This window comes from Rhizobium sp. 0TCS1.26, assembly GCF_050455525.1.
In the GTDB taxonomy this organism is placed as follows: domain Bacteria; phylum Pseudomonadota; class Alphaproteobacteria; order Rhizobiales; family Rhizobiaceae; genus Neorhizobium.
In genome coordinates, this window is the sequence record NZ_JBCIYV010000002.1 from 391,280 (window position 1) to 443,848 (window position 52,569).

The 52,569-nt window shown below is 64.3% G+C and carries 66 protein-coding genes, 1 pseudogene and 1 riboswitch (1 of these 68 running past the window's edge); of the genes and pseudogenes, 28 read left to right on the forward strand and 39 right to left on the reverse strand.

Annotated features, from left to right (window positions below):
• From AAIH46_RS09005 to AAIH46_RS09050, 10 genes are all read right to left on the reverse strand, one after another.
• On the reverse strand, positions 1-849 hold the 5' portion of the coding sequence (locus AAIH46_RS09005) for a DUF6456 domain-containing protein (protein ID WP_430305515.1). Its footprint begins 36 nt before the window's first position; only the first 849 of its 885 coding nucleotides appear in the window; the start codon lies at positions 847-849; the stop codon falls past the left edge of the window.
• Positions 842-1,198: a helix-turn-helix domain-containing protein gene (locus AAIH46_RS09010; RefSeq protein WP_430305516.1), complete on the reverse strand. Its 357-nt coding sequence runs from the start codon at positions 1,196-1,198 to the stop codon at positions 842-844. The genes AAIH46_RS09005 and AAIH46_RS09010 overlap by 8 nt, the downstream gene beginning before the upstream one ends.
• 557 nt (positions 1,199-1,755) lie before the next feature.
• Positions 1,756-2,184: a MucR family transcriptional regulator gene (locus AAIH46_RS09015; RefSeq protein ID WP_430305517.1), complete on the reverse strand. Its 429-nt coding sequence runs from the start codon at positions 2,182-2,184 to the stop codon at positions 1,756-1,758.
• 412 nt (positions 2,185-2,596) lie between these two features.
• A complete protein-coding gene (gene mnhG, locus AAIH46_RS09020) occupies positions 2,597-2,938 on the reverse strand; it encodes a monovalent cation/H(+) antiporter subunit G (RefSeq protein WP_430305518.1) in 342 nt (113 codons plus the stop codon).
• A complete protein-coding gene (locus tag AAIH46_RS09025) occupies positions 2,935-3,306 on the reverse strand; it encodes a cation:proton antiporter (protein WP_430305519.1) in 372 nt (123 codons plus the stop codon). The genes mnhG and AAIH46_RS09025 overlap by 4 nt, the downstream gene beginning before the upstream one ends.
• The gene (locus tag AAIH46_RS09030) at positions 3,306-3,779 is read right to left on the reverse strand and encodes a Na+/H+ antiporter subunit E (protein ID WP_430305520.1); all 474 of its coding nucleotides are present in this window, start codon (positions 3,777-3,779) and stop codon (positions 3,306-3,308) included. Before AAIH46_RS09030 ends, AAIH46_RS09025 begins: the two co-directional genes overlap by 1 nt.
• Positions 3,776-5,347 (reverse strand): Na+/H+ antiporter subunit D, encoded by a 1,572-nt coding sequence (locus AAIH46_RS09035; protein WP_430305521.1) that lies wholly within the window; start codon positions 5,345-5,347, stop codon positions 3,776-3,778. The genes AAIH46_RS09030 and AAIH46_RS09035 overlap by 4 nt, the downstream gene beginning before the upstream one ends.
• A gap of 13 nt (positions 5,348-5,360) precedes the next feature.
• Entirely contained in the window at positions 5,361-5,738 is a 378-nt protein-coding gene (locus AAIH46_RS09040) for a Na+/H+ antiporter subunit C (RefSeq protein ID WP_430305522.1), read from the reverse strand.
• A complete protein-coding gene (locus AAIH46_RS09045) occupies positions 5,738-6,157 on the reverse strand; it encodes a Na(+)/H(+) antiporter subunit B (protein WP_430305523.1) in 420 nt (139 codons plus the stop codon). Before AAIH46_RS09045 ends, AAIH46_RS09040 begins: the two co-directional genes overlap by 1 nt.
• Positions 6,154-8,502 (reverse strand): putative monovalent cation/H+ antiporter subunit A, encoded by a 2,349-nt coding sequence (locus AAIH46_RS09050; protein WP_430305524.1) that lies wholly within the window; start codon positions 8,500-8,502, stop codon positions 6,154-6,156. Before AAIH46_RS09050 ends, AAIH46_RS09045 begins: the two co-directional genes overlap by 4 nt.
• 200 nt (positions 8,503-8,702) lie before the next feature.
• Between AAIH46_RS09050 and msrB the strand changes: the two genes are divergently transcribed.
• On the forward strand, positions 8,703-9,110 hold the full coding sequence (msrB, locus tag AAIH46_RS09055; RefSeq protein ID WP_430305525.1) for a peptide-methionine (R)-S-oxide reductase MsrB: 408 nt from the start codon (positions 8,703-8,705) through the stop codon (positions 9,108-9,110).
• A gap of 93 nt (positions 9,111-9,203) precedes the next feature.
• Here msrB and AAIH46_RS09060 read toward each other — a convergent pair whose 3' ends face one another.
• Both AAIH46_RS09060 and AAIH46_RS09065 read right to left on the reverse strand, forming a co-directional pair.
• Positions 9,204-9,704 carry an N-acetyltransferase family protein gene (locus AAIH46_RS09060; RefSeq protein ID WP_430305526.1) on the reverse strand — a complete coding sequence of 167 codons (501 nt, stop codon included), beginning with the start codon at positions 9,702-9,704 and terminating at the stop codon, positions 9,204-9,206.
• A gap of 85 nt (positions 9,705-9,789) precedes the next feature.
• Positions 9,790-10,074, reverse strand: a complete 285-nt coding sequence (locus AAIH46_RS09065; protein ID WP_430305527.1) for a hypothetical protein — start codon at positions 10,072-10,074, stop codon at positions 9,790-9,792.
• On the opposite strand from AAIH46_RS09065, the gene AAIH46_RS09070 reads away from it, so the two are divergent.
• Positions 10,075-10,320, forward strand: coding sequence for a hypothetical protein (locus tag AAIH46_RS09070; RefSeq protein ID WP_430305528.1), 246 nt, complete (start codon positions 10,075-10,077; stop codon positions 10,318-10,320).
• Positions 10,321-10,360: 40 nt separating this feature from the next.
• Here AAIH46_RS09070 and AAIH46_RS09075 read toward each other — a convergent pair whose 3' ends face one another.
• From AAIH46_RS09075 to AAIH46_RS09085, 3 genes are all read right to left on the reverse strand, one after another.
• Positions 10,361-10,882 carry a nuclear transport factor 2 family protein gene (locus AAIH46_RS09075; RefSeq protein ID WP_430305529.1) on the reverse strand — a complete coding sequence of 174 codons (522 nt, stop codon included), beginning with the start codon at positions 10,880-10,882 and terminating at the stop codon, positions 10,361-10,363.
• Positions 10,883-10,978: 96 nt separating this feature from the next.
• A complete protein-coding gene (gene trhA / locus AAIH46_RS09080; protein ID WP_430305530.1) occupies positions 10,979-11,647 on the reverse strand; it encodes a PAQR family membrane homeostasis protein TrhA in 669 nt (222 codons plus the stop codon).
• Positions 11,648-11,833: 186 nt separating this feature from the next.
• Positions 11,834-12,244, reverse strand: coding sequence for a universal stress protein (locus AAIH46_RS09085; protein ID WP_430305531.1), 411 nt, complete (start codon positions 12,242-12,244; stop codon positions 11,834-11,836).
• Between the two features lie 202 nt (positions 12,245-12,446).
• On the opposite strand from AAIH46_RS09085, the gene AAIH46_RS09090 reads away from it, so the two are divergent.
• Together AAIH46_RS09090 and AAIH46_RS09095 are read left to right on the forward strand one after the other, a co-directional pair.
• Positions 12,447-13,328 carry a VOC family protein gene (locus tag AAIH46_RS09090; protein ID WP_430305532.1) on the forward strand — a complete coding sequence of 294 codons (882 nt, stop codon included), beginning with the start codon at positions 12,447-12,449 and terminating at the stop codon, positions 13,326-13,328.
• 56 nt (positions 13,329-13,384) lie between these two features.
• Positions 13,385-14,551, forward strand: coding sequence for an AI-2E family transporter (locus tag AAIH46_RS09095; RefSeq protein WP_430305533.1), 1,167 nt, complete (start codon positions 13,385-13,387; stop codon positions 14,549-14,551).
• A 13-nt stretch (positions 14,552-14,564) separates the two neighbouring features.
• On the opposite strand, the gene AAIH46_RS09100 is transcribed toward AAIH46_RS09095, so the two are convergent.
• On the reverse strand, positions 14,565-14,960 hold the full coding sequence (locus AAIH46_RS09100; protein ID WP_430305534.1) for a DUF930 domain-containing protein: 396 nt from the start codon (positions 14,958-14,960) through the stop codon (positions 14,565-14,567).
• Between the two features lie 145 nt (positions 14,961-15,105).
• On the opposite strand from AAIH46_RS09100, the gene AAIH46_RS09105 reads away from it, so the two are divergent.
• From AAIH46_RS09105 to AAIH46_RS09120, 4 genes are all read left to right on the forward strand, one after another.
• On the forward strand, positions 15,106-15,375 hold the full coding sequence (locus AAIH46_RS09105) for a hypothetical protein (RefSeq protein ID WP_430305535.1): 270 nt from the start codon (positions 15,106-15,108) through the stop codon (positions 15,373-15,375).
• 203 nt (positions 15,376-15,578) lie between these two features.
• A complete protein-coding gene (locus tag AAIH46_RS09110; RefSeq protein WP_430305536.1) occupies positions 15,579-17,684 on the forward strand; it encodes a S9 family peptidase in 2,106 nt (701 codons plus the stop codon).
• 250 nt (positions 17,685-17,934) lie between these two features.
• A complete protein-coding gene (locus tag AAIH46_RS09115; RefSeq protein ID WP_430305537.1) occupies positions 17,935-19,590 on the forward strand; it encodes a histidine kinase N-terminal 7TM domain-containing diguanylate cyclase in 1,656 nt (551 codons plus the stop codon).
• 143 nt (positions 19,591-19,733) lie between these two features.
• Positions 19,734-20,012 (forward strand): hypothetical protein, encoded by a 279-nt coding sequence (locus tag AAIH46_RS09120; protein ID WP_430305538.1) that lies wholly within the window; start codon positions 19,734-19,736, stop codon positions 20,010-20,012.
• 47 nt (positions 20,013-20,059) lie between these two features.
• On the opposite strand, the gene dmeF is transcribed toward AAIH46_RS09120, so the two are convergent.
• Both dmeF and dmeR read right to left on the reverse strand, forming a co-directional pair.
• Positions 20,060-21,034 (reverse strand): CDF family Co(II)/Ni(II) efflux transporter DmeF, encoded by a 975-nt coding sequence (gene dmeF, locus AAIH46_RS09125; protein ID WP_430305539.1) that lies wholly within the window; start codon positions 21,032-21,034, stop codon positions 20,060-20,062.
• A 73-nt stretch (positions 21,035-21,107) separates the two neighbouring features.
• Positions 21,108-21,380, reverse strand: a complete 273-nt coding sequence (gene dmeR, locus AAIH46_RS09130; RefSeq protein WP_430305540.1) for a Ni(II)/Co(II)-sensing transcriptional repressor DmeR — start codon at positions 21,378-21,380, stop codon at positions 21,108-21,110.
• A gap of 162 nt (positions 21,381-21,542) precedes the next feature.
• Between dmeR and AAIH46_RS09135 the strand changes: the two genes are divergently transcribed.
• A complete protein-coding gene (locus AAIH46_RS09135) occupies positions 21,543-21,956 on the forward strand; it encodes a MerR family transcriptional regulator (RefSeq protein WP_430305541.1) in 414 nt (137 codons plus the stop codon).
• Between the two features lie 9 nt (positions 21,957-21,965).
• Here AAIH46_RS09135 and AAIH46_RS09140 read toward each other — a convergent pair whose 3' ends face one another.
• Positions 21,966-22,289, reverse strand: a complete 324-nt coding sequence (locus tag AAIH46_RS09140; RefSeq protein ID WP_430306526.1) for a type II toxin-antitoxin system RelE/ParE family toxin — start codon at positions 22,287-22,289, stop codon at positions 21,966-21,968.
• Positions 22,289-22,576, reverse strand: a complete 288-nt coding sequence (locus AAIH46_RS09145; RefSeq protein ID WP_430305542.1) for a hypothetical protein — start codon at positions 22,574-22,576, stop codon at positions 22,289-22,291. The genes AAIH46_RS09140 and AAIH46_RS09145 overlap by 1 nt, the downstream gene beginning before the upstream one ends.
• Before the next feature lie 195 nt (positions 22,577-22,771).
• On the opposite strand from AAIH46_RS09145, the gene AAIH46_RS09150 reads away from it, so the two are divergent.
• Together AAIH46_RS09150 and AAIH46_RS09155 are read left to right on the forward strand one after the other, a co-directional pair.
• Positions 22,772-23,338 carry an N-acetyltransferase family protein gene (locus tag AAIH46_RS09150; protein ID WP_430305543.1) on the forward strand — a complete coding sequence of 189 codons (567 nt, stop codon included), beginning with the start codon at positions 22,772-22,774 and terminating at the stop codon, positions 23,336-23,338.
• Positions 23,339-23,545: 207 nt separating this feature from the next.
• Complete coding sequence (locus tag AAIH46_RS09155; RefSeq protein ID WP_430305544.1) at positions 23,546-24,076, forward strand: GNAT family N-acetyltransferase; 531 nt, start codon at positions 23,546-23,548, stop codon at positions 24,074-24,076.
• A 243-nt stretch (positions 24,077-24,319) separates the two neighbouring features.
• Here the strand turns inward: AAIH46_RS09155 and AAIH46_RS09160 are convergent, their stop codons facing one another.
• The 7 genes from AAIH46_RS09160 to AAIH46_RS09190 all read right to left on the reverse strand — a co-directional run bounded on the left by AAIH46_RS09160 (position 24,320) and on the right by AAIH46_RS09190 (position 29,552).
• On the reverse strand, positions 24,320-25,507 hold the full coding sequence (locus AAIH46_RS09160) for a hypothetical protein (RefSeq protein ID WP_430305545.1): 1,188 nt from the start codon (positions 25,505-25,507) through the stop codon (positions 24,320-24,322).
• 225 nt (positions 25,508-25,732) lie between these two features.
• Positions 25,733-26,041, reverse strand: coding sequence for a hypothetical protein (locus AAIH46_RS09165; RefSeq protein WP_430305546.1), 309 nt, complete (start codon positions 26,039-26,041; stop codon positions 25,733-25,735).
• Between the two features lie 2 nt (positions 26,042-26,043).
• A complete protein-coding gene (locus tag AAIH46_RS09170) occupies positions 26,044-26,817 on the reverse strand; it encodes a CbtA family protein (RefSeq protein ID WP_430305547.1) in 774 nt (257 codons plus the stop codon).
• Positions 26,818-26,833: 16 nt separating this feature from the next.
• Positions 26,834-27,010 carry a CbtB domain-containing protein gene (locus AAIH46_RS09175; protein ID WP_430305548.1) on the reverse strand — a complete coding sequence of 59 codons (177 nt, stop codon included), beginning with the start codon at positions 27,008-27,010 and terminating at the stop codon, positions 26,834-26,836.
• A gap of 24 nt (positions 27,011-27,034) precedes the next feature.
• Positions 27,035-27,240: riboswitch (cobalamin riboswitch) on the reverse strand.
• Between the two features lie 51 nt (positions 27,241-27,291).
• A complete protein-coding gene (locus tag AAIH46_RS09180) occupies positions 27,292-28,209 on the reverse strand; it encodes a c-type cytochrome (protein ID WP_430305549.1) in 918 nt (305 codons plus the stop codon).
• A 92-nt stretch (positions 28,210-28,301) separates the two neighbouring features.
• Positions 28,302-28,745 carry a c-type cytochrome gene (locus AAIH46_RS09185; RefSeq protein ID WP_430305550.1) on the reverse strand — a complete coding sequence of 148 codons (444 nt, stop codon included), beginning with the start codon at positions 28,743-28,745 and terminating at the stop codon, positions 28,302-28,304.
• 174 nt (positions 28,746-28,919) lie between these two features.
• Entirely contained in the window at positions 28,920-29,552 is a 633-nt protein-coding gene (locus tag AAIH46_RS09190; RefSeq protein WP_430305551.1) for a LysE family translocator, read from the reverse strand.
• Between the two features lie 133 nt (positions 29,553-29,685).
• Here AAIH46_RS09190 and AAIH46_RS09195 point away from each other — a divergent pair, with 133 nt between their 5' ends.
• Positions 29,686-30,393 (forward strand): helix-turn-helix transcriptional regulator, encoded by a 708-nt coding sequence (locus AAIH46_RS09195; protein WP_430305552.1) that lies wholly within the window; start codon positions 29,686-29,688, stop codon positions 30,391-30,393.
• Between the two features lie 52 nt (positions 30,394-30,445).
• Here the strand turns inward: AAIH46_RS09195 and AAIH46_RS09200 are convergent, their stop codons facing one another.
• The 3 genes from AAIH46_RS09200 to AAIH46_RS09210 form a co-directional block, all read right to left on the reverse strand.
• A complete protein-coding gene (locus tag AAIH46_RS09200) occupies positions 30,446-30,859 on the reverse strand; it encodes a hypothetical protein (protein WP_430305553.1) in 414 nt (137 codons plus the stop codon).
• Positions 30,844-31,542 (reverse strand): SatD family protein, encoded by a 699-nt coding sequence (locus AAIH46_RS09205; protein ID WP_430305554.1) that lies wholly within the window; start codon positions 31,540-31,542, stop codon positions 30,844-30,846. The genes AAIH46_RS09200 and AAIH46_RS09205 overlap by 16 nt, the downstream gene beginning before the upstream one ends.
• 142 nt (positions 31,543-31,684) lie before the next feature.
• Positions 31,685-32,287 carry a superoxide dismutase gene (locus tag AAIH46_RS09210; protein WP_430305555.1) on the reverse strand — a complete coding sequence of 201 codons (603 nt, stop codon included), beginning with the start codon at positions 32,285-32,287 and terminating at the stop codon, positions 31,685-31,687.
• Between the two features lie 318 nt (positions 32,288-32,605).
• Between AAIH46_RS09210 and AAIH46_RS09215 the strand changes: the two genes are divergently transcribed.
• Entirely contained in the window at positions 32,606-32,995 is a 390-nt protein-coding gene (locus tag AAIH46_RS09215) for a hypothetical protein (protein WP_430305556.1), read from the forward strand.
• A 149-nt stretch (positions 32,996-33,144) separates the two neighbouring features.
• Positions 33,145-33,636 (forward strand): DUF4142 domain-containing protein, encoded by a 492-nt coding sequence (locus AAIH46_RS09220; RefSeq protein ID WP_430305557.1) that lies wholly within the window; start codon positions 33,145-33,147, stop codon positions 33,634-33,636.
• A 61-nt stretch (positions 33,637-33,697) separates the two neighbouring features.
• Here AAIH46_RS09220 and AAIH46_RS09225 read toward each other — a convergent pair whose 3' ends face one another.
• On the reverse strand, positions 33,698-34,585 hold the full coding sequence (locus AAIH46_RS09225; protein ID WP_430305558.1) for a branched-chain amino acid aminotransferase: 888 nt from the start codon (positions 34,583-34,585) through the stop codon (positions 33,698-33,700).
• A gap of 225 nt (positions 34,586-34,810) precedes the next feature.
• On the reverse strand, positions 34,811-34,963 hold the full coding sequence (locus tag AAIH46_RS09230) for a hypothetical protein (protein ID WP_430305559.1): 153 nt from the start codon (positions 34,961-34,963) through the stop codon (positions 34,811-34,813).
• Between the two features lie 132 nt (positions 34,964-35,095).
• On the opposite strand from AAIH46_RS09230, the gene AAIH46_RS09235 reads away from it, so the two are divergent.
• Both AAIH46_RS09235 and AAIH46_RS09240 read left to right on the forward strand, forming a co-directional pair.
• On the forward strand, positions 35,096-36,562 hold the full coding sequence (locus tag AAIH46_RS09235) for a phospholipase D-like domain-containing protein (RefSeq protein WP_430305560.1): 1,467 nt from the start codon (positions 35,096-35,098) through the stop codon (positions 36,560-36,562).
• Between the two features lie 60 nt (positions 36,563-36,622).
• The gene (locus AAIH46_RS09240) at positions 36,623-37,264 is read left to right on the forward strand and encodes an exopolysaccharide biosynthesis protein (protein WP_430305561.1); all 642 of its coding nucleotides are present in this window, start codon (positions 36,623-36,625) and stop codon (positions 37,262-37,264) included.
• A gap of 58 nt (positions 37,265-37,322) precedes the next feature.
• Here AAIH46_RS09240 and AAIH46_RS09245 read toward each other — a convergent pair whose 3' ends face one another.
• The gene (locus tag AAIH46_RS09245; protein ID WP_430305562.1) at positions 37,323-38,426 is read right to left on the reverse strand and encodes an aldo/keto reductase; all 1,104 of its coding nucleotides are present in this window, start codon (positions 38,424-38,426) and stop codon (positions 37,323-37,325) included.
• 100 nt (positions 38,427-38,526) lie between these two features.
• Between AAIH46_RS09245 and AAIH46_RS09250 the strand changes: the two genes are divergently transcribed.
• Positions 38,527-39,414: a LysR family transcriptional regulator gene (locus AAIH46_RS09250; protein WP_430305563.1), complete on the forward strand. Its 888-nt coding sequence runs from the start codon at positions 38,527-38,529 to the stop codon at positions 39,412-39,414.
• 395 nt (positions 39,415-39,809) lie between these two features.
• Here AAIH46_RS09250 and AAIH46_RS09255 read toward each other — a convergent pair whose 3' ends face one another.
• A complete protein-coding gene (locus tag AAIH46_RS09255; protein WP_430305564.1) occupies positions 39,810-40,715 on the reverse strand; it encodes a LysR family transcriptional regulator in 906 nt (301 codons plus the stop codon).
• 103 nt (positions 40,716-40,818) lie between these two features.
• Between AAIH46_RS09255 and AAIH46_RS09260 the strand changes: the two genes are divergently transcribed.
• From AAIH46_RS09260 to AAIH46_RS09270, 3 genes are all read left to right on the forward strand, one after another.
• Positions 40,819-42,009, forward strand: coding sequence for an MFS transporter (locus tag AAIH46_RS09260; RefSeq protein WP_430305565.1), 1,191 nt, complete (start codon positions 40,819-40,821; stop codon positions 42,007-42,009).
• A gap of 28 nt (positions 42,010-42,037) precedes the next feature.
• On the forward strand, positions 42,038-43,075 hold the full coding sequence (locus AAIH46_RS09265; RefSeq protein ID WP_430305566.1) for an aldo/keto reductase: 1,038 nt from the start codon (positions 42,038-42,040) through the stop codon (positions 43,073-43,075).
• A gap of 112 nt (positions 43,076-43,187) precedes the next feature.
• Positions 43,188-44,015: an aldo/keto reductase gene (locus AAIH46_RS09270; RefSeq protein ID WP_430305567.1), complete on the forward strand. Its 828-nt coding sequence runs from the start codon at positions 43,188-43,190 to the stop codon at positions 44,013-44,015.
• Between the two features lie 69 nt (positions 44,016-44,084).
• On the opposite strand, the gene AAIH46_RS09275 is transcribed toward AAIH46_RS09270, so the two are convergent.
• Complete coding sequence (locus tag AAIH46_RS09275) at positions 44,085-44,372, reverse strand: TM2 domain-containing protein (RefSeq protein WP_430305568.1); 288 nt, start codon at positions 44,370-44,372, stop codon at positions 44,085-44,087.
• 274 nt (positions 44,373-44,646) lie between these two features.
• Here AAIH46_RS09275 and AAIH46_RS09280 point away from each other — a divergent pair, with 274 nt between their 5' ends.
• Positions 44,647-45,396 (forward strand): haloacid dehalogenase type II, encoded by a 750-nt coding sequence (locus AAIH46_RS09280; RefSeq protein WP_430305569.1) that lies wholly within the window; start codon positions 44,647-44,649, stop codon positions 45,394-45,396.
• On the opposite strand, the gene AAIH46_RS09285 is transcribed toward AAIH46_RS09280, so the two are convergent.
• On the reverse strand, positions 45,393-45,977 hold the full coding sequence (locus AAIH46_RS09285; RefSeq protein WP_430305570.1) for a YqaA family protein: 585 nt from the start codon (positions 45,975-45,977) through the stop codon (positions 45,393-45,395). The two genes, AAIH46_RS09280 and AAIH46_RS09285, sit on opposite strands and share 4 nt — an antisense overlap.
• A gap of 215 nt (positions 45,978-46,192) precedes the next feature.
• Positions 46,193-46,639, reverse strand: coding sequence for a MarR family winged helix-turn-helix transcriptional regulator (locus AAIH46_RS09290; protein ID WP_430305571.1), 447 nt, complete (start codon positions 46,637-46,639; stop codon positions 46,193-46,195).
• A 65-nt stretch (positions 46,640-46,704) separates the two neighbouring features.
• Here AAIH46_RS09290 and AAIH46_RS09295 point away from each other — a divergent pair, with 65 nt between their 5' ends.
• The 3 genes from AAIH46_RS09295 to AAIH46_RS09305 are packed head-to-tail and all read left to right on the forward strand — an operon-like array spanning position 46,705 to position 48,774.
• Positions 46,705-47,436, forward strand: a complete 732-nt coding sequence (locus tag AAIH46_RS09295; RefSeq protein WP_430305572.1) for a DUF899 domain-containing protein — start codon at positions 46,705-46,707, stop codon at positions 47,434-47,436.
• Between the two features lie 29 nt (positions 47,437-47,465).
• Entirely contained in the window at positions 47,466-47,933 is a 468-nt protein-coding gene (locus tag AAIH46_RS09300) for a DUF1579 domain-containing protein (RefSeq protein ID WP_430306527.1), read from the forward strand.
• A 46-nt stretch (positions 47,934-47,979) separates the two neighbouring features.
• The gene (locus AAIH46_RS09305; protein ID WP_430305573.1) at positions 47,980-48,774 is read left to right on the forward strand and encodes a VOC family protein; all 795 of its coding nucleotides are present in this window, start codon (positions 47,980-47,982) and stop codon (positions 48,772-48,774) included.
• 6 nt (positions 48,775-48,780) lie between these two features.
• Here AAIH46_RS09305 and AAIH46_RS09310 read toward each other — a convergent pair whose 3' ends face one another.
• Together AAIH46_RS09310 and AAIH46_RS09315 are read right to left on the reverse strand one after the other, a co-directional pair.
• Complete coding sequence (locus AAIH46_RS09310; RefSeq protein WP_430305574.1) at positions 48,781-50,088, reverse strand: MFS transporter; 1,308 nt, start codon at positions 50,086-50,088, stop codon at positions 48,781-48,783.
• A gap of 352 nt (positions 50,089-50,440) precedes the next feature.
• Positions 50,441-50,797: a hypothetical protein gene (locus AAIH46_RS09315; protein ID WP_430305575.1), complete on the reverse strand. Its 357-nt coding sequence runs from the start codon at positions 50,795-50,797 to the stop codon at positions 50,441-50,443.
• Positions 50,798-50,898: 101 nt separating this feature from the next.
• Here AAIH46_RS09315 and AAIH46_RS09320 point away from each other — a divergent pair, with 101 nt between their 5' ends.
• The 4 genes and pseudogenes from AAIH46_RS09320 (at position 50,899) to AAIH46_RS09335 (ending at position 52,564) form a co-directional block, all read left to right on the forward strand.
• Complete coding sequence (locus AAIH46_RS09320) at positions 50,899-51,243, forward strand: ArsR/SmtB family transcription factor (protein WP_430305576.1); 345 nt, start codon at positions 50,899-50,901, stop codon at positions 51,241-51,243.
• Between the two features lie 13 nt (positions 51,244-51,256).
• A pseudogene (locus tag AAIH46_RS09325) lies at positions 51,257-51,658 on the forward strand (SRPBCC family protein); the annotation flags it as partial.
• 45 nt (positions 51,659-51,703) lie between these two features.
• Positions 51,704-52,141 (forward strand): GFA family protein, encoded by a 438-nt coding sequence (locus AAIH46_RS09330; protein WP_430306528.1) that lies wholly within the window; start codon positions 51,704-51,706, stop codon positions 52,139-52,141.
• A gap of 132 nt (positions 52,142-52,273) precedes the next feature.
• A complete protein-coding gene (locus AAIH46_RS09335) occupies positions 52,274-52,564 on the forward strand; it encodes an HNH endonuclease (protein WP_430305577.1) in 291 nt (96 codons plus the stop codon).
• Positions 52,565-52,569: the final 5 nt, after the last annotated feature.

The window sequence follows — 52,569 nt, forward strand, 5'->3', positions numbered from 1 at the left end:
ATGGCTGAACCGACGCTGCGGCACCGGCGGCGCGTAATGCCGGGCAAGCGCCATCAGCGCGGTGCGCAGCATCAGCTTGGCGGAACGCACCGGCCATCCGCGTTCGCGCTCCACAAGCTCCAGCCCCTTGCCGAAGCAGCAGACGTCGAGCGCCACGCCGGCAAGCTCCGGTCCCATGGCGTCTGCCGCCTCGCCCACCCGGTGGCGCGCCGCAGCCGCCATATCGGTCAGATCGGCCATCCCGCCCCGTTCGCCCTTACCGCGGATTTCCATCTGCGGCTCCCAGCGCGCGGTAACCCGCGGCTGCAACTGCCCGCGGTCGAAATCCCGCGCCAGCCGTTCGCCCGCCTCCACGGCATCGGCAGGCAGGAAGGGCTTGCCTGCCCGGTCCTTCAGACGGGCAAGCCCCGCCAGCGGCTGGTCGGCGAGATTGCGGCGCACCGGCTGGCGCATGCCCTCCACCGGGACGCTGTCGGCGACGATCTCCCGATGCTGTTCGGCATAGGCCGTATCCGCGACTGCTTCGCCTGGCAGGGTCATCAGCTTTGCCCGGCGCAGGAAGCTGATCGCTTCCGGGCGGGCGAGGATGCCGCCGGCATCCTGCTTGACCAGTCCCAGCGAAACCGCCTGTCGCAGCACGCTGCGATGAACGACCTGCGTGCTGTCGCCCACCTGCAGCAGCAGGCTGTCGGGCTCCGACGATGTCTCCACCGGCTGAAGCTTGCGGCCGTCCAGCAGGCAGCGCAGCAGGCGCGACAGGTTTCTTGCCTCCGCCCTCGTCACCTCCTCCGGCGTAATCGCCGCAGCGGTACCCGCCTTCTGCCCTTGCGTCGTTCTGGATCTAGTCATGGCGCGGCACCTCCATGCGGGCGAAGACGGCCGAGACGATGCGCTCGACGGATGAAATGAAATCGTCGTAGACGCGGTCGTCGCGGCGATCCTCCACCACGTGGCAGGCGTGCCCGACGGTGGTCCGGTCGCGGCCGAAGGCCGGACCGATCTCGCTGAGCGGGATGCTGAGCACGACATGGCAGACATACATGGCGATCTGCCGGACGTGGCAGAGCATGCGCCGGCGGTCCTGGCGCAGGCGCACGCGGTCGCCCGACAGGTGGATCATCTCCGCCACCATGTAGCGGACGATGCGGCAGATCTCCACGCATTGCATGGCGGAGGGCGGCGTGACGACATCATGCATGCACCGGCACCAGGCGGGCGTCACCTCAGCCGACGCATCGGCAGGCGCCGGCGACGTCAAGGTCGGGCGGCCCGTTCGCGGGGATGGCTCTGCAGCCGCTTGCCGGCCGGGCGTTTCCCGAAGGCTCCGGTTTGTCGGAGCGGGTGGCACAGGCTGCGTGCGACGGGGGATTTCCAATGATCTCTGGTAAGGCATGAACAACTCCCAAATAGGAATTAATTCATACACCCGCAGAGATCTGTGTGGATAGCAAAAAGCGCACGCTGGGGATGCAGCGCTGATTTTCCGAGAATTTTAGAGGTTATTGACACCGAGCGTGGGATTATTTTCCTTCGCACGTCCCCGTCTCTCTACCACGCCGAAAGCGCCGGAGGCGATCTTGCCGGAGGGGCCCGCATCGGGTCCATCTCCGGCAAAGACAGGACGCGGCGCCATCGGACGCCGTCGTAGAATGCGCCGCAAGGCAGCGCGCTGTGCGTAGTCTGCTCCCGTGACCGGGAGGGCATGCAGGACGCGCTTGTTTGCCGGCGCTTGCGGATGTGCGCGTGTCGCGACCGTTACTTGGCGCGCTTGCGGCGCTGACCGAGGCCCATTTCCTTTGCCAGGCGCGAGCGCGCTTCGGCATAGGCAGGTGCGACCATCGGATAATCCGAGGGAAGACCCCACTTCTCGCGATATTCTTCGGGCGTCATGTTGTAGTGCGTCATCAGATGGCGCTTGAGCGACTTGAACTTCTGGCCGTCTTCCAGGCAGATGAGATAGTCGTCTTCGATCGACTTGCGGATCGGAACCGGCGGCTTCGGCTTTTCGACCGCGGCCGGGACCGGCGCGGGCGATGTGGTGTTGCTGAGGGCGCTGTGGATATCGGCGATCAGGTTGGAGAGGTCGCCAACCGGAACGACGTGGTTGCTGACATAGGCGGCGACGATATCGGCGGTCAATTCCACCAGAAGATCGGGCGCCTTGCCGGCTACGGGTTCTGTCATTTCTTGTCTCCTGTTTCGTTCGACTGACAGGTCGAAACGAGACCTGCCGCTTGCAGAGCACGCCGAATGCCAAAGTGCGTGTCCCGTTCTTCCACAGGAACGTAGATCCACCCCTAGATCTACGCGGGAACGATTTTGGGCCGAAGGCTGATGCAGATACTGGTCTAAGCCGACCGGAATCAACAAGCCCTAGCTTTTCCATTTGATATGTTAGGAAAATTAGGGCTAATGCATATGTCGAACCAGTATCATCATCTGCGCTCTACAGAAAAGCGATTAACACCCTTCGGATGAAAGTCCAAATACAATTTGCGGGTATTTTGGCATGCCTGAGCTGCCGTTGAAAGGCGAATATCTCTGCAACGCCTGCCGGCTTAGTGGCGGTTTCCAAGTAATCCGCGCCGACCAATAGTTAATCCAGCGGACGATCACGCCGCAAGTCGTCGACGACCGTCTTTCCATACAGGCGATAGCCGACTTGATGTGCCGCCTTGGCAAGAAGATGTGCCGAAATAGGTGCCGTCAGGATGAAAAACAGGAAACCGGCGATCGACCGCATGAAGATCGCCATGTCACCCGCGTGCAGGCCTGCGGCCAGCAGCAGGAGACCCGATCCGACGGTCCCGGCCTTCGACGCCGCATGCATGCGGGTAAAGAGGTCCGGCAGCCGCACCAGACCGATCGAGGCGATCAGCGCGAAGGCCGCACCTGCGACCAGCAGTGCGGCGGTGATCAGGGTGAGGACGAGGCTCATCGCTTGGCTCCCGGTGCTGGGCTCTCTGCCACGCCGTCCGGCGGATAGGCCCGGCCATCCTGCGGATCGCCCTCCTCCCCCTCCTCGTCGGCCGTCCGGCGCGACAGGATGAAGCGGGCAAATGCGACGGTCGCCAGGAAGCCGACCAGGCCGAGTGCGATCGCCACGTCGATGTAGAGGGTAAAGCCGGTCTTCACGGCAATCACGGCGATAAAGCCGATGGCTATCCCGACCAGCATGTCGAGGGCGACGACCCGGTCGCCGAGCGTCGGGCCGGCAATCACCCGCCAGGTCGTCAGCAGGAAGGACAGGGCAAGCAGGGCAAGGGCGATCCAGATGGCGCCGGACATCAGCAGCTCGTCGTTCATCAGCGGAATGCCTCCATGATCTTGCGCTCGAAGCCGTTGGCGATGTCACGGCAGGTACCCTCGACGTCGGTGCAGTCGATCGCGTGGACGTAGAGCAGCTTGCGGTCCGCCGACACGTCCACCGACAGGGTGCCGGGCGTCAGCGTGATGAGGTTGGCGAGCAGGGTGATCTCGAAGTCACGGTCGACCGTCAGCGGATAGGCGAAGATGCCGGGCTGCACCTCGAGCTTCGGCCGCGTCACCAGCACCGCGACCTTCCAGGCCGACAGCGCCAGTTCCTTGAAGAACAGCGCGACCAGCGAGCCGATCCGGGCGATCCGCCGCAGGTAGCTGACGCCCTCCGCCTGCTCCCGGATGAGGCCGATCGCCAGCGCCGAGACGAGAAAGCCGAACAGGAAGTTGATGAAACTGGCGCTGCCGCTGACCGCCAGCCAGACGACGGCGAACATGACGTTCATGGCGAATGCGGTCATGGCGCGGCTCCCGGCGGAAACACCGACTGGATATAGGCGGATGGCTGAAGGAGACCCTCGGCCGCACTCTGCGACAGGTTGAGCGGCACTTCAGGAAACAGGCCGAAGAGGGTGATGATCGCCACCAGCGCAACGATCGGGACGGTGGCCCAGCGCTGGCGGCGCGGCCGCGTGCCTATGCCTGATGCGACCTGCGGCTCGCTCGCCGGGCGCCAGTAGGCTAGCAGGAAGACACGGGCGAGCGCGATGGTCGACAGGAAGCCGGAGACGAGGATCGCTGCTGCCATCCACCAGGCGCCGACATCGAGGGCTGCCTTTACCAGCATGATCTTCGGCCAGAGACCTGAAAAGGGCGGAAGGCCGGCGACCGCCAGGAACAGCGCCAGCGACAGGAAGGCGAACCCCGGCGCTAGCCGGTAGAGGCCACCCGCCGCGCCAAGGCTCCAGGTGTGCGACAAGGCGGCGGCGCGGCCGACGACCAGATAGAGCGCCGTCATCGCGAGGATCGAGTGCAGCGCGTAAAGTACGGCGCCGGCGATGCCGGTCACCGTGCCGAGCGCGATGCCGGCAAGGATGTTGCCGATGCCGGCGATCACCGCGTAGCCGACCATCCGCCGCAGATCGTTCTGCGCCAGCATGCCGAGCGCCCCGACCAGCATGGTCAGAACCGCGACGCCGCCGATCACGAGGCTCAGTTCCTCGCGCTGCAGCGGAAACAGCATGACCACCACCCGCATCAGCGCATAGATGCCGACCTTGGTGAGCAGGCCACCGAACAGTGCCGACACGGTGATGCGCGGCGTGTGATACGAGGCGGGCAGCCAGAAATTCACCGGAAAGGCTGCCGATTTCATCGCGAAGGCCAGCACGAACAGGGCGGTCAGCGTCATTAGCGGCGCGTTGCCGATGTCGCGGACCCGCAGCGCGATGTCGGCCATGTTGAGGGTGCCGAAGATCGCATAGAGGTAGCCGACGGCGATCAGGAAGAAGGTCGTGCCGAGCAGGTTGAGGATGGCGTATTTCAGCGCTCCGTCGATCTGCTCGCGCTCCGAGCCGAGGATCAGCAGGCCGAAGGAGGAGATCAGCAGCACCTCGAACCAGACATAGAGGTTGAAGATGTCGCCGGTCAGGAAGGCGCCGGAGACACCAGCCATCAACAGCAGCAGGAAGGGGTAGAAGCCGTAGCGGCGCCCGCCTTCGTTGATGTCGTCGAGCGCGTAGATGCCGGCGACAAATGCTGCGATCGCCGCGGCGAGCGCCATCAGCGCGCCGAAGATGTCAACCGTGAAGGCGATGCCGAAGGGCGGCAGCCAGCGACCCATGACCATGGTGACCGGTCCGCCGGCAACCACCTTCCACAGAAGTGCCGCATCGATCAGCACCAGCAGCGCAAGGCCGGGCAGCGCGATCATCGCGTGCAGGCGCGTCCGGTGTCGGATCATCATGACGATGGCACCGAGCCCGATCATCAATGCCGGCGGCAGGACGACCAGCCAGTCGGCCAGCACTGTGGGTGCCATGCCGAAGGCGGCGGAAAGATCGATCGGGGCGGATGTCGGACTTGCCATGATCCCTCCTCTCTCAGTAGCCGAGTGGCGGCATGGGTTCATCCTTGGGTTCGGCAAGCCGCATCTCGTCGGTATTGTCGGTGCCGAGCTCCTGGAAGCCGCGATAGGTCAGCACCAGGAGGAAGGCGAAGAACGAGAAGGAAATGACGATCGCCGTCAGGATCAGCGCCTGGGGCAGCGGATTGGCGGCATCCGAGGACAGCACGTCGGCGCCGACGCCGATGATCGGCGGCACTTCGCGGGTGAGCCTCCCGGCGGTGAAGATCAGCAGGTTCACGGCATTGCCGAGGATCGCCACGCCGAGCAGCATGCGCACCGAGTGCTTCGACAGCATCAGGTAGACGGCGGCGGCGAAAAAGGCGCCGACCAGAATGGCGAGAAGCGTTTCCATCAGTCCTCTCCCCTTTCCTCGAGCGCCAGCGCGATCGAGGTGATCGACCCGACCACGACCAGATAGACGCCGATATCGAAGGACATCACGGTTGCCAGCGGGATCTCGACGCCGAACAGATGCGGATAGATCCACAGCCCGGTCATATACGGCACGCCGGCGAATACCGAGACGAAGCCCGACAGGACGCCCAGCAGCAGCCCCGCGCCGGCAATCGACATGGGGTGGAAGACGATCGCCCGGCGCACGGCAGCGACGCCGTAGGCGATGCCGTAGATGGCGAGCGCCGAGGCGGCGATCAGCCCGCCGATGAAGCCGCCGCCCGGCTCGTTATGGCCGCGCAGCAGCACGTAGATCGAAAAGATGATCATCAGCGCGGTAAGGAACGGCGCGACGGTGCGGAAGATCAGCGTGTTCATCGGCTGGTACCTCCGTCCGGATCATTGTCGGCGGGCCTTGCGGCACCGGTCGAGCGCAGCCTGATCAGCGCCAGGATCGACAGGCCGGTGATCATCACCACGGCAATCTCGCCGAGCGTATCTGTGCCGCGGAAGTCGACGATGATCACGTTGACGACGTTGGCGCCGTGGGCGATCACCTTCGAATAGGCGTTGAAGAAGTCCGTCAGGCGGTTGTCGAAGGCGCCTTGCGTGGATTTGAGCAGCAGCAGCGCAAAGCCCGTACCGCAGGCGAGCGCAATCGCCGCATCACCGAGCATCTGGCCGAGCGGCCGGTGGTCCGACGGCAGGAGCCGAAGCCTGGTCATCACCAGCGCCAGGATGACCACCGACAGGGTTTCCACCATGAACTGGGTGAACGACAGGTCGGGCGCCCCGAACAGCAGGAAGATGACGGCGACGGCAAAGCCCTGGATGCCGAGCGACACGATGGCGGTCAACCGGTTCTTGGCCCAGAGGACGGCGCCCACGCCGATCAGCGCCAGCGCCAGGAAGGCATATTCGTGGATCATCACGTCCGACGGCCAGGCGGGCATGTCGGGCAACTCACCCCAGACGACCGGCGGCACCAGCAGTGTCAGCGCCAGCAGGATGAAGGTGACGGTGACGTAGACCTCCAGCCGGCCAGGCTGGACGAAGCGCGTCACCGCGACCGACAGCCGCACCAGGCCAGCCACCAGGCCGTCGAAGGCACGGTCAGGCCCCGGACCCGCCCCGTCGACAACGCGCACCATCATCGCCCGGACGCGCGACAACTGCAGATAGATGAGCGCGCCGAGCGCCACGGTTATCACCGACAACAGAAGCGGCAGGCCAAGATGCGGAATGGTCGAGATCGTCACCTCGGTCTGCGTGTCGCGGATCGCGCTCGTCATCGGCGACGATACGTAGCGGTGGGCGACGGAGGAGAAGAGACCGGCTGCCAGGCCGAGAACCGCGAGCACCACCGGGCCTAGCCACAACAGGACCGGCCCCTCATGGGCATGCTTCGGCGTCTCGACCGGCGGCCCGAGGAAGGGTTTCAGCGCGACCGCGAAGGCGACGGCGAACATCAGCGCATTGCCGATCACCGCGACACAGGTGAACAGGATGGAGCGCAGGTCGCCGGCGGCGAGCGCATAGTAGATCTCTTCCTTGGCGAGGAAGCCGAAGAACAGCGGCAGACCGGCCATCGACAGGGCGGCCAGGAGCGCGGCGGCAAAGGTCAGCGGCATGGCGCGCCTCAGGCCACCGAGCCGGGTGACGTCTCGGGTGCCCGCCTCGTGGTCGACGAGCCCGGCCACCATGAACAGGGCGCCCTTGAACAGCGAGTGCGCGACCAGATAGAGCACCGCCGCCGGCACTGCGTGCTCCGAGCCGAAACCGGTCAGCATCACCATCAGGCCGAGCGATGCCATCGTCGTATAGGCCAGCATCAGCTTCAGGTCGGTCTGCCGGAGGGCAAGGCAGGCGCCGGCAATCAGCGTCACGCCGCCGAAGAACGGCAGGAGGATTTCCCAGGCGGGGGTGCCGCCAAGCGTCGGCGACAGCCGCATCAACAGGTAGACGCCGGCCTTCACCATGGTCGCCGAATGCAGATAGGCGGAAACCGGGGTCGGCGCCTCCATGGCGTTCGGCAGCCAGGCGTGGAACGGGAACTGCGCCGACTTGGTGAAGCAGCCGCCGAGCACCAGCAGGAGCGTCGCCAGATAGAAGGGGCTCTGGCGCAAGCCATCGCCCAGATGGACGAGCAGCGACAGCTGCGTGACGCCGCTGATGTTCCACAGGAAGACGAGGCCGGCGAGCAGGCAGAGGCCGCCGCCGCCGGTAATCACCAGCGCCTGCAGGGCTGCCCGTCGCGCCGCAGGGCGCTCGTGGTCGAAGCCGATCAGCAGGAAGGAGGTGATCGACGTCAACTCCCAGTAGACGAACAGCATCAGAAAGCTGTCGGAGAGGACGAGGCCAAGCATCGCCCCCATGAACAGCAGAATGAAGGAGAAGAACCGTCCCTGCTGCGGATGACCCTTCATGTAGCCGCCGGCATACAGCACGATCAGCGTGCCGATGCCGGTGATCAGCAGCGCGAAGGTCAGCGACAGCCCGTCGATGAACCAGGAGAAGGACAGGTTAAGGCTGGGCACCCAGGCATAGCCGCCGGTCACCACCTCGCCGGCCGCGATGTCCGGCAGATATCCCGCGAAGTAGAGAAAAGCGGCAGCCGGGGCGAGCGCCAGGATCCAGGCAGCATGGTGGCCGAGGGCGCGCGTAACGGCAGGAGCAGCGATCGCAGCGATGAAGGGCAGGAACAGGCAAAGCAAGGTAATCATCGGTTTCCTGACCCGCTGGCCGCGCTTTGCATCATGCTGTACGTCTCCCGTCGTCGCATCGTCGTGAACCCGCTGGCCACCCCCCTTCCATACGGCAGCGATCCGGCCGGCTCAACGCCTTGCCGCTGGAAATCGATAGGTCGCAGGGTTTTTCAGGTCGCGAAGCGTTCCTATCTATAGAAAAACAAGAGGAGCAAGCGATGACCGACACGATCACGTCGAAGGTGAACAGAAGTGATGCCGAGTGGCGCGAGCAGTTGACGCCCGACCAGTATCGCATCCTGAGACAGGCCGGTACCGAGCGCCCGTTCACCGGCCCCTACTGGGACAGCAAGGATCGCGGTCTCTACCGCTGCGCGGGCTGCGACACGCCGCTGTTCCTGTCGGACATGAAGTTCGATTCGGGCTGCGGCTGGCCGAGCTATTTCGAGGCGATCAATCCGGATGCGGTGCGCGAGCTGCGCGATACCTCGCATGGCATGGTGCGCACCGAAATACGCTGCGCCACCTGCGACGGCCATCTGGGCCACGTCTTTCCGGACGGCCCGCCGCCGACCGGCCTGCGCTACTGCATCAACGGCCACGCCATGGTTTTCGAACCGGCCTGACCGCCGCCAGCGTGAAGCATACCAGGGTCGGTGCGGTCATTCCGCGCCGACCTTTTTTGTTTCTCCGCCCGATGATCTGCGGGCAAGGGTCGGTCAGAGCTGCAGTTCCATGCAGGTGAGATCGAGCCAGCGGCCGAATTTCGTGCCGACTTCGCGGAACGTGCCGACCGTGCGGAATCCCAGGCTTTCGTGCAGGCGGATCGATCCGCGGTTTTCCGCCTCGATGCAGGCGACCATCACGTGGATGCCGCCATCGCGGGCGCGTTGAACCAGCTCTTGCATCAGTTGCCGACCGATGCCTGCGCCGCGGTGATCCCGGTGGACGTAGACGGAATGCTCCACCGAATGGCGGAACCCCTCGAAGGCACGCCAGTCGCCATAGGCCGCGTAGCCGGCGATTGCGCCGTCGCGCTCGGCGACCAGCACCGGAAAGCCCCTCGCCCGGCGCGCGGCATACCAGTCCTGCCGGTTCTGGAGATCGACGAGGTTGTCGTTCCAGATGGCGGTCGTGTTCTCCACCGCGTCGTTATAGATATCCCGGATGGCCGTGAGGTCAGCCTGCACGGCGTCGCGAATGCGGGTGGCGCCAGTCATGAGAGGGTCTTTTGCTGTCGTTGACGAGGCGCCTGCCATAGCAGACCACCGCGAGGGCGGTAAAGGCTCGGCAACCGGCCGGAATCTAAGGCGCGTGCTGAACGTCCGGCTGCGGCACCGTGCCCACCGAATCGAGCGCGCGCTGCGCATTGCGGGCAAGCTCGGCGCGGATAATCTCCACCGCCCTCTGACCGACGCCGGACAGCGCCAGGAGTTCCTCGTCCGAGCGTCCAACGAGCTGGCTGAAGCGCCGGATCCGGTTGGCGTTCAGCGCGCGAACCACCCAGGCCGGCAACTGGCTGCGGGCGAGAAGATCGCTGCCCGTCCGGCTCTTGCCGGGGGCCGAAGTGCGGGGGAAGGATGGAGGCATGTGGCGCGCCATGTTTCGGTTCCGGTCGCCTTCACCAACAGCCGGAAAGGCCAACAGTTCCGGGCTGCCGCGGAACTTTCGTCGGCCGGGGAGGTTAACGTCGCCATGAAAAACACCGACCAAAAAGCCAGCGGCAACATGCTCCGTTTCGTCGGGACGATCTTCGCGATCGCCATCATCCTGGCGGCGATCTACTTCTTCTTCCTGACGCCTGAAGAAGCCGGCGCGGCCTTGGCTTTCAGCTGACCGCGCCGTCCGTTTTCAACATGAGACAACAGTTGCCGGTTCAGGCGTAACCGCCCTGCGCCCGCTGCTCTGCCAGCTCCTCCTGGGCGCGGTCGAGATCGCTGCCGCCGCCGGCATTTCCATCCGACGGTCCGCCGGACGCTTGGGACGCCTGGCCATCGGCGCCGCGTCCGGCCTTGTCGCCCGACGCCGCATGGCCGGTCGGCAACTTGGCGGGATCGAAATAGCTGCGGAAGGCGGTGATGCGGCCATCCTTCTCCTCCAGCACCGAAACACCGTCATAGCTGAACGGCTTGCCGTCGATCTTGCCGCTGCTCTGCCATTCGAGGAAGGACGTGCCGTCCTGGCTGGTGACGTGACGGAATTCCGACCGGATCTCGTCGAAGCTGCCGCGATAGTCCCGCCAGAAGCGTTCGGCTCCATCGCCGCCGTTCTTCTGGTCGGCGACCACCGGATTGGACACCGAGGCATTCTGATCGAACAGCGCCAGGATCGCCCCGGTATCGCCGCTCTGTTCCAGTTTCGCCAGCGCGTCGACGAAATCCTGTGCGAGGCTAGACATCCGCATCTCCTTCATGATGGTTTGCGATAGGCAGCCAACCGGCGGAGGCTGCGGGTGTTCCCGCGAAATTGTCGAGCCGCGCGCGCCGCGTCCGGTTCAGGCCGCCGACGGCGACAGGCTGAAGCAGGTCATGACGGCCGAATAATGCACGGCCGCGGCGGCGATGACGAAGGCGTGCCAGATGGCGTTCTGGAACCTTAGTCGCTCCCAGACATGGAAGATCACGCCGAGCGAATAGATGATGCCGCCGATGACGATCAGCCAGAGGGTGATCGACGGCAGCAGCTGCGACAGATGCGGGACGACCACCACGCCGCTCCAGCCCATGCCGAGATAGAGCAGGATCGTCAGGCGGTCGAAGCGTCCGGGAAAGGCGCATTTCAGCGTGATGCCGAAGATTGCCGTGGCCCAGACGAAGATCAGCATCGAGAAGATCAGCGGCTCGTCGGCGCCGCGCTGCAGGAACGGCGTGTAGGTGGCGGCGATCAAAACGAAGATGGCCGAATGGTCGAACCGCCGCAGCACCCACTTGGTGCGCGAGTTCGGCCACATGTTGTAGGTGAAGGATACCGATAGGCAGGCGATCAGGCCAATGCCGTAGATCCAGGCGGCGACGAGTTCCGTCGGGCTTGCCCAGAGGCTCGCGTAGAAGATCAGCGCCGTGGCGCCGATCAGCGCCAGCGCAATGCCGATGCCGTGCACGATGCCATCGGCAACGAGCTCGTGAAAATCATAGGTCCGGCCGAAGCGGAACAGTTCAGTCATGCAAAAATCTCTCCGTCGCTCCTAAAATGCAGAGGGGCGACGGAAGAAGCAACCGGCCGTGTCGATCACATTCGGTAATGAACGGTCATCGCTTTTGCTTCCCCACCTGCCCGCCGTTCAGCATCCGGTCAGGAAGGGCGAGACGCGCTGCAGTTGACGCTGCTCCGGCGGCTCCTTCTTCGCGGTCTATCGATCGACCAGCACCGAGCACTTGGCGTGCCGCACGACGCGATCGGCCGTCGCGCCGAGGAGGTAGTTGGAGAAATCCGGCATGTGCGAGGCGATGATGATCAGGTCGGCCTGGTTGGCGGCGGCGCTGGCGAGGATTTCGTGCGCCGGAGAGCCGATGCGGATGTCGATGGCGGCATCGGCCTGCAGCCGGTCGCGCAGGTCGCGCAGCCGCGTCTCACTCTCCGCCCGCCCCTGCATCAGAAGGTCGGTCGGCAGATCGATCGACAGGTAGGTCGGCAGTTCCTCGACGACGTTGACGAGCGTGATCCGCCCGCCGCTGTCGATGAGGGCACGCGCCCGTCCGAGAATACGCTCGGCCTTGTCGATCCGGGCAATGTCGACGGCGACGACGATGGACTTGTACATGATCTGCTCCTCGAACCCTCAGGGGATGATACGGGCAAGCATGGGCGATCCGCGCAAGCCTCGCCTTGCGCAGGATCAAAAGCAAGAGCCACCCGCTGTTCTGTTTTAGTGAACGAAGTTTCGCCAGAACGACATCTTTCTTGAACACGCGCATGCGCGCATAACGACGTCATCATTCAGATCGGAACAGGAAGACACCGTCATGCAGGAAGCGGCAACCGTAAATCCCGTCGCAACGCCGTTTGCGCTGACGCGTCCGGCGCATGTCGACACGGCGCATCTGGTGGTGGCCGACCTTTCCCGTGTGTCCGGCTTCTATCAGGACATCATCGGGTTGCGGCCGATCGAGCAGTGGGCGAGCGGTCACGTCCTGGGCGTCGCCGGCGTGCCCCTGCTGACGCTTTCCACGGACATCGCCGTCGTGCGTGCACCGCGCAATGCCGCGGGGCTCTTCCACACGGCGTTCCTGGTGCCCGACCGCGCAGCGCTCGGCAGTTGGCTCGCGCACGCGGCGGCGCGCAACGTCAGCCTGGAAGGCGCCTCCGACCATCTGGTGAGCGAAGCTCTCTACCTCTCCGATCCTGAAGGCAACGGCATCGAGATCTACCGCGACCGGGCACCGGGCGAATGGACGATGTTTGCCGACGGTACGGTTCAGATGGCGACCGAGCGGCTCGATCTCCAGTCCGTCTATGAGGCAGCGCCCAAGGGTGCCTGGGCCGGCATGCCCGAGGGAACGGCAATCGGCCACATCCATCTGCAGGTGGGCGACATTCCGCAGGCGGACGCATTCTACCGCGACGTTCTCGGCCTCAAGGTGATGGCCCGCTACCCGGGCGCCAGCTTCTTTGCAACCGGCGGCTACCACCACCATATCGCCGCCAACATCTGGAACAGCCGCGGCGCACGCAGCCGCACCGAGGGGATGACCGGACTGGCCGATTACCGCCTCAAGTTCACCGATCAGGCGGCGCTCGACAAGGCGCTTTCCGGCCTGCAGGCGCTGGAAATCGATGCCACGCGCAGCGCCTCCGGCTGGTCGCTCCGCGACCCCTGGGGCATCGGCCTGACGCTTGCGATCTGACGGCGGAACCGGCACCGCACTCGTGCGTTGTGGCGACTCACGAGGGGTACTCAGCCATGTCCACAACCGTTGCCGGCGTCAGCCGGCGCAACGACCGCATCAAACGCCAGAAGATCGAGCACGAAGGTGCGCGCCAGGACGAGATTGCCGGGTATTCCGCAGATGCCACCGAGCTGATGCCGCTCGGCCGCGAGGCGCTGGAAGTCGCCAAGGCATGGGCGGTCATCGGCATCTTCCTGTTCATCAGCTTCACCGTCATTCATGAGCTTTCGCTGATCCTCAAGCCGGTCGTGCTGGCGATCGTTGTCGGGATGATCCTCGGCATCGTTGCCGAGCGTATGGGCGAGTGGGGGATTCCTCGTTTCGGCATCGCGCTGATCCTGTCGAGCCTGGTGATGCTGTCGGTGTTTCTGATCGTCAACGCGCTGGCCGAGCCTGTCGCCACGCTGATCAGCACCGGACCGACGCTGGTCGAGCAGATGATGGGCAGGATGAAGCCGTTCCTGGAGCGCAATGCGTGGCTCAACATCACGCCTTCCACCTTCAGCAGCGGCACCATGTCGATGGACAAGCTGATCGAGAACAGCGGCAACATCCTCGGCGTGATTTCCGCCAGCCTGACGCCGGCGATCATCCAGGCACTGATCTTCTTTGCCGGTCTGCTGCTCTTCCTCTATGGCCGGCTGCGGCTTCGCCGCACGCTGATCATGGCGTTCCCGACGCGTCGCCAGCGGCTGCTGACGATCCGTATCATCAACGCCATCGAAGAAGTGCTCGGCTACTACTTCGCCACCGCCAGCGTCATCTACATGGGGCTTGGCGTGGTGATGACGATCATCGCCTATGCGGGCGGGCTGTCGATGCCGATCCTGTGGGGGATCTTCGCCTTCCTGTCGAGCTTCGTGCCGTATCTGGGCATCACGCTGATGACCTTTGCGGTGGCCGTGGCCGGCATCGTCACCCACGACAGTCTTCTGCTGGCGCTGCTGCCGGCAGCCGTCTTCTTCACCGTCCACCTGATCATGGAAAACCTGCTGTTTCCGGCGGTCATGGGGCGTCAGTGGGAAATCAACCCGTTCCTCGTCTTCGTCGCCATCCTGTTCTGGACATGGATGTGGGGAGCGGTCGGCGCGATGCTGGCATTGCCGCTGTCGCTGATCGTCATGACGATCGTCCACGAACTGTTCCCCGAGCGCAAGACGGTGCCCCAGCTTCCCGGCTGAGGGACCGGACTTCTCATTCGTAGAGGTAGTATTCCTGCCACTCTTCGCGCGGGATCTTGCTGCCGACCTTGTAGTCGAACGACAGCACCTTCAGGCCATCCTCGGCCGTCTCGCACTTGAACTTCAGCCGGTACCAGTCGCCGCCGGAGCGGAAGACCGCGCCAGGCGCCTTGATCTTGTTGCCGGTCTCGATCGGATCGCCGAACGTGTAGGCGATGACCTTGTCCGGCTTGTAGCCGGCGGCTTCCCGGGAGATGCGGTTTGCCGCTTCCATGTCGCAGCGCTGCTCGCGGCGCTCTTCCGGCGTGAGCGCATCCAGTTGCCGGACGATGTTGCTATCGAGAGCATGGGCCGGAAAGGCCGACACGATCGCGAGTGCGACCGCGGCGGCATAGGTGGTGTCTTTCATGTCGCTTCCATCCAATTTGCTCGGACGGGGCGGAAACTAGGAGAGGTGTAGCCGAATGACCACCCACCAGAGCGCGAATTAGGATAAATGTGATCAGTCATCGACAGGCGGTGTCGTTGCGCAGACCGACGGTGAGGGTTCCGACATGACGCTCGATGATGACGGTCCGCCGCTGACAGGCGCTCTCTCTGACGCCCGCAAGGAGCAGATCAAGCTGAGAGCGGCCTTCCTCAACGGCATCGGCATGGGCGTCATGTTGATCGGCGTGTTCACACCGGTGACGCGGCTTGTCTACGATGACCCTGCCTCCGAAACCGACATGCTCCGCGTTGTCATTCCTATGCTTGTTTGCTTTTTCCTCGGTGCAGCCTTACATTTGGGAGGTGGTTGGATCCTGAAAGGCCTCAAGCAATGACAACGAACGAGATCGTTTTGCTTCTGCTGCCCGTATTCGGGGTATCGCTTGCTGTTGCCGTGGTGCTGTTCGAAAGCTGGCGGGACGGCGTATTGCCAGGCCAGAAGCCGCGGAAGAAGTAACGGCTTCTCCGCCTAGGCTTGTCCTGCGGGGCGTCGCCGCCTATCTCTGGCATTCGTTTCATTCGATGCCGGAGTTCTCCATTGGCCAAGTCCAAAGCCGTCTTCCAGAACCTCCCCTCCCCGCCAAAAGCGCCCAAGAAGCCGGTCAGCGACACCCGCCACGGGATCACCCGCAGCGACGACTATGCGTGGATGCGCGCCGACAACTGGCAGGCGATGTTCAAGGACCCGTCCATCCTCGATCCGGCGATCCGCGCTCATCTGGAAGCCGAAAATGCCTATATGGAAGCCGCACTCGGCGATACGGCAGAACTGCAGAGCCGACTGTTTGCCGAGATGAAGGGCCGCATCAAGGAAGACGACAGCTCGGTGCCGGTGAAGGACGGGCCGTTCGCCTATGGTACGCTCTATGTGACCGGCGGCGAGCAGGCGCATTATTTCCGCACGCCGCGCGACGGCGGCGAGCGTCAGCTTCTGCTCGACGGCGACAAGGAGGCTGTCGGCAAGGATTACTTCCGTCTCTCGGGCATCGACCACTCGACCGACCATAGCCACGGCATCTGGGGCTACGACGACAAGGGTTCCGAATATTTCACCCTGCGGGTGCGCGACCTGAAGACCGGCGAGGATCTGGCCGACGTGATCGACAACACCGCCGGCGGCGGCGTCTGGGCGCCGGACGGCAAGAGCTTCTTCTACACGCTGCAGGACGAGAACCATCGTCCGTCGAAGGTCTTTCACCACATCGTCGGGCAGAAGCAGTCGGAGGACCGGCTGGTGTTCGAGGAAAGGGATCCGGGCTTCTTCATGGGCGTCGGCGGTTCGCTGCTCGACGATGTCATCTACATCGACATCCATGATCACGAGACCTCGGAATATCACCTGATCCCGACGAGCGACCTGACGGCGAACCCGGTGCTGGTGGCCGAGCGTCAGGAAGGCATCGAGTACTCGATGACCGAAGGCGGCGACGTCTTCTACATCCTCACCAATGCCGACGATGCCAAGGATTTCAAGATCGTCGTGGCGCCGGTCTCGGCACCGGGCAAGGAAAACTGGACGGACCTCGTCGCGCACGAACCGGGCCGGCTGATCCTCAGCCACATGGCGTTCGCCCGCCATCTCGTCTGGCTCGAGCGCCGCGAGGGCCTGCCGCGCATCGTCGTGCGCGACCGCACGTCCGGCGAGGAACATGCGATCGCCTTCGACGAGGAGGCCTATTCGCTCGGGCTCGCCGGAGCGGCCGAATACGACACGGACGTCATCCGCTTCTCCTATTCGTCGATGACGACTCCGAGCCAGCTGTTCGACTACAACATGGCGACCCGCGAGCGCACGCTGTTGAAGACGCAGGAAGTGCCGTCCGGCCACGATGCCGACGACTATGTGACCCGCCGCGTCATGGCGCCGTCGCATGACGGCGAACTCGTGCCGGTCTCGCTCCTCTACCGGAAGGACACCGTGCTCGACGGCTCGGCCCCGTGCCTGCTCTACGGCTACGGCGCCTACGGCATGACCATTCCGGCCTCGTTTTCCACCAATGCCCTGTCGCTTGCCGATCGCGGCTTCGTCTATGCCATCGCCCATGTGCGCGGCGGCAAGGACAAGGGGTTTGCCTGGTACGAAGACGGCAAGATGGAGGCCAAGCAGAACACCTTCAAGGACTTCATCGCCGCTGCCGATCATCTCGTCACGCAAGGCTTCACGGCCTACGACAGCATCATCGCCGAGGGCGGATCGGCCGGCGGCATGCTGATGGGGGCGATCGCCAACATGGCGCCGGAGAAATTCGCCGGCATCATCGCCGCCGTCCCCTTCGTCGACGTGTTGAACACGATGCTCGACGACACGCTGCCGTTGACGCCGCCGGAATGGCCGGAATGGGGAAATCCGCTGGAATCCGAGGAGGAGTATCAGTGGATCGCCGCCTATTCTCCTTACGACAACGTCGCGAAGAAGGACTACCCGCCGATCCTGGCGATCTCCGGTCTCACCGATCCGCGGGTCACCTACTGGGAGCCCACCAAGTGGGTGGCTCGCCTGCGCGATACGGCACCGGAGGCCGGGCCCTACCTCTTGAAGACCAACATGGCTGCCGGTCACGGCGGGAAATCCGGGCGCTTCCAGCGGCTTGAGGAGATTGCCTTCGAATACGCCTTCGCCATCAAGGTCGCCGGCAAGATGTAAGGCCGGCCGGCTTGCTGAGTGAAATTCGGATCGTATGTGAACTACGAGTTCCCGTATGCTCGTCGTTCGGCAGCATCCGGAATTTGCCCGGCGGCATGGCGCTCGCCGGGCCGCCGGCTTGGCGTTGCGTTTCGCCAACTGATGCAAAACACGGTGAACGCAACGTTAACATATCGCCATTACTCTGCGCGGCTGAAGCCTGGTCATCCCACTCACGGATCACCTGGGTAAACGTCGTGGAGAGTGCGACTTGGGGAATTCGGTCTGGCTTCTCGGCACGATCGTCGTTCTGGCGGCGCTGATCATCTTCTGCGCGCTTCGTGCACCCAACGCCCCCGGCCGAACCTCCTTCACGCTCTCCGTCCTGCTTGCCCTGTTCTGGACCGGATGCGTCCTCTTTCGCCATAGCGTCACCGATCTCGAGCTGCGCATCATCGCCTGCAAGTTCGCCTGGTTCGGGATCATGGGAACGCCGCTCTTCTGGTCGCTGAGCTTCATCACCTACGCACGCGGGGCCGAGGTTGAACGACCCTGGCAACTGGCGTCGATCGGCGCCATCTCTGCCGCCTTCGGCATCCTCGCCGTAACCAACGAGTGGCACAACGCCCTTTACATCCGGCTGCTCGACGAGACGACGCTGTCGTTCGAGTATGGCTGGCTGTACACCGTCGCGCTGATCCTCGGCAATTCCGCGATGGTGCTCTCCTGCGTCTACGGGCTGGCCATCAGCGTCCGGTTGCGCGGCATTCATCGCTGGCAGATGTGGGCCCTTCTCGCCTCCGCCGTCCTGCCGTGGATGGCGAATGTCAGCTATACCGCCTACGGCTTCATGCTGTTCAATGACGATCCGACCCCCTTCGTCTTCGCGGCAACCGGCGCCTTCATGCTGGGTGCCCAGTTGTTCGGACAGCTCTTCGTGCTGCCGCCGATCGGCCGAGACGCCATCTTTTCCGTCCTGCCGGATCCGGTCATCGTGCTCGACGCGCGCCGTCGCATCCTCGAGCTCAACCCCGCAGCGCAGTCGCTGCCGGACATGCCGTCGCCCGCCATCGGTCGCCTTCTGGCCGGCCCGCCGGAACTTGTGGCGGTGGTCGCGCAGGAATTTCCGGCCAATGGTCATCGCCGGGAAACGCGGCTGGCCGCCACCGGGCGCACCTACGAGATTTCGTGCCATTCGCTGATCAGGTGGGGACGTACCGGCGGGCAGATGATCGTGATGCGCGACATCACGCTGCGCAAGGCCGACGAATTCCGAATGGCTGCGCTTTCCCAGGATCTGGAGGCCCGCCTGGCGGAAAACCTGCGCCTGCAGGGGCTTTTGCGGGAAGAGGCATTGCGCGATCATCTGACGGGACTGTTCAACCGGCGCCATGCGCAGGCGCTCCTCCCCGAACTGCTCGCCGATGCCGCCGCGCCCGGGCCCATCGCCATCGCGGTCCTCGACATCGATCACTTCAAGAGCTTCAACGATCGCTTCGGCCATCAGACCGGCGATGATGTGCTGCGAACCTTCGCCGAGGTGCTGAAATCGGGGTTGGGCGACAACGACCTCATCTTCCGCTGGGGTGGTGAGGAGTTCCTTGCGGTCCTTCCCGCGCTCGACCGGGAGGCGGTGCTGGCGCGCATCGCCGGCTGGCAGGCGTGGCTGGCCGGCAGGCCGATCAACGGCGTCAGTGATACATCCCTGACGTTTTCCGGCGGTGTCTTCCTCGCCGAGCCGGGATCCAGTTCGCTTGAGGACGCGGTTCGTGCCGCCGACATCGCACTCTATGCGGCCAAGGCCGCAGGGCGTAATCGGATCGTCATGTTCGACAGCACGCTCGACAACCTGCAGCCGAAGCCTAGGCCGCACGCGACCGCCGCCTCAAGCGACCCGCTTCGCAGGTGCGCCCCGACAACGGCGTGACCCCGGCGAAGCACTGAGGTTCACCCCGCATTCCTCTCGGCCTGTCAACGTCCTGCCCCCCGCAAAAGGGCAGTGACGCAAGCCTGGCGCAAGCTTCGATGGTTAAGGGTTGGTTAACAACCTTCAACCAAGAGCCGATCACCATGCAAATTGACAGTGGATTGAGTGGCTACGGTTATTCCCCGAGACCACAGATCGTCGACCGCAAGGCCGAGGAAAATGCGCCGCGGGAAACCGAGACCCGCAAGCGTTCCGCCTCCGCCATTACCGGCAGCAGCACCTTTCTGTCCTCTTCCCTCGCCAACGCCTTGTGGATGGTCGGCGATGGTCGCCGCGAGACAGCTGACAGCGAACGCGCACCGATCGTCGCGACGCCGGCGCCCTCGGTCGCGCATGTCGAGGACGTCTACTCGGAATTCTGACATCGGCCGCGGCGCTTTCGACGCCCCGCCACTCCTGCCGCATCGCTTCAGGCTGCGCGCGTCACCTCCACCGTCACATGTGAAAGCTGCTCCAGGCCCGCAAGCCTTGCCTTGTAGGTGGACGGGTCCCGCGGATCGTTCGAGACGATCGACAGGATCGCGGCATTGTGCCCCGGGCCGACCTGCCAGACGTGCAGATCGGTCAGCCGGTCGCCTGCCTGCTCGACGCGCCGGCGTATGGTGTCGGCAAGCGCTCCGTCCTCCGGCACGGTGTCGAGCAGCACCCCCGAAGTCTGCCGGATCAACCCCCACGACCAGCGGGCGATGACCAGGCCGCCGACGATCCCCATTGCCGGATCAAGCCAGATCCAGCCGTAGGCACGACCAAGCAGCAGCGCGAAGATCGCCAGAACCGAGGTCAGAGCGTCGGCCAGCACGTGCAGGTAGGCGGCCCGCAGATTGTGATCGGCGCCATGCCGATGATGCTGGCCGTGATGCGCTCCGTGGTGCCCGCCATGATGCGTGTCGTGATGATGGCCATGGTCGTGACCATGACCATGGCCATGCGGCTCGTCGCGCAGCAGGAAGGCGCTGACGATGTTGACCGCCAGTCCTAGAACCGCAACGAGGATTGCCTGGTCGAACTCGATCGCAGTCGGCGATGCCAGCCGCAGCAGGCTTTCCACGGCAATCAGCAGCGCAACGATGGCCAACGCTACCGCGCTGGCGAAGCCGGCCAGATCGCCGAGTTTGCCGGTCCCGAAGGTGAAGCGGGCGTTGCGGGCCTCGCGCCGCGCATACCAGTAGGCGCCCGCGGCAATCAGCATGGCGCCGGCGTGGGTGGACATGTGCCAGCCATCGGCCAGCAGCGCCATCGAGCCGTAGACGCTGCCGGCGACGATCTCGGCAACCATCGTCGCCGTGGTGAGAGCAATCACCGCCCAGACCTTGCGCTCGTTGCGCCGGTGGTTTTGGCCCAGGAAGACGTGGTCATGACTGCGATTATCGTGCGCCTCGATCATGGCGGATTTCCTCTCTCTTGATGTCCTCACCGGCAACACCCGCAGACATCGCTGCCCGGCGCCTTACCCACCGTCAGCGGATATAGGTGCGCAGCGCCGCCGCCAGTTCCTCGGCCGCCTTCTCGCGCTCCGCATGGCTTTCCGCGTGCAGAACATGCTCGTGCAGATGCGCCTGCATGACTTCGCCCGTGAGCCCCGACAGCGCACCACGGATGGACGCCAGAAGCTGCAGGACTTCACCGCACGGCGTGCCAGCCTCCAGCGACCGCTCGACCGCCTGCATCTGGCCCTTGAGGCGCCGGACGCGGGCGAGAAGCTTGTCGCTGTCGCGGATCGTGTGGCTCATGACATGTTCCTATACTATACTCCCCCACCCTATGGCGGCGAGTGGCAAAATCAAGCCGTCCCCGATGCGACCACGGCACCTCTCCTGCAGACCCTGCTTGCGCGCGGCAGCAAAAACCACCACATAATGCTCCATCGACTAGAGCTTTGGAAAGGCTGCCGCATGTATTCGATCGGCGAGGTTTCGCGGCGCACCGGCGTCAAGGTGCCGACCATCCGCTATTACGAGCAGATGGGGCTGATGACGCCCGGCGAACGCTCCGAGGGCAACCAGCGGCGCTACGGACGGCCGGACATCGAGCGCCTGGCCTTCATCCGCCACGCGCGCGATCTCGGCTTCGAGATCGACCGCATCCGGCAGTTGCTGGCGCTCGGCAATCATCCCCAGGCACCCTGCGAGGATGCCGACCAGATCGCATTCGCGCATCTGGTTCAGGTGCGCGAGAAGATCGACAAGCTGAAGCGCCTGGAAAGCGAGCTGGAACGCATCGTTTCGCACTGCGGCGGCCATACGGTCGAGGATTGCTATGTGATCCGGGCCCTCTCCGACCATGGGCTGTGCGAACACGAGCACTGAGGTTCGACCTCACGCTGCGCCCGGTTTGCCGCGAAGCAGCGCCTCGTAATCTCGACCGCCATAGAAGACGTTGGTGATTTCGACGCGGTCCCCCTTCATCACGTAGGCGATGACGGCCGCCCGTTCAAAAGGAACCACACGCAGACCCGGTGCAAGGTCGTCACGCGGCCGCCCGCCGCTTGGGACGTTGCCGATGCGGCGGCACCGCGCCATGATCCTCTCGACAAACCCGCTGGCGACCTTGGAACTGCCGCTCACCTCCAGAATGAACAGATATGTGTTTTCCAGATCTTCGATCGCAACCAGCCGATAAACGACAGGCAATCGCCTGATCACGCGCGTGACCTGGCGCTTCTGTCAATAAAGCCGGCGATGCGTTGTTCGGCTTCGTCTGCCGACAGCGGCTCTCGTGGATCCTCCAGCGACGCCCGGACGCGTTGCGCAATGTCCTTGCTGATCAATTCTTGCAGATCGGCGTCCCCGTCCTCGTGCACAAGCAAGCGGACGGCCGCCTCAATCGCTGCTGCGGTGGACGGATACTCGCCGCTCGCCACACGGCTCTCCAGAACCTGAATGACCTCGGTTGAGAGCTCGACGTTGATGCTTCGGGTCTTGCCCATGACAGCCTCCTGCAGATCACAGTCTAGCATAGCCAATTCCCATGAGAAGCCGAAGCCGCCGATCTTGCTGCCGATGCATTGCTCTTGACATCGCTCTGCAACCGGCGCATCCATACCGACATGATGATCGTACGCGCACCTATCTCCGCCACGTATTTTTGGGCCTACCGGTAACGGGCGGCTCGACAGATCACTTTGTCAACAAGCCGCCGTCAGGCGGCTTTGTTGTTTCAAACGGCACCTGACGGCACCATAGACCCAGAGGATGCCGCAATGACCGAAGACAGCGAAATCTCCCTTCTCCGCCCGGATGTCGTGAATATCCGAAGTGCCAGACCGCGGGACCTGCCGCAGCTGAGCGAGATGATCGCAGCGCTTGCCGCCCATCACGGCGACGCCGCCGCAATGACCGCCGAGACGCTGGAACGCGACCTGTTCGGCCCGATGCCGTGGATCCAGGCGCTGGTGGCCGACGGCGGCGAGATGCTGATCGGCTACGCCATTCTCGTGCCGCTCTACAGGGCGCAGGAAGGCAAGCGCGGCATGGACCTTCACCACCTCTTCGTCCGCGACGGCCATCGCGGCCATGGCATCGGCCAGCATCTGGTGGCGCGTGCCCGCGACAACGCCCGCGCGCAAGGCTGCGACTACCTGTCGGTCAGCGCCGCCACCGGCAATTTCGCCGCCCACCGTTTCTACGAGCAGATGGACTTCGTGCCGCGGCCGGTGACCGGCATGCGGTTCCTGCAGGCGATCGGGTGACGCCTTCGCCCGGTGAGGGTGCTCGCGCTCTCGACCCTGTCTGGATGCAGCCTGCCCAACACCTCGCCCGCCCCTTCGATCAGGCTCTTTCCAGCCAGCTCGGCGGCCGACGCCGGCATCAGAGGGTCGGCTTTGCGGCAATAGCGGACATTGATAGACGTGAGAAGTCCCGTATTCTGTTTGCCACGATTCGACAGGGGGGGTTCAATGAGGGAATTCCAGACAGTCAACCTCAAGCTCAGGCCATGCACTCCAGCGGATCGAAATGACTTCATCGATTTGGAGCGTGACCCCGACGTTATGCGCTTTCTCAATGGAGGGCCGGTCGACCATGAGACTACGGACCCCGAAAAGGTTACGTTTCTGATGCCGAGAGGAACCGAGCACGATGTCTGGACGGCGCAACGGATCGACGATGACGTATTTGTTGGCTGGTTTTGTCTATCCTCGGAGAGCGATGGAGTAGCGGAAATCGGTTACAGACTGCGACAAGACGCCTGGGGGAAAGGGTATGGGTCGGAGGGGGCGTGTGCACTCGTGAATTGGGGTTTCAAGGTTGCTGGCTTTGAAAAAGTCGTGGCCTGCACTATGGCGGCGAACACAAGATCGCGCCGTGTCATGGAGAAAATCGGCATGAGATATACGCGCACGATCCCTTTCGAGGCCGCGCATTTTCCCGACACTGAGCAAGGGGAAGTCTGGTACGAGCTGACACGCTCGGTGTGGGAACGAACCTGATGTCCCACTTCGGGCCGACTGCCGTCATGGCGTAGAAGCGCAACAGCGGACATCGTGAAGCCATGGCAATTAGCGCCCCCAAATTATTCCTTCATAACGTAGGCGAACTCCGCTTACACTATCGCGACAAGCGATCTGATGGCTCTCGTCTCGGAGGCACTCGGAGACCTCCAGCGAGGCGTCGATGGCGGCCAGGGGCTTAACTTCTCAGATGTGGCTCTGACCTGTCGCGACTATTTGGCGTCAGGTGGCAATTCCCTCGGTGAGCTTCCCGGCCAGATGGATGGCGTGCGCGGCGACCTGTGCCTGACGCTGTGCTTCCATCTCCGCCATCAGCTTACGCCCCTCCGCAAGCTTCTCTTTCGACATGTCGGCATCCATAATTCTGCCGAGTTCGGCTTCGACCTGCCTGCCGACACCTTCGAACGAGAAGTCGTTCTGGTATGCGCGCTGCATGACCCAGTTAAGCAGCTTGGCGGCCTCCTGTCCAATTTCCTTGTCGCTGAAGATGCGCTTAAAGCACCACAGGACGACATCGACCACCTGCAGGCCTGCGCTTTCTTCTTCAGTGGCCGTCCGGAACGTGCTGCCGGTCACCTTCTGGACCTTGAACGCCTTGCTTTCGCCTGGCCATGAAAGTCCCTCTGCATTCGCAAGCTCAGGTTTGGATATGGTCGCATGCCATGTGGCGAACGCCTTCTCGACTTCAGCCTGCTTGTCGTGGACAATCTCGCGAACTGGCCGCTTCCAACGCTCCGAGGCATTCTGCAGACCATCCAGAAGATTCACAAACGCCACGAAATTTGGTGAGTGCTGATACCGCAAAGCCTTCTCTGAAATGTGGGTCGAGAATTCCTCGGGGTTTGCAATCGCCCACTCAAGCGCGTCAGTGATGATCTGGCGGCTACGCACATCGGGCACGAACTGGACATTGTCCAGCATCGCTTCTGCGCCGAGCACGAAGTGCTTCTTAGAAGTAAACTCGCTCTTGGCCGTCACGCAGTCCCAGACGATCGCCGCAATTTCCGGCGTGATGACGAAGCTTGCCATCTTGAATGTTAGCAATAGACGCAGGTGGCGCAGCCAGTACGCAGACCACGGCACCGCCTTGTTCTCGCCCTGATCAAAATAGACGTCAATCACCTTGCAGGCAGCGAGGTACTTCTTCTCCACGCGAGAGATAAAGAAGCGGCAGTCCGTCTTTTTCAGGAGCTTCAGTAGGTCCGGCGCGATTTGCTCAATCTTGGCTACGCCGAGGACGTTCGCATGCAATGCATCTACATCGACCTTTTTCGCAATGGCAGCGATGCTCGCTTTTGCAACGAGGTCGAAGTTCGTCTTAGTTATGAAAGCTGCGGTGACAAACAGCGGCTGATCTTCGTCGAAGAGGTTATTCAGCGTGTTGCCCGTCTTATCTACGTAGGCCCACATTCTTTTCTCCAGGCATTAAGGGACGCGACCATTGCATGGAAAGCGGCGGAGTCACGAATACTTTTCACCACTCTGCTTACCAGAAGCGGTCAGTCAGAAATCCACGGCATCTCAGAGACGTGCTGGCTTACCTGAAATGTCCGCAATGGGCCGATGGCGGTCATACCGACCCAAGACAAACGGTGACAAACATCGACGCCTGACGACCAAACGGCGCCCGCCTCCTCACCCGCCCAGCACCCGGCAGACCTTGCCCGCCCCACCGGATGTTTCGCCATTGATGGCGCGGCGGATGTCACGGCTGTTGAGATGAAGGTTGCGGCCGGGCTCGATCGCCTGGCGCGCGATCTTCAGGCGGGCCGCGGACAGGAAAGCGGCCTCATGCTCCAGGAAGAAGCCGAGGCAGGTATCGCGGGCAGGCTCGCTGCCCACGAAAGTACGAAACGCCAGCCGGTGGACGAGGCAGAGACCCCCATGCTCGGGCAGGCAGAACTGCAGCGCGTCGAGATCGTCCCGCCACGCTGCAGGGGTCATCGTCAGCGGGCCGTCTCGAAGCGTTTCAGGAAGGCACCGCTGAGTGCGCCGAGCAAGGCCCAGAAGATGAAGCTGGTCACCGTCGCCGCGATGATGAACCGCCGTTCAAGGCCGAGCGGCGCCAGCGCGTGCTCCCCCTCCGGCGGCAGCGGTGCGCCGATCACATGCGGTGCGGCGATCAGCACCACGGCCAGCAAAGCGGCCCAAGGCTCGCGCCGGAAGGCGATGAGGCCGATGCCGACGGCAGTGGCGAGTGCCGTCGAGATCCACCAGATCTGGCGGGCCCCGAGGTCGCCGGCCGGCGAGCCTGGCAATTCCGGCGGAAGCCCGATCATCGGCGCCAGCATGACGGAGGCGAAGCCGGCAAGCCCGAACAACAGGCCGGAGCGCCAGCCGACCGCCGAGCCGAAGCCAAGCTGGCCGGCAACCGACAGCACCGCCGTCAGCACCAGGGCATAACCGATGCCGGTGAGGACGTTGGCGGCAACGGTATAGGCCGTGCGTTCGAAACCATCCGCAGGTGCCCAGCCGTCACCGTGATCATGCCCGGCAGCGCCGGCATCGTGATCTTGGGCGGGCGCCGCCGCCGAATGATCATGCGGCGCGGTGCCGGCGGCGTGCTCATGAGCTTCAGGTTGGGACGCTGCCGGGGCTGCGTTCTCGTAGGTCTCGGCCGCCAGGATGAGCGGCGTCGTGCCGACCATCTGCATCAGCGAAACGGCAATACCTGTTACAATCCCCACCACGACGGCGGAGAAGACAATCGATCTGAACATGATGAAAACCTGACCCTTAGTGGCAGGGGAAGGCGTTGGCGTGGCGCGTGTCATGCGCTGCGTTGTGAACGGCTTCCGCATGGGAGAACCCGACAAAACCGACAATGAACAGGCCAAGCGCTGCGGCAAAGACTGCCTGCAGAAGTGATGTGGATTTCGCCGCGGTACCGGCGACAGACGTTTGGATCGACATGCAAAACCCCTCGTTGCATATGTGTTGACGACATATGTGCTGGCAGGTCTCCTGGCTCGCGGGTCGCTGTGCAAGAACCAGCCTTCCCGGTTTCCCAGTGGCCAGAACGGTCCAAGCACTCGCCGCTCACAGTTGCGGGGGCAGCCACGAATGAGGTCAATCGACCCTATCGTGTTCCCTTTTCATCCGTCCGGGTTTTCCCGAGCGGAACCAACACAAGCTTCACTTGTGCGCTTGAGGTGAAATGCTGTCAAGAGTGCGCGCATTGGCCGATATCGGCCTCAGAGGGAGGGCACGGCCTTCAGGTAGGCGGCGATCGCCTCCAGGTCCGATTTCGGCAGATGCGCGAGGTTTCGCTGCACCTCCACCATCGAACCGCCGACACTGTCGAAGTCCGGCGTGAAGCCGGTCTCCAGGTAGTTGACGATGTCAGCCTCGCTCCAGCTGCCGATCGATTGCGACCCGGGGGTAATGTCGGGAATACGCCCCTCGCCTTCCGGGTTCGGCCCGCCGGCCAGCCACTGGCCGCTCTGAAAGCCGCCCAGCGCGTTGCGCGGCGTGTGGCATTCGCCGCAGTGGCCGGGGCCTTCGACGAGATACTGGCCGCGCTTGACCGCATCGCTGGCATCCGCCGGCAGGGCAATGCGCGGCTGATCATTGAGGTAGAGAAGCTTCCAGCCGCCGACGGCCATGCGCATGTTGAAGGGAAAGCTGAGCGCGTGCGGCGGCGCGACGTCGGGGCTTGCCGGCAGGCTCTTCAGGTAGCCGAACAGGTCGTTGATATCGCCGGCGGTCATCCGGCTGTAGGAGCCGTAGGGAAAGGACGGGTAGAGGTGCTCGCCGTTCGGACCGACGCCGCGGGTCATCGCGTCGCCGAACTGGGCGAGCGTCCAGCCGCCGATGCCGGCCTCCGGATCGGAGGAGATATTGGGAACGTTGAACGTGCCGAAGGCCGTCGGCAAGGCGCGTCCGCCCGACAGAAGCTTGGCGGCGTCGCCCCCGGCACCCTTTGCCGCATGGCAGCTGGCGCATCCGCCGGCCCAGAACAGCCTCTCCCCATGCGCCAGGTCCGGCGTTCCGAGATCGGCCCAATATCCGGCTTGATGCGGATCAGGCATGGTCACCGCATAGGCAACCGCCGCTCCGGCTGCGACGACCGCAACGCCGGCCACGCATAGTTTGACCCAGATCGAGGCCATCTTCCCTCTTCACCTTCGACTGCCGCATCCGGCCGGATGGTCCTGGCGCCGCATCGACCGGACCGGCCGGCGGCGCCGATGTCGCAAAAAGCTCAGCGCTTCAGGCGGTAGGTCTGGTGGCAGGTGCCGCAGTCGCTGCCGAGCGTCTGCACCGCCTGGCCGACGGCTGCAGGATCAGCCGGCATCGAGGCGAGAACCGTATCGGCATCGGTCGACAGCTTCATCGCCTTCGACTTGAAGTCGTCCATGCTGGACCAGATCGCGGGGGCCGCCTCGGACTCGAAACCCGTTTCCGAGCCTGCCGGGAAGTGGTTGGGGAAATCCTTGGCCGACGTGCTGATCGTCGTCAGGGCCGTCTTCACGGTCGCCGCGTCGTAGGGTTTCTGGCCCTTGGCGATGGCAGACAGCGCGCCCATCGATCCACCGACCTTCTTCATCAGTTCCTGGCGAACGACCTGCGGCTCATCGGCGGCAAACACGACGCCGGCGCCAAGACAGAGGGCGAGACCGGCAGCGGCCATGAAATTCAACTTCATCGACAAATCCCCTTCAAACGGCGCCGGCTTCTGCCGATGCGCAGCAACATCATCATGCTTACACGCTAGTGCGCTGATTAAAATGACATATCTGGATGCACACAGAGATGTGAAGACGGTAGCGATCAGCGCTTGCGCATGCGCCGCGGTGCATTTGTCGAACAGCCTGCCGCCTCAGCGCATCAGGCCCTCCCAGAGCGTCACGAGCGACACGGCCATCAGCAGCATGCCGGCGATGCGGCCGATCCAGATGGTGGCGCTCGCATTGCCGACCAGAAGCCGGCGGGCGCTGCCGGCGGCGACGGCCATCCCGCCATAGACGCCGAGCTGGGTTGCCGCCGTCATGGCGCCCATGACGACCGCCTGCGGCGCAAGCGGACCGAACTCCGGGCGCAGGAACTGCGGATAGATCGCCAGCATGAAGAGGTAGGCCTTGGGGTTCATCAGGCAGGTGACGAAGCCGCGGCGCAATGCTTCCCAGCTGGAGCGCGTCTCCGCCTCGCCCAGGTGATCGACGGTGATGGAGCTGCGCATCAAAGTGACGCCGATCCAAGCCATGTAGAGGGCGCCGATCACCAGCAGCGGCCGGAACAGGACGGGCATGAGGCTTGCGAGAAGCCCGACGCCGAAGGCCCCATAGAGCGAATGGACCAGCCCTCCGGCGATGATGCCGGCGGTGGCGGCAAGCCCCGCGCGTCTGCCGCGGGTCAGCGCGTTGGCGAGCACGAAGATCATGTCCATGCCCGGCACGACGATGATGCCGAACAGGAGGGTGAAGAAAAGCCAGAGATTTTCGCTATAGGTCATGTCAGTTGCAGGCCTCCGTTGACGGCGGCAAATTGCCGGGCCACCTTGTTTTCGCGTGGGATCGGCGGCTCTATAGGCGAGGCCTCCTGACAGCGTTCTGTCAGGAGGGACGTGCGGGAGGTGGGAAAATCCGATGCGCAAGGCGTCGCGCCTGTTCGAGATTATCCAGATTCTGCGGCTTGCCCGCAGGCCGGTGACGGCCGCCACGATCGCGGCGCAGCTGGAAGTGACGGCGCGCTCCATCTACCGCGACATCGCAGCCCTGCAGGCGATGCGGGTGCCGATCGAGGGTGGGCGCGGCATCGGCTACATCCTGCGGCCCGGCTTCACGCTGCCGCCGCTGATGCTGTCGATCGAGGAAAGCGAAGCGATCGTGCTGGCGCTGGCGCTTCTGGAGCGGACCGGCGACACGGAGCTCAAGCAGGCGGCCAAGCAGGTGACCCGCAAGATCGCCGCAGCCGTGCCTGCGCCGCTTGCCGAAAGTTTTTCGCGCAATGCGCTGCATGCCTGGGGCGCGGTGGCGCCGGCGCCGGATGCCGCCGATCTTTCCACGGTGCGGCGGGCGATCCGCGACGAACAGAAACTGCTGCTCGACTACCGCGACGAACTGGGACGGGCGACGGAGCGGCAGATAAGGCCGATCGCGCTCATCTATTACTCACAGACCGCCAATATCGTCGGCTGGTGCGAACTGCGTCAGGCGATCCGCAATTTCCGCGTCGACCGCGTGGCGCGCTGCGAACCGGTCCCGGACTTCTTCCGCCACCAGGGCGAGGAACTGCGGCGGCTCTGGGTGGAGGGCTGGACCGCGAAGCCGGATGCGGCCAAGGCTCCGGCCTGAGCGTTGCCGAAGGCTCGCGCGCCACGGTGATGCCTGCGAAGGCGAGCGACCGCTAGCGGGTCGCCTGCGCGTCCGGGAGCTTGAAAAGCATGTGGCGGAGATCGACGCCGAAGTGCTGGTCATAGGCGGACCACACACCTGTCACCGTAAGCGTCCAAAGGATACTGAACATCGAACCCACCAGGAAATATTCGGCAAATTCCCGCTGGTCCATCTTCTGGAACCGGGCAACCGTCTTCAGCGCGATGACTGCAGCGAGGATCTCCCAGCTGTGGAGCAAGATGCCCGCTGAGAGGATCAGTCTTTCCAGGATGCCGATCACCCTGCCGGCCCTGTAATCGGGCGCTGGTAGCTGCGCGGTTGCGGCCGTGAGGCCGGTGATCTTGAAGATCAATCGACAGATGACATTGCCGACATAGGTCAACAGCAACAGCGCGACCGCCGTATAAGTCACACCATGGAGCATTCCTCGGTCCTCTCCGTGGTGAACAGTTCATCCAGCGTCGACAGAGCCTCGTTGATGGCGTTCCACTGCGTCATGTAGAGCGCGAAATTCCCGGACGTGCGAACCTTGTAGATGTTGTGCACGGAAACGTTGCGTAGTCTGGCGATCTCTCGAGGTGTCGAGCCATCGAGCAGCGCCCGGATGTCGCTTCGCTGGGTGTCCGTCCAGCTCTGCTCGATCACCGTGAGCGTCGCCCCGCTCGCCTCCAGCATGATCTCCAGCAGGGGATGGCCAATGACATCGAAACGATAGCGATTGCTCGCCCGTTTGTCATTCAACTTGGCGCGCGTACTCGCAAAGCCCGGCCCCATCATGTTCCAGGCCTTTTCCGTATTCACCGGCGTCTCAAGGTGAACGGCACCAATCGCAAAGCGGCAGTCGATCGAATGCGCCATCAAGTCGTGACGGATCTCGCGTGCCAGATGGGCAGCCGATACGAGCGACGTGACCAGACCCTGAAACTCGTCGCCCAGAGTGATCGTCAAAGGCGACGCAAGCATCGCGGCGTTGACCTTGTTGTGATGGTTCACGACTTCATTGAAGCGCGCGTGTAGCTCCGCCGTCGAAGCGACATGCTCGCTTCCCACGATATCACCCATCAAAACTGCGGAGTAAGTTGCCATTTCACCCAAATCCGGGTTCATATGAAAATGTAACCGAATACGGGAACAGTATGCACATTCACCCGATAACGGGTCAACCAAGATTTTGCGCGCGGTTGCTGCCGCTCACGAAAAAGCCCGGCACCTTGCGATGCCGGGCTCTTGGAACGGGAGATCGAGCCGCTTACTTGGCGGCGGCTTCGTACATTTCCAGCACGTAGTCCCAGTTGATCAGGTTGTCGACGAAGGCTTCCAGATACTTCGGACGGGCGTTGCGGTAGTCGATGTAGTAGGAATGCTCCCAGACGTCGACGCCGAGGATCGGGGCGCCGCCGTGAACCAGCGGGTTTTCGCCGTTCGGGGTCTTGGAGATGACGAGCTTGCCGTCCTTCACCGAGAGCCAGGCCCAGCCGGAGCCGAACTGCGTGGTGCCGGCCGCAACGAAATCGGCCTTGAACTTGTCATAGCCGCCGAGATCGCTGTCGATCGCCGTCTGCAGCTTGCCGGGCAGCGACTTGCCGCCGCCGTCCTTCTTCATCCACTTCCAGAAATGGATGTGGTTGTAATGCTGGGCGGCATTGTTGAAGAGGCCGGCATTCGTGCCGAACGACTTCTTGACGACTTCCTCGACCGACAGGTCGGCCATACCGGCTTCCGCAGCCAGCTTGTTGCCGTTGTCGACATAGGCCTTGTGGTGCTTGTCGTGGTGGAATTCGAGCGTTTCCGCCGACATGTAGGGGGTTAGCGAATCGTAGGCATAGGGAAGTTCGGGAAGTTCGAAAGCCATGATCTTTACTCCTTTTCGGCAGAACACCTTGAATGGATGTTGAGCGGGAACATAGGTGGATGAGAGGCGGGAGGCAACGGCTGCCAGGGCATTATTCAGCCTCTCCGGACGCTGATTGGACAACCGAAACCGCCGGTCACGGGAGGCCTCGATTGCAGAGCCGGTGGCCCGGCCGCATCATTGTTCCATGAGTGGAGATAGACGCTTGCGCGGCACTTTCAATGCCTTGCGGATCATCCTTCTGACGATCTGCCCGCCCGTCATGCCCATGCCTTGTTTGAGCCCTCTCCTCCCAGGCGCAACACATTCGGAGGCGGCATGACGAAGACCAGCACAGTGTTCAGGACGCGTAACCGGGCGGGAACGAGGATCTGCGCATCGGTCCTCTTGGCCGGGCTGACCTTGGGCTCGGGAGCCGGCCTCGCCCGTGCCTCTTCCGACAACGCCTGGGCGGACTTCGCCAAAGAGGTGGAGGCCTCGTGCCTGAAGGCGGCGGCAGCACAGATGGACAAGCCGAAGGCGGTGGTCGATCCCTATGGCAGCCAGAGCTACGGCATGGCACTGGTCAGCGGTCCGGCGAAAGGCGCCAAGGTCAAGGCCGGCACCGCCGACATCACCCTCATCTGCGTCTTCGACAAAAAGACCCGGCGCGCCGAAGTCGGATCGGAGCTTTCGCCCCGGCAGGTGACGGTGAAGCCGAAAGCCTGAGGCGGCGATCCATCAGCGATCCTCGGCAGGAGGGACGGTCGCGTCGCCGACGGCGCCTAGACAAGCCCTCTCGAATATACGCGGTCGCTACAGGAACTCTCTCCCATACCACCAGTTCGTCGGCCGGGCGGACTATCAGGAGAGAGAGAATGCACAGACGCAACCTTCTGGCCGGCATTGCCTTTGCCGGCGTTCTGCCCGTCGTCGGCAGCGCCATGGCCCAGAGCGGCAGGACCATAGAACGCGGCAAGATGCAGGCGCTGATGGGCGGCGATTTCGCCACCATGTCCAGCGAGCTTGCCTTGAAGCGCGGCTCGTCTGCCGCCGTTCGGACCTTTGCCAAGCTGGAGATCAGCGAGCAGGCGGCCGTCGCCGAAGCCTTCGGTGCACGGCCGGGCTCGGCTGGCGTCAGCGCCCGGCATCAGGCGATGCTGGAACGGCTGCAGGCAGCCCGCGGCCGCGATTTCGACCGGATGTACATCGACGGCCAGATCGCCGGCCACAAGGAGCTGCTGACCATCCACCGGCGCTACGCGCGCAGCGGCAGCGATCCGATGGCGCGCGGCGCCTCGACGGTCGCGGTGCCGGCGATCGAGACCCACCTTGCCATGCTGATGACGATGCAGAAGTCGGTCGGCTGAGAGCTCAGCGATACTGAGGCCGATGCGGCAGGAGCGCTGAAACGCCCCTGCCGCAGGCGCATCAGGCGGCGATCCTGGTCGCCGAGCGGGCCCAGTCCATGTACAGTTCCAGCGCCTTGCGGGCGACGGGTCCCTCCTGGAATTCCTGGTCGTCCAGCCGGTTGATCGGCACGATCTTCGAGAAGTTGCCGGAGGTGAAGATCTCGTCGGCTGTCTTGAAGTCCTGAACGGTCAGCGTGCATTCGCGCACCTCAAGCCCCGACTGGCGCAGCAGGCCGATGATCCGGGCGCGGGTGATGCCGGCGAGGAAGGTGCCGTTGGCAACCGGCGTCATGACGACACCGTCCTTGACCATGAAGATGTTCGAGGACGCGGTTTCGGCGACATTGCCGTTCATGTCGCGGGCAAGCGCATTGTCGAAGCCGCGGTTGCGGGCCTCGATGATCATCCGGCCGCTGTTCGGATAGAGGCTGCCGGTCTTGGCGTCGGTCATCGCCACTTCCGGGTTCGGCCGGCGGAACGGCGACACGGTGAGCGAGCTCGGCTTGGCGGTGTGCATCGGCGCCTCGAACAGGCAGAGCGCGAAGCGGGTCGAATCCGGATCCGGCGCCACCACCGAATTCGCCATGCCGTGCTCCGACCAGTACATCGGCTTGATGTAGATGGCGGTCTTGCCGTCGAACTTCGTTACCCCTTCGAGCGCCAGCGCCTCGATGTCGGTGGCGGCCATCACCGGCTTCATGCCCATGTTGATCGCCGAACGGTTGACGCGCTGGCAGTGCATGTCGAGATCCGGCGACATGCCGTCGAACCAGCGGGCGCCGTCGAAGACCGTCGAGCCGAGCCACATGGCATGCGAGGTGGGACCGATGAGCGGCGGGTTGCCCGTCACCCACTCCCCGTCGACGAAGGTCCAGGTGGTGGTGCGGGGGGCGGTATTGACGGCCATGATCGTCTCCTCGAATGCGTCGTCTGGGACATAGAAAGTCGGGCGAGTGAAGGCGCGACGTCCAGCAAGGTCAAGGATTTTCTGGCCGTTCCGCCACCTTCGAAAGAAAATTGCTCCGCCAACGGGCGGTCGGGAAATGCGCGGCCTGCGTTCCACAACGCGCGGCGATTGGTACATCAGGATCGCTGATGGATGACGCCGCGCAAGGCGCTGCGAAGGGCAAGCCTATGGCTGCTGCGTCGGCACCGGCAGCAGCGGCGCCTCCTGCGGCGAGACCCCCGTCGGGCCCGGGGGAACGATGAAGCCGCGCTCGAACAGCGGGATGCACAACACGATGGCGATCAGCACCGCCAGCAATAGAAACCAGGTAATCCGCATCGTTCCTCGTACTTTCTGATCAACTCCTCATAAAGCGAGTATGCGGCACAAATTCGGTAACCCCTGAATTTCACCGGAACAAACCGGCGGTCGCCTGCGTCTTTGCCCCGAAACCTAACCATGGGGCGAGCGATGACATCCATCCTGGTGGAAGGCGAAACCTGCTGGCGCAAGGCCCGGGCGGACCGCTTCTCGGTGATCGTCGATGCCGGGGCCTTCTTCCGGCTGGCGAAGTCGGCGATGCTGAAGGCGAAGCGATCGATCATCCTGATCGGCTGGGACTTCGATACCCGCATCGAGCTGACTCCCGACAACAAGGATGACGAGCATCCCGACAAGCTCGGCCGTTTCTTCGAGCATCTGGCGCGGCGCAACCGGGAGTTGGACATTCGCATCCTCAAGTGGGATTTCGGGCTGATCAGCTCGATCACCCGCGGCGAGACGCCGGTCCACATGCTGCGCTGGATGTTTTCAAAGCAGATCCACCTGAAGCTCGACCGCGCCCATCCGCTGATGGCGGCGCATCACATGAAGCTGCTGATCATCGACGACAACGTCGCCTTCTGCGGCGGCATCGACATGACCGTCGGCCGCTGGGATACCCGCGACCACCTCGAAGACGATCCGAACCGCCGCTCGCCGTTCGGCGGCCAGGAGCCGCCATGGCACGATGCGACGACGTGCCTGTCCGGGCCGGCGGCCGCAGCGCTTGCCGAGCTGGCGCGCGACCGCTGGGAGATGGCGACCGGCGAGCGCCTGCCGCCGGCAGCGGTGGAGGGCGATCCTTGGCCGGATGACCTGGAAGCCGAGTTCTCGGATGTGGAGATCGGCGTTTCCCGCACCTCGCCGAAGTACAAGGATCGCGAGGAGGTGGTGGAGATCGAGACGGCGACGCTGGCGATCATCGCCTCGGTGAAGAAGAGCCTCTACATCGAGAGCCAGTATTTTGCCTCGCGGCGGATCGCCGAGGCAATGGCCACCAGGCTCGAGGAGCCGGACGGACCGGAAATCGTCATCGTCAACCCGAAGAGCGCCAGCGGCTGGCTCGAGGAAAAGACGATGGATACCGCCCGTTCGAGACTGCGCGACCTCGTCGAGAAGGCCGACCGGCACAAGCGCTTCCGGCTGCTCTATCCGGTGAACGACCGTGGCACGGCGATTTACGTGCATGCCAAGATCATGATCGCCGACGACCGCATCCTGAAGCTCGGCTCGGCCAATCTCAACAACCGGTCGATGGGCTACGACACCGAATGCGACGTGCTGCTGCAGGCCGGCGAGGACGAGCAGGTGTTGCGCGAAACGATCCTGCGCCAGCGCAACGATCTGCTGGCCGAGCATCTCGGCCGGCCGCTGGAGGCGGTGGAGGAGGCGCTCGCCCGCAATGATGGCTCGATGACGAAAACCATCGATACGCTGAACCAGCCGGACCAGCATCGCGGCCTGAAGCCCGTCGAGCACCGGCCGCTCGGCATCGACGACGAATGGGTGGCGGAATCCGATCTGGTCGACCCGGAGCGGCCGTCCGGTGTGCGTTACCGGACGTCGCAGTTTCTGCGCAACAAGTTCGGCCGACGGATGTTTGCCAGGCACGCCTGACCCAAGGCGAAACCAGATGCAGCTTCCGCGACGGCGGGGGCCTCAACCGCGGATTTCCTGATGACGGCCAATCCATCGCAGACGACGAACACCGGCACGAACGCCGGCCAGACCGGCGAAATGGAGGGCCTGAAGGATGTGCTCTCGTCGATCCGCGCGCTTGCCGGCCGCCAGGACGAGGTGAGCGTCCACGATATTCGCGAGCAGATCGGCGAACGCTCCTTCGGGCCGTTCCTGCTGGTGCCGGCGGTCGTAGAGATCAGCCCGATCGGCGGCATCCCCGGCCTGCCAACCGTGCTTGCGATCATCATCGGCCTCTTCTGCCTGCAGATCCTGATCGGCCAGAAACATCTGTGGCTGCCGCAGTTCATCGAGAAGCGTCGCATCCGGTCCGACAAGCTCGACAAGGCCATGGCCAAGCTCGAGCCGGTGGCGCGCTGGACAGACCGGCTGCTGAAGCCGCGGCTGAAATGGCTTACGAAGCCGCCCTGGCTGCAGGGGATCGCGGGCCTCTGCATTCTCCTTTGCTGCACGGTGCCGCCGCTGGAACTGATCCCGTTCGCCAGCACCGCGCCGATGGGAGCGATCGCGCTCTTCGGCCTGTCGGTGATCGCCCGTGACGGCGTCGTCACGACGCTTGCCGGCATCGTATCGCTGGGCGCCATCTATCTTGTCTACCTGGTGGCGACAGGCGTGACATGACGCGCTGCGGGCTCCACCGGTCCATCGCCTGTCATGGTGACCCTATCCCGGCCCGGGGTCAGGCGCGCACGTCGGCGCCACCGAAGACGATCTGGTTGCGGATCGCCGGCTGGAACAGGCCGTAGAGGAAACTGCCGTCGCCACCGCTCACCGCGTCCAGGGCCTGCAGGTGCTCCGGCGACAGTTGAAGATCGAGCGCGCCGACATTGTCGTCCACCTGCTCTGTGCGGCTGACGCCCATCAGCGTCGAGGTCACGCCCGGACGGCCAAGCACCCAGGCAAGCGCAATCCGCGCCGGCGTTTCTCCCGTTTCGCGCGCCACCCGCTTCACCTCGTCGACAATCCGCCAGTTGCGGGCGGTAAACAGGGTGTCGCCGAAAGGATTGGCACCGTCGAGGCGCTTGTCGTCCTGCGGGCGCGGCTCGCTGCCTTCGCCGCCGACATTCGGAACACCGCCCTCGCGCGGCGGGGCAGCCTCCACCACGTCACGCTCGTACTTGCCGGTCAGAAGGCCGTATGCCAGCGGGCTCCACGGCACCAGGCCCAGGCCGAAGGCCTCACTCAGCGGAACATGCTCGGCTTCCACCCCGCGTTCGACGAGCGAATAGAAATACTGCAGCCCGATCGGTGCCGGATCCCCCTGCAGCCGGGCGAGTGTCGCGAGCTCGGCTGCATACCAGGCCGGGGTGTTGGAGATGCCCCAGTAGCGGATCTTTCCGGACCGAACGAGGCCGGACATGGTGTGCAACAGCTCGACCGCCGGCGTCACGCCGTCCCAGATGTGCATCCAGTAAAGGTCGATGAAATCTGTGCGCAACCGCTTGAGCGATCCTTCCACGGCGGCGTGGACATGACGCGCGCCGTTGCCGCCCTGATGGAAGCCGCGGCCGGTGGAGAAGCCGGACTTGGTGGCGACGACCAGCTGATCGCGCAGCTTGCGCTCGTGGATGAAGGTGCCGACGAGCTCTTCCGAGAGGCCACCCGAATAAACATCCGCCGTATCGACGAAATTGCCGCCAAGCTCCACGTAACGGTCGAACACTGCCTGGCTGCCGGCATCGCCGGTCCCCCAGCGCGGCGTGCCGAAGGTCATCGTGCCAAGCGCCAGCGGGCTGACGAGAAGGCCGGAGCGGCCGAGCGGGCGATAGGTCTGCAGGTTCATGACTGTCCCTTTCAACAGGTGCGGTTCACCCTATATGGATCAGACCTCTTGTGCCGATTAGACAGGAATAACCGCACGGGTCCCTGAAGGATTTTCATCAATGGATCGCGATCTCTGGTCCGGACTTGCGGTCTTTGCGCAGATCGTCGAGGCCGGCAGCTTTACCAAGGCGGCCGCACGGATGGGGCAGTCCCCCTCGGCGCTCAGCCACGCGATGCGGTCCCTGGAGACAAGGCTCGGCGTGCGTCTTCTGGATCGCACGACGCGCTCGCTTGCGCCGACGACGGCCGGCGAAAGCCTGCTGCAGCGCCTGCGCCCCGCCATGGTCTCGGTGGACGAGGCGCTCAGCACGCTCGATCAGGCGCGTGACAAGCCGGCCGGTCGCATCCGCATCAATGCCCATCGTCCCGCGGCGGTGCATGTCGTCCTGCCGAAGCTTGCGCCGTTCGCGCTCAGCTATCCGGATGTGGCGGTGGAACTGGTCGTCAATGACGGGCTCGTCGACATCACTGCCGAGCGGTTCGACTGCGGCGTGCGGCACGAAGGCGAACTGCAGCGCGACATGATTTCCGTGAGGATCAGCGATCCGGTGCCGCTGGTTTTCGTCGCGACACGGCGCTACCTCGACGACCACGGAACGCCGCAGACGCCGGACGACCTGGGACGGCACCGGTGCCTGTGCTACCGCTACACCTCCTCGGGCACCATTCATGTCTGGGAGTTCGAACGGGGCGGCCGGTCCCTCGAGCGGGCCATTCCCGGATCCTTCGTCACCAACGATGTCGACCTCATGCGGGATGCCACGGTGGCGGGCCTGGGGATCGCCTGCCTGCCGCTCCCGCATGCGCAGCGGCATCTCGCTGCAGGCGAGCTCGTCGAGATCCTGTCCGGCTGGGCGCCGACGCTGCCGCCCAACCACCTCTACTACCCGAGCCGCAGGCTACCGAGCGCCGCATTCCGGGCCTTCGTGCAGGCGATGCGCGACTGACGATGAGATGCCCGCGCACGTAAAACAGCCGGCCCCAGCGCAATTTTTTGCCTGACCGCGACCAGGCGGCGGCCGAGCAGCGCATGCAATAGAACGCGCCATCAACAGCGCAGCATCCGTTTGATGGATGATGATCGGTTGGCGGCGGCCCGGCAGGCTGAGCACCGCGCGCGGGGACACGGGACGGTCGGTTTGCGGGACAGTGATGTCATTCATGATCGTAACTCCCAGTTGGGCGACGAGCCAATCCCATCGCCCAATGACGCTACCTTGAATTGTATTTTCTGCTCGTATTCGCGCTTTCGCGGCGCGCACGACAATTGCGCGGCACGACAGCAGATCCGCTTGACATGGTGGTGTAAGCGAGGATCGGGCGCCGGCTTGACGCCCGCTCGTCACCCCACCCGGCCGCGCTCGGCGAGAAACTCCAGCAGTGCCCGAACCCGCGACGGCAGCGGTCCGCCCTGCCCGACATGTACGGCGTAGAACTCCTCGCGGTCGCCGGCACTGTAGGCCTCGAGGATCGGCAACAGCCGCCCGGCGGCAATATCGTCGGCGACGGTGAAGGCGGACATGCGGACGATCCCGACGCCGGCGAGCGCCAGCTGCCGCATGCCCTCCCCGTCGTTTACCTGCACCGCGCCGGCCGGCGTGACGGAGAAGATCTGTCCGTCGACGAGAAACGGCCAGTCGCGGACCCGGCGCGTGTAGGAGAACCGCAGCAGCGTGTGGCCGCCGAGTTCCGCCGGATGCCGGGGCACACCCGTTCGTTCGAGATAGGCGGGAGAAGCGACGATGACGATCGGCGTCTCGCCGAGTTTTCGGGCAACGAGGCTGGAGCTTTTCAGGGGGCCGGTGCGGATCGCTACGTCCGTGTGGTCGGCCAGCAGGTCGATCACCGTATCGGTCTGGGCGATGTCGAGCGTCACGCCGGGATAAAGCGCCAGGAATTCCGGCAGCAGCGGGTTGAGCACATGCGTGCAGTAGACCGAACTGCTGTTCAGCCTTATGCGGCCGACCGCTTCGACGGCGGCGCCGGCGGCCCGTTCGGCATCTTCGATGCTGGCAAGGATGGCGGTCGATCGGTCGAAGAAGTCGCGGCCTTCGGGGGTCAGCTGAAAGCTGCGGGTGGAGCGCTGCACGAGCCGGGCGCCCAGTCTTCTCTCCAGCCGGCTGACCAGCTTGCTGATCGCCGACGGGCTCATGCCCAGATTGCGCGCGGCCGCCGAAAATCCGCCGCCTTCCACGACCGCGACGAAGACCTGCATCTCGCCGGATCGGTTGACCTCTGGACGCAGCATCGATGACCTTTCGTCACAAGTGATGTTCTTTCGGTCAATCTAGTTCACAGCGGCTGCGACGTCTATCTCCTCGGGCAACACACGCTTCTCAGGGAAGATCTCGATGCCTCTCGCACTCTTTGCACTCACGATCGCGGCCTACGCGATCGGCACCACCGAATTCGTCATCGTCGGCCTCCTGCCGACGGTCGCAAACGACCTGCAGATCACGTTGCCGCTCGCCGGGCTGATCGTCTCCATCTATGCGCTCGGCGTCACCTTCGGCGCGCCGGTGCTGACCGCGCTTACCGGCCGGATCGCCCGCAAGCCGCTGCTGCTCGGGCTGATGGCGCTGTTCGTCCTCGGCAATCTCGTCGCCGGCCTTGCGCCCAGCTATGGCATGCTGCTCGTCGGCCGTATCCTCTCGGCCTTCGCCCACGGCGTGTTCTTCTCGGTCGGCGCGACAATTGCCGCCGACCTCGTGCCGGAAAACCGTCGCGCCTCGGCGATCGCCATGATGTTCATGGGCCTGACGGTCGCGATCGTCACCGGCGTTCCGCTCGGCACGCTGATCGGTCAGACATTCGGCTGGCGCGCGACGTTCATCGCCGTCTCCGGCCTCGGCGTCATCGCCTTCCTCGGCATCCTGGCACTGTTGCCGGCAAAGCTGTCGAAGGCGGCGCCTGCCAGCCTGATGGACCAGGTGCGGGTACTCGGCTCCGGCCGGCTGCTGCTGGTGTTCGGGATGACCGCCTTCGGCTATGGCGGCACCTTCGTCACCTTTACCTATCTCGCCTCCATGCTGCAGGACATCACCGGCTTCTCGGCCGGCAGCGTCAGCCTTGTGCTGGTGCTCTACGGGCTTGCCATCGCTTTCGGCAATCTTGCCGGCGGCCGCATCGCCGACCGCAATCCGGTGAAGGCGCTGGTCTGGCTGTTTGCGCTGCAGGCGCTGGCGCTTGCGATGTTCACCTTCACCGCTCCCTATACGATCCCGGCCCTCGCCACGCTCGTGGCACTCGGCTTCCTGTCGTTTGCCAATGTGCCGGGCCTGCAGCTTTACGTCGTGCAGCTTGCCAAGCGCACCCAGCCGGGCGCCGTCGACGTCGCCTCGGCGCTCAACATCGCCGCCTTCAATCTCGGCATTGCCGGCGGCGCCTGGATCGGCGGCCTGGTCGTTGCCTCGCCGTTCGGCCTCGGTTCGACGCCTCTGTTCGGAGCCGTCCTGGTGGCCGTGGCGCTCGGCCTGACGCTCGTCAGCGGCGCGCTCGACCGTTCCACTGCCACGCCGGGCGAACCGGCCCGCGCATCCTGACCCATCCCATCCGAACGAGGAACACAGCATGGACACTCGCAGCCTTGGAAAATCCGGCCTCAAGGTGCCGGTCATCAGTTTCGGCGCCGGCACCTTCGGCGGTTCCGGTCCGCTTTTCGGCGCCTGGGGAACGACCGATGTGGAGGAGGCCCGCCGCCTCGTCGACATCTGCCTCGAAGCCGGCGTCAACCTCTTCGACACTGCCGACGTCTATTCCGACGGTGCTTCGGAAGAAGTGCTCGGCCAGGCGATCACAGGCCGCCGCGAACAGGTGCTGATCTCCACCAAGGCATCGCTGCCGACCGGCAATGGTCCGAACGACTGGGGATCGTCCCGCTCCCGGCTGATCGGCGCCGTCGATGCCGCGCTGAAGCGGCTCGGCACCGATTACATCGACATCTTCCAACTGCACGCCTTCGATGCCTCGACGCCCGTCGAGGAGGTCGTCTCGACGCTCGACCGGCTCGTCCAGGACGGCAAGCTTCGCTACATCGGCGTCTCGAACTTCTCCGGCTGGCAGGTCATGAAGTCGCTGGCCGCCGCCGACAAGAATGGCTGGACACGCTATGTCGCGCAGCAGGTCTACTATTCGCTGGTCGGCCGCGACTACGAGTGGGACCTGATGCCGCTCGGCGCCGACCAGGGCGTTGGCGCTTTGGTGTGGAGCCCGCTCGGCTGGGGCCGTCTGACCGGCAAGATCGGCCGCGACAAGCCAATCCCGGCAGGCAGCCGCCTGCACGACACCGCCGAGTTCGGCCCGCCGGTCGAGGACGAGCATCTCTACCGGGTGGTCGATGCACTGGAAGCAGTCGCGGCCGAGGTGGAGAAGACCGTGCCGCAGGTGGCGATCAACTGGCTGATCAGCCGCCCGACCGTGTCGTCGGTCATCATCGGTGCCCGCAACGAGCAGCAGTTGCGCCAGAACCTCGGCGCCGTGGGCTGGTCGCTGACGCCGGAGCAGATCGGGAGGCTCGATGCGGCCAGTGCGGTTGCCGCCCCCTACCCGCATTTCCCCTACCGCCGGCAGGAGGGCTTTGCCCGGCTGGATCCGCCGCTCGCCGGCTGATCCGCAAGCCCGCCGGTTACCGCCGGCGGGTTGATCCGCCGGCCGACCGGCCCATGTAAGACGGACCTATTCGGCCGGCATCAGCCGGCCTCCTTCGTCCAAAGGAGCATTCATGCATACAGTCAACGCCAACGGCGCCAACATTCCCGCCCTCGGTTTCGGCACCTTCCGCATTCCCGGCGACGATGTGCTGCGCATCCTGCCGAAGGCCATCCAGCTTGGCTTCCGGCACGTCGACACGGCGCAGATCTACGGCAACGAGGCTGAAGTGGGCGAGGCGATCGCCCAGTCGGGTGTTTCTCGCAACGAGATTTTTCTGACCACCAAGGTCTGGGTCGACAAGTACCGCCACGCCGACTTCATCGCCTCGGTGGACGAGAGCCTGAAGAAGCTGAAGACGGACCATGTCGATCTGCTTCTGCTGCACTGGCCGCAGAGCGACGTCCCGATCGCCGAGCGGATGGGCAGCCTCAACGAGGTGAAAAAGGCCGGCAAGGTGAAGAACATCGGCATCTCCAACTTCAACATCGAGCTGATGAACAAGGCCGCCGAGGCATCCGATGCGCCGATCGCCACCAACCAGGTGGAATATCATCCGTATCTCGACCAGTCGAAGCTGCTCGAGGCGGCGCGCTCCAAGGGCATCTCGCCCACCGCCTATTACCTGATGGCGGACGGCAAGGTGCCGAGCGATCCGGTGCTGAAGGATATCGGTGCAAAGCACGGCAAGTCCGCCGCCCAGGTGGTGCTGCGCTGGGCCGTGCAGCAGGACGGCGTCATCGCGCTGTCGAAGACGGCCACCGAAAGCCGGCTGCAGGAAAACTACGACATCTTCGATTTTTCGCTGACGGACGAGGAGATGCAGGCGATCCACGGACTTGCCGAGCCCGACGGCCGCATCGTCAACCCCGGCCACCTGCGCCCCCCACACTGGGACTGATCGCCCGGTCGCCCACTGCCATGGGAAGCCCGTCGCGAGACCCGCGGCGGGCTTTTGCGTTTGCGCAGGTCAGATCGCCGTGTTGCCGTTCCGGTCGACGCGGATGTTGATGATCGGTGCCATGAGGTTGCTGACGGTCGCCGGTGCCCGGGTGCCCATCAGCCCGCTGATGATGTTGGCCTGGCGCACCATCGATCCGAGCAGGAAGAGATCGATCAGCTGGCCGATGCCGAACAGGCCGAAGGTCAGCAGCCAGAGGATGCCGCTGCCGGTGCGCCCGGTATAGAAGCGGTGGATACCACAGACGCCTACAAAGCACAGAAGCCAGCACAGAAAAGCAACGAAACCCGATTTCATGAAACCCCCTAAAGTTGAACCCCGGGGGGACCTTATCGAAGCTTGGCCGCAAGTGAAGCTAGCAGATTTCGCCTATAGATTGTCCCGGCGTGCAGAGGCTGAGGGCTAGACCGAGCTTGCCTGGGCCTCCCTGATTTTCGGGTCGCACCGATGCGGATAATCCCTTGAAGGCGGCGGCGGCGGGTCTATCTGGCTTTCAGATGCGCACCACACAGGCCAGGATCGGATCCTCGGCCGTGCTCTTCTTGCCACCCGCCAATCGCAGGATCTCCTGATGTCCGAACCCCAGGTCTCGATGTTCAAGCTCGATCCGGCGCCGAAGATCATCACCTTCGACTGCTACGGGACGCTGGTGCGGTGGTACGAGGTGCTGCTGCGCGAGATCGGCGCGGTGCTGGCGGAGCACGGCGAAAGCGGCGCCAAGGCAGCAGCCATACTCGACAGCTTTTCTGCGGAGGGGCGGCGGCTGACGGCGGAAAAGCCGTACCGCCTCTACAAGGACATCCTGCGCACCGGTTTCGCGACCGCGTTCGCCGAACACGGGCTGACCCCGACTGCCGAGGAGATCGAGCGGATCGCAATGTCGCCGAAGACGATGGGGCCGCACCCGGACGTGCCGGATGCCTTGCGGCGCCTGCGTGAGCGCTACAGACTGGCGATCTTCACGAACTCCGACGACGATCTCATCGCACCGACGGTGGCGGCGATCGGCGTGCCCTTCGACTACGTCATCACCGCCGAGCAGGCCCGGGCCTACAAGCCGTCGCGACAGATGTTCGAGCACGCCTACAAGACGATGGGCGTCGCCCCCGACGAGACGGTGCATGTCGCGCTCGGCATGTACTGGGACATGAAGGCCTGCCACGACCTGGGCGTGCGCGGCATCTGGGTGAACCGCCGGGGCGAGACCGGCAACCCGGACTGGCTTCCGTATGCGCAGGTGCAGGACCTCCCGGCGCGGCAGACCTGCTCCTGCCGGGCTGACACCGAGCGGTCTGCATCCCGGTCGGGCAGAAGCGCCTAGTGCAGCATGTAGACCGCGTAGACGCCGATCAGTCCGGCAGCGGCCAGCGCGGAAATGATCTTCAAGCGCTGTTCGATGAAATGCCGCATCTCCTCGCCATAGGTGTTGAGGAGCCAGGCAAGCGCGAAGAAGCGCGCGCCGCGGGCAACGATGGCGGAGAGGATGAACAGTGGCAGGCTGAAGCCCGCGACGCCCGAGAGAATGGTCACCACCTTGATCGGCGGCAGATGCGCCAGGCCCGAGGTGACGAGCAGGATCAGCATCGTCTTCCAGTCGACCGAGGCGGCCAGGCTGTCGAAGGTATCGAGCTTGCCGTAGAAGGTAAGGACGGGTCTGGCGATGGTCTCGAAGGCATAGTGACCGATCAGCCAGCCGAGGACGCCGCCGAGCACCGAAGCGACCGTGGCAATGGTGGCGTAGAGGTAGGCGCGGCGGGGCTTGGCCAGCACCATCGGCACGAACAGCACGTCGGCCGGCACCAGAAAGAACGAGCTTTCGACGAAGGCGATGATCGCCAGCCACCAGGCAGCCGACTTGCGGGCGGCAAGCGCCATCGTCCAGTTGTAGAGATTGCGCAGCATGGGATCGTCTCGGATGTCTGATGCGATCGGATCCGGGGAGAAACGGATCGGCGGGAGCTTTTGGCTAGCGGAAAGCGGGGTTGACGGCAAGCCGAGGAGGCAGGCTCGGCTTCAGCCTTGCCGACTTTGCCGGAGATCCACGCCTGCGGGCCTGATGGCGACCCCTTAGGGCCTGATGCCTGTTGCCCGTTCCCTGCTGCCTAACGCGCCGCCGCTCACCGCAGCGCCAAAAGATCCGTCCGCAGGCGATAGGGTCCGCCCTCGCCCAGCATCTCGTCGACCTCGCCATGCGTCTGCGTCCAGACCGGCACCGCTGCGGCAAGCAATGCCGTGCCGTCGGGCGTCAGCTTCAGGAGCCGGCTGCGAGCGTCCTTGGGGTCGGCCACCGCCTCCACCAGCCCGCGCCGCTGCAGCGGCTTCAGCGCCGCCGTCAGTGTCGTGCGGTCCATGTCGAGCACCGCTGCGACCGAGCCCATGGTCGCCGGCTGCGGCCTGTTGAGCGACATCAGCAATGAAAACTGGCCGTTGGTCAGGCCGAGCGGCCGCAGCGCCGCATCGAAACGGCGGGCAAGCGCCCGGGCGGCGCGTTGCACGTGCAGACAGAGGCACGTGTCGCGTACGTGGATGGTGGTTGAGAAGGGAATCACGGCGGCATTTGACATGCACTAAATATGTTGATATCAACCCAACTGTCAAGACGGACAGCAACGACATCGAGGAGGATGTAATGGAGCATGCCGTAATTTCCCGGGAGGACTGGGTGGAGGCGCGCAAGGCGCTGCTGGTGCGCGAGAAAGAGGCGACCCGCCTGCGCGACGCGGTCAACCGCGAGCGGCTGGCGCTGCCCTGGGTGAAGGTCGAGGCCGATTACCGGTTCGCCACGCCGCAGGGGGAGAAATCACTGTCCGACCTGTTCGACGGCCGCAGCCAGCTGATGACCTATCATTTCATGCTCGGCCCCGACTGGGATGCCGGCTGCCCCGGCTGCTCCTTCCTCGCCGATCATCTGGACGGCGCGCTGGTGCATCTCAACAATCACGACGTGACGCTTACCTGCGTGTCGCGTGCGCCGCTCGACAAGATCGAGGCCTACAAGCGCCGCATGGGCTGGCAGTTTCCCTGGGTCTCGTCCTTCGGCAGCGATTTCAACTTCGATTTCGGAGTCTCGTTCACGCCGGAGCAGCTGGCGGCCGGGCCGGTGACCTACAATTTCCGCGAGCTGCCGGCAGATCAGGCGCATGACGAGCTACCCGGCACGTCGAGCTTCTACAAGGACGACAGCGGCCAGATCTTCCACACCTATTCGAGTTACGCGCGCGGCGGCGAAGAGATGATCGGCACGCTGATGATCCTCGACCAGGCGCCGCTGGGGCGCAACGAAAGCTCGACGATGAACTTCGTCAAGCGCCACGACGAATACGCGCCGAGCCCCGCCGCGGCATCGAGCTGCTGCCACTGACCGACACAGGGAGGAGAGACATCATGGACATGTGCATGCCGAAACCGCGCGCCGAGCACGCATTTCTCCAGCGCCTGGTCGGTCGCTGGCGGGTCTCCGGCGAGGAGATTCCGGGCAACGCGGACTGGATCGAGGAGGTGCGCTCGCTGAACGGCATCTGGTTCGTCGCCGAATGCCGCGGCAGCATGCCGGATGGATCCGACGTCACCGCTATGCTGACGCTCGGCCATAATGGCGCGACGGGCCGCTATGTCGGCAGCTGGATCGGCACGATGATGGAGCACATGTGGGTCTATGACGGCGAGCTTTCGGCCGATGAAGGCACGCTCTGCCTCTATACCACCGGCCCGAGCTGCACCGATGCGCCGGGAATGCAGGCGTACCGCGAAGAGATGAGCTTCAGCGACGATGACCACCGCCGCTTCGTCTCCAGCATGAAGCAGCCGGATGGCAGCTGGAAACAGTTCATGCGCGCCGATTACCTCCGGATCACCTGAGCAGCCCCTTCCCCAGCCCCGCCTTTACAACACAGGACGACGACCCATGCCCTCACCCACCCATGGCAAATTCATCTGGTGCGAGCTGATGACCAGCGACATGCAGGCAGCCGCCGAATTCTACGCAAAGGTCATCGGCTGGAGGGCCAAGACCATGCCGATGCCGGGCGCCGACGGCACGGAGTACGGGATCTTCGACATTCGCTCGGGCGATGAGGATTGCGGCATCGCTGGCTACATGACGATCCCGCCGGAGATGAACGGGCAGGTGCCGCCGAACTGGACGGGCTATGTGGCGGTGGACGACGTCGATGCCATGGCAGAGCTGTTTGCGGCGGAAGGCGGCTCGGTGATGCAGCCGGCCTTCGATATTCCGGGCATCGGGCGCATGGCGGTGGTTGCCGATCCGCATGGGGCAGTGCTCTGCATCATGAGGCCGGCGGCGATGGATGCGACGCCGCCGGAGCCTGCGACCGGCACGCCGGGCACGATCGGCTGGTACGAGCTGATGGCCGGCGACGGGCGCCAGGCGCTCGAATTCTACGGCCGCATGTTCGGCTGGACGCTGGACCACGCGATGGACATGGGGCCGATGGGCGAATACCTGATCTTTTCCCATCACGGCCAGCAGATCGGCGGCATGATGACGAGACCGGAACAGGTGCCGGTGCCGCATTGGGGCTACTACATCAACGTCGCGTCGATCCACCAGGCCATGGAGGCGATCGGAGGAAATGGCGGACGCATGGTGTTCGGCCCGCAGGAGGTGCCGGGCGGCAGCGTCATCGTCAACGCGCAGGATCCGCAGGGCGCCTATTTCTCGGTGGTCTGCGCGCCCTGAGTTTCGTCATTCCGCAGCCTTCGGCCGGATACCCTGCGCAGCGAAAGCCGCCAGCAGCGCCAGAACGGAAGCCGTTCCCCACAGGGCAACGACACCTGCATGCGGTCCAGGCACCGCAAGCTGGCCGACTATGCCGGCGGCCGAGGCAAGTCCGCCGATGACGGTGGAACCGAAGACGCCGCCGGAGGTCGACACCGAGGGCAACAGCGAACCGGTTGCCATGCGATGCTCGGGGGTCGCATCCTCGATGATCGCCTGGCTGGCGATGGCATAGACGAGGCCGAAGGCCGTGCCGTTCATCACCTGGCCGGCAATCACCAGCGGCAGCACCTGCAGATAGAAACCGGCGGCGATCAACAGGCAGCCGACGACCTGGAAGAACGGGCCGATGCTCACCGTCCTTGCTTTCGATGCGGCGCGGGTAACAGTGGCGACCGGCAGCGCGACAATGCTCCAGGTGAGCGCCAGCGTGACGACGACGAAGCCGGCGGCGGCCGGCGACAGCCGGAACACGTGGGTGAGCGAATAGGCCATGAAGACCGCCGAGACGCTCTGCGCCGCCGTCATCAGGAACAGCATCCATGTACCGCGGCCGAGCGTGCTGCGAAAACCGAAGAGGCCCGGCGGCAAGATCTGTCTGCGCCGCGACGGCGCGAGCTCCGGCGTCCCGGCCGGCGGCGCAGGCCTTGGTTCAGCGCCGCGCGGCAGGGCGATCGGCAGCACCGAATAGAGGATGACGATGAACGGCAGGCTGACCGCAAGGGCTGCCCGCCAATGGACGAATTGCGCCGTCAGCCCGCCGGCAAGCGGCCCGAGCAGCGCGGCGACCGCCCAGAGGATGGCCTCCACCGAAAACACGCGCGGCACCTGGCGCGGCGGGAAGAGATCGGCGATCAGGCTGTAGCAGAGCGCGACGATCCAGCCATCCGACAGGCCCTGCAGCGCACGGCCGGCGAGCAGCAGCCCGGCATTCGGTGCCAGCGACTGCATGGCGACGGCTGCCAGATAGATCCCGCCGGCCAGCATCAAGCCGTGGCGTGCGCCAAGGCGCCGGCGAAGCGGTGCCGCGCTCAGCCCGCCTGCAATCACCGAGAGGAAGAAGGAGGCGTAGAGAAACGGCAACAGCCACGGCGCCTGCAGCGCATCGAGCGCCAACGGGATGACCGGCGCGATGGCGATCTCGTTGAAGGCGTGCAGGGCGATGCCTGCGGATACCACCGTCAGCCGCAGGCCATAAGGCGCCGAGATCAGCTCGCGCCATCCGCTCGCCGCCGGGTCTGCAACGTCATCGGTCGGGCGGCTCTGCTGGTCCATGGTCTTGTCGTCCAGATGGTCGGTGTGACATCGGCTAAGGTGTAAGACCGCAACCGGTGTGGTGGTCAATGGCTTACAGACGAAAACCGAAGCATCGTGCGGATTGTCGGTCGGCGAGGTTGCACGGCGTGCCGGCGTCGCCAACAAGAATCCGTCCTCGAAGCGGCCGTGTCCTGTAGGCTCTGCGTTACACTGGATTGCCGCTCTGGTGACCCGCTCGCACCGACGGTTGTGGTTCATAATCCGTTCATACCCATCGGAGCATGGTCACCATCCATCAACGGAAGGCATACCCATGAACAGATATCTCTCAGCAATCGGCGCCGCGGCAGTGGCCCTTGTGATGAGCATCTCAAGCTTCGGAACGGCAACTGCTGGTCCGATCGTGAACCAACCGGCACAGATCACCTCTGGCGTTGAACTGGTTCAGCACCGTGATGATCGCCGGCACAATGCTCGTCCCGATCGTCGGCATCACCGGGCGGATCGCGCGCACCGCAGAGACCGCCCCGGTTACTGGAATGGCCATCGCGGATATCGCGAACATCGTCGAGGCTACCGCCGTCACAGCGACGGCTACTACTATGCGCCGTCCGTTTTCCGGCTGATGATCCGCTAAGGCGTCTAGCCTCAGTCCCAAGATTTCAAAGCCCCGCACCGGAAACGGTTGCGGGGTTTTCCATTGCTGCGGACGGTTCTGGTTTACCATGTACCAAGAGCGCAGGGTGTCTCGCACAGACAGCACAGGCCAAGAGATGCAGGCGAAAACCTGCCTATTGACATGCAGGCATTTACCTGCGCATCTGGGTCGTGACATACGAAAACGAACAGAACGACCTTGTGTTCAAGGCGCTGTCCGATCCAACCCGACGGAGGATCCTCGATCTTCTCGCCGAGCGGAACGGCCAGCCGCTGGGTGCACTCTGCGAGCATCTCGACATGCGACGGCAATCGGTGTCGCAGCACATCGAGCTGCTCATCGAGGCCAATCTGGTGACGACATTCCGGCAGGGACGCGAGAAGCTGCACTTCCTCAATCCGACGCCGCTGCACGAGGTCTACGAGCGGTGGATCCGGAAGTTCGAGCGCCAGCGCCTGTCGTTCCTGCACGACCTCAAGACACGGCTGGAGGATAAGGGCCATGACGATACCTAGCTTCATCTACGTGATGTCCATCGCCACCACGCCCGCACGCTTGTGGGAAGCGCTGACCGACGCGAACATCATGCGCGACTACTGGCTCAACCCGGCGGCCGACGGGCCTGCGCATGTCAACGTCTCCGACTGGACCGTCGGCTCCGGCTGGGAGCACCAGCGCCTGGACGAGGCACGCACCGTCGACATCGTGGGCGAGGTGATCGAGTGCACGCCGCCGTCGCGGCTGGTGCTCAGCTGGGCGCGACCGGAAGACAAGGCCGATGGCTCCAGGCATTCCACGGTATCGTTCGATATCGCCGAGCAGGCCGAGGGTCTCGTCCGGCTGACAGTGACACATGACGGACTTGCCGGGGATCCGCAGATGCTGGCCGGCATCTCGAGCGGCTGGCCGACCATCCTGTCGAACCTCAAGACGCTGCTGGAGACCGGCCGCCCCCTGCCCCGGAAGACCTCCACCGTGCCGGCAACGGAGCGCTCGGCGGCCGCCCGGCACTTTTCCGGCGGCTGTGCCTGCGGCGCCATCCGTTACCACACCGACGCCACGCCGCTGATGATGGGCGACTGCCAGTGCCGGCAGTGCCAGCGGGAGAGCGGCACCGGACATGCTTCGGCGCTGATCTTTCCGCGCCAGGACGTCGAGCTCGAGGGCACCACATCGGAATGGACGGCGGTCGGCGACGGCGGCACGACGAAATCCAAGGCATTCTGCCCCGTATGCGGCTCGCCGGTCTACATGACGCTCGCCGAAATGCCCGGGGTCATCGTCATTCGCGCCGGCAGTCTCGACGATCCGGCCCTCTATCAGCCGCAGCTGGTGACGTGGACGGCAGCTGGCCACGCCTGGGACCGCATCGACCGGGCGCTGCCAAGCTTCGAGGGCATGCCGCCGCGCTGAGGCTCCTGTTCAGGCAATCTTCGACGCACACGCCGCATTGCAGCGCCCGTTACGGAGAACCATATCCCGTTCACTGGACACTGCGGGATGCGCATGGCGAGGAAGCACAGGGAGAAGATAGCGGCCTGGTACGTGGAACCGGCACCGGACATCTGTCCGCTGTGCGGGCGGGAGATTCCCGAGGATCAGCGCGACGCGCATCATCTGGTGCCGAAGAGCCGCGGCGGGCGGGAAACCCGGTTCCTGCACCGCATCTGCCACCGGCAGATCCACGCGCTGTTTTCCGAGGCCGAACTGGAGACCTCCTATTCCACCGTGGAGGCGCTGCTCGAACATCCTGAGATCCAAAAGTTCGCCGCATGGGTGGCCCGCAAGCCGCCCGGCTTCTTCGACGGCACACGGCGCAGCAACCGGCGCAAGTGAGCGTC

Bases quoted from the DNA above. Each gene is read 5' to 3' on its own strand.
- AAIH46_RS09015 (WP_430305517.1), bottom strand. From the start codon at position 2,184: ATGACAGAACCCGTAGCCGGCAAGGCGCCCGATCTTCTGGTGGAATTG.
- AAIH46_RS09175 (WP_430305548.1), bottom strand. From the start codon at position 27,010: ATGTCGATCCAAACGTCTGTCGCCGGTACCGCGGCGAAATCCACATCA.
- AAIH46_RS09225 (WP_430305558.1), bottom strand. From the start codon at position 34,585: ATGGCCGTCAATACCGCCCCCCGCACCACCACCTGGACCTTCGTCGAC.
- AAIH46_RS09185 (WP_430305550.1), bottom strand. From the start codon at position 28,745: ATGAAGTTGAATTTCATGGCCGCTGCCGGTCTCGCCCTCTGTCTTGGC.
- AAIH46_RS09165 (WP_430305546.1), bottom strand. From the start codon at position 26,041: ATGACCCCTGCAGCGTGGCGGGACGATCTCGACGCGCTGCAGTTCTGC.
- trhA (WP_430305530.1), bottom strand. From the start codon at position 11,647: ATGACTGAACTGTTCCGCTTCGGCCGGACCTATGATTTTCACGAGCTC.
- AAIH46_RS09120 (WP_430305538.1), top strand. From the start codon at position 19,734: ATGCAAATTGACAGTGGATTGAGTGGCTACGGTTATTCCCCGAGACCA.
- AAIH46_RS09255 (WP_430305564.1), bottom strand. From the start codon at position 40,715: ATGCTGCGTCCAGAGGTCAACCGATCCGGCGAGATGCAGGTCTTCGTC.
- msrB (WP_430305525.1), top strand. From the start codon at position 8,703: ATGACCGACACGATCACGTCGAAGGTGAACAGAAGTGATGCCGAGTGG.
- AAIH46_RS09280 (WP_430305569.1), top strand. From the start codon at position 44,647: ATGTCCGAACCCCAGGTCTCGATGTTCAAGCTCGATCCGGCGCCGAAG.
- AAIH46_RS09195 (WP_430305552.1), top strand. From the start codon at position 29,686: ATGCGCAAGGCGTCGCGCCTGTTCGAGATTATCCAGATTCTGCGGCTT.
- AAIH46_RS09305 (WP_430305573.1), top strand. From the start codon at position 47,980: ATGCCCTCACCCACCCATGGCAAATTCATCTGGTGCGAGCTGATGACC.
- mnhG (WP_430305518.1), bottom strand. From the start codon at position 2,938: ATGAGCCTCGTCCTCACCCTGATCACCGCCGCACTGCTGGTCGCAGGT.
- AAIH46_RS09215 (WP_430305556.1), top strand. From the start codon at position 32,606: ATGACGAAGACCAGCACAGTGTTCAGGACGCGTAACCGGGCGGGAACG.
- AAIH46_RS09205 (WP_430305554.1), bottom strand. From the start codon at position 31,542: ATGAACCCGGATTTGGGTGAAATGGCAACTTACTCCGCAGTTTTGATG.
- AAIH46_RS09300 (WP_430306527.1), top strand. From the start codon at position 47,466: ATGTGCATGCCGAAACCGCGCGCCGAGCACGCATTTCTCCAGCGCCTG.
- AAIH46_RS09230 (WP_430305559.1), bottom strand. From the start codon at position 34,963: ATGCGGATTACCTGGTTTCTATTGCTGGCGGTGCTGATCGCCATCGTG.
- AAIH46_RS09170 (WP_430305547.1), bottom strand. From the start codon at position 26,817: ATGTTCAGATCGATTGTCTTCTCCGCCGTCGTGGTGGGGATTGTAACA.
- dmeR (WP_430305540.1), bottom strand. From the start codon at position 21,380: ATGAGCCACACGATCCGCGACAGCGACAAGCTTCTCGCCCGCGTCCGG.
- AAIH46_RS09235 (WP_430305560.1), top strand. From the start codon at position 35,096: ATGACATCCATCCTGGTGGAAGGCGAAACCTGCTGGCGCAAGGCCCGG.
- AAIH46_RS09030 (WP_430305520.1), bottom strand. From the start codon at position 3,779: ATGACCGCATTCGCCATGAACGTCATGTTCGCCGTCGTCTGGCTGGCG.
- AAIH46_RS09090 (WP_430305532.1), top strand. From the start codon at position 12,447: ATGCAGGAAGCGGCAACCGTAAATCCCGTCGCAACGCCGTTTGCGCTG.
- AAIH46_RS09075 (WP_430305529.1), bottom strand. From the start codon at position 10,882: ATGTCTAGCCTCGCACAGGATTTCGTCGACGCGCTGGCGAAACTGGAA.
- AAIH46_RS09295 (WP_430305572.1), top strand. From the start codon at position 46,705: ATGGAGCATGCCGTAATTTCCCGGGAGGACTGGGTGGAGGCGCGCAAG.
- AAIH46_RS09095 (WP_430305533.1), top strand. From the start codon at position 13,385: ATGTCCACAACCGTTGCCGGCGTCAGCCGGCGCAACGACCGCATCAAA.
- AAIH46_RS09060 (WP_430305526.1), bottom strand. From the start codon at position 9,704: ATGACTGGCGCCACCCGCATTCGCGACGCCGTGCAGGCTGACCTCACG.
- AAIH46_RS09270 (WP_430305567.1), top strand. From the start codon at position 43,188: ATGCATACAGTCAACGCCAACGGCGCCAACATTCCCGCCCTCGGTTTC.
- AAIH46_RS09310 (WP_430305574.1), bottom strand. From the start codon at position 50,088: ATGGACCAGCAGAGCCGCCCGACCGATGACGTTGCAGACCCGGCGGCG.
- AAIH46_RS09100 (WP_430305534.1), bottom strand. From the start codon at position 14,960: ATGAAAGACACCACCTATGCCGCCGCGGTCGCACTCGCGATCGTGTCG.
- AAIH46_RS09265 (WP_430305566.1), top strand. From the start codon at position 42,038: ATGGACACTCGCAGCCTTGGAAAATCCGGCCTCAAGGTGCCGGTCATC.
- AAIH46_RS09040 (WP_430305522.1), bottom strand. From the start codon at position 5,738: ATGGAAACGCTTCTCGCCATTCTGGTCGGCGCCTTTTTCGCCGCCGCC.
- AAIH46_RS09045 (WP_430305523.1), bottom strand. From the start codon at position 6,157: ATGAACACGCTGATCTTCCGCACCGTCGCGCCGTTCCTTACCGCGCTG.
- AAIH46_RS09250 (WP_430305563.1), top strand. From the start codon at position 38,527: ATGGATCGCGATCTCTGGTCCGGACTTGCGGTCTTTGCGCAGATCGTC.
- AAIH46_RS09155 (WP_430305544.1), top strand. From the start codon at position 23,546: ATGAGGGAATTCCAGACAGTCAACCTCAAGCTCAGGCCATGCACTCCA.
- AAIH46_RS09180 (WP_430305549.1), bottom strand. From the start codon at position 28,209: ATGGCCTCGATCTGGGTCAAACTATGCGTGGCCGGCGTTGCGGTCGTC.
- AAIH46_RS09160 (WP_430305545.1), bottom strand. From the start codon at position 25,507: ATGTGGGCCTACGTAGATAAGACGGGCAACACGCTGAATAACCTCTTC.
- dmeF (WP_430305539.1), bottom strand. From the start codon at position 21,034: ATGATCGAGGCGCACGATAATCGCAGTCATGACCACGTCTTCCTGGGC.
- AAIH46_RS09285 (WP_430305570.1), bottom strand. From the start codon at position 45,977: ATGCTGCGCAATCTCTACAACTGGACGATGGCGCTTGCCGCCCGCAAG.
- AAIH46_RS09220 (WP_430305557.1), top strand. From the start codon at position 33,145: ATGCACAGACGCAACCTTCTGGCCGGCATTGCCTTTGCCGGCGTTCTG.
- AAIH46_RS09085 (WP_430305531.1), bottom strand. From the start codon at position 12,244: ATGTACAAGTCCATCGTCGTCGCCGTCGACATTGCCCGGATCGACAAG.
- AAIH46_RS09105 (WP_430305535.1), top strand. From the start codon at position 15,106: ATGACGCTCGATGATGACGGTCCGCCGCTGACAGGCGCTCTCTCTGAC.
- AAIH46_RS09240 (WP_430305561.1), top strand. From the start codon at position 36,623: ATGACGGCCAATCCATCGCAGACGACGAACACCGGCACGAACGCCGGC.
- AAIH46_RS09065 (WP_430305527.1), bottom strand. From the start codon at position 10,074: ATGCCTCCATCCTTCCCCCGCACTTCGGCCCCCGGCAAGAGCCGGACG.
- AAIH46_RS09210 (WP_430305555.1), bottom strand. From the start codon at position 32,287: ATGGCTTTCGAACTTCCCGAACTTCCCTATGCCTACGATTCGCTAACC.
- AAIH46_RS09145 (WP_430305542.1), bottom strand. From the start codon at position 22,576: ATGGGCAAGACCCGAAGCATCAACGTCGAGCTCTCAACCGAGGTCATT.
- AAIH46_RS09135 (WP_430305541.1), top strand. From the start codon at position 21,543: ATGTATTCGATCGGCGAGGTTTCGCGGCGCACCGGCGTCAAGGTGCCG.
- AAIH46_RS09190 (WP_430305551.1), bottom strand. From the start codon at position 29,552: ATGACCTATAGCGAAAATCTCTGGCTTTTCTTCACCCTCCTGTTCGGC.
- AAIH46_RS09035 (WP_430305521.1), bottom strand. From the start codon at position 5,347: ATGGCAAGTCCGACATCCGCCCCGATCGATCTTTCCGCCGCCTTCGGC.
- AAIH46_RS09200 (WP_430305553.1), bottom strand. From the start codon at position 30,859: ATGCTCCATGGTGTGACTTATACGGCGGTCGCGCTGTTGCTGTTGACC.
- AAIH46_RS09315 (WP_430305575.1), bottom strand. From the start codon at position 50,797: ATGGTAAACCAGAACCGTCCGCAGCAATGGAAAACCCCGCAACCGTTT.
- AAIH46_RS09275 (WP_430305568.1), bottom strand. From the start codon at position 44,372: ATGAAATCGGGTTTCGTTGCTTTTCTGTGCTGGCTTCTGTGCTTTGTA.
- AAIH46_RS09290 (WP_430305571.1), bottom strand. From the start codon at position 46,639: ATGTCAAATGCCGCCGTGATTCCCTTCTCAACCACCATCCACGTACGC.
- AAIH46_RS09025 (WP_430305519.1), bottom strand. From the start codon at position 3,306: ATGAACGACGAGCTGCTGATGTCCGGCGCCATCTGGATCGCCCTTGCC.
- AAIH46_RS09260 (WP_430305565.1), top strand. From the start codon at position 40,819: ATGCCTCTCGCACTCTTTGCACTCACGATCGCGGCCTACGCGATCGGC.
- AAIH46_RS09010 (WP_430305516.1), bottom strand. From the start codon at position 1,198: ATGCATGATGTCGTCACGCCGCCCTCCGCCATGCAATGCGTGGAGATC.
- AAIH46_RS09245 (WP_430305562.1), bottom strand. From the start codon at position 38,426: ATGAACCTGCAGACCTATCGCCCGCTCGGCCGCTCCGGCCTTCTCGTC.
- AAIH46_RS09050 (WP_430305524.1), bottom strand. From the start codon at position 8,502: ATGATTACCTTGCTTTGCCTGTTCCTGCCCTTCATCGCTGCGATCGCT.